This is a genomic window from Mucilaginibacter sp. P2_A5 (assembly GCF_056404995.1).
In genome coordinates, this window is record NZ_JBFUCY010000042.1 from 1 (window position 1) to 57,671 (window position 57,671).

The 57,671-nt window shown below is 43.2% G+C and carries 47 protein-coding genes and 1 tRNA gene (1 of these 48 running past the window's edge); 23 read left to right on the top strand and 25 right to left on the bottom strand.

All coding sequences use genetic code 11. From position 1 onward, the window contains the following. A partial coding sequence (locus AC1DXF_RS26540) for an Rpn family recombination-promoting nuclease/putative transposase (RefSeq protein ID WP_477451714.1) occupies nucleotides 1–887 on the top strand: 887 nt, incomplete at its 5' end. Nucleotides 888–1,184: 297 nt separating this feature from the next. On the opposite strand, the gene AC1DXF_RS26545 is transcribed toward AC1DXF_RS26540, so the two are convergent. The 4 genes from AC1DXF_RS26545 to AC1DXF_RS26560 are packed head-to-tail and all read right to left on the bottom strand — an operon-like array spanning nucleotide 1,185 to nucleotide 5,471. After that, complete coding sequence (locus AC1DXF_RS26545) at nucleotides 1,185–2,048, bottom strand: tetratricopeptide repeat protein (RefSeq protein ID WP_477451715.1); 864 nt, start codon at nucleotides 2,046–2,048, stop codon at nucleotides 1,185–1,187. A 20-nt stretch (nucleotides 2,049–2,068) separates the two neighbouring features. Next, on the bottom strand, nucleotides 2,069–2,416 hold the full coding sequence (locus AC1DXF_RS26550; RefSeq protein WP_477451716.1) for a hypothetical protein: 348 nt from the start codon (nucleotides 2,414–2,416) through the stop codon (nucleotides 2,069–2,071). 4 nt (nucleotides 2,417–2,420) lie between these two features. Further along, nucleotides 2,421–4,862, bottom strand: a complete 2,442-nt coding sequence (locus tag AC1DXF_RS26555; RefSeq protein WP_477451717.1) for a penicillin acylase family protein — start codon at nucleotides 4,860–4,862, stop codon at nucleotides 2,421–2,423. A gap of 39 nt (nucleotides 4,863–4,901) precedes the next feature. Then, nucleotides 4,902–5,471, bottom strand: a complete 570-nt coding sequence (locus tag AC1DXF_RS26560) for a thermonuclease family protein (RefSeq protein WP_477451718.1) — start codon at nucleotides 5,469–5,471, stop codon at nucleotides 4,902–4,904. 232 nt (nucleotides 5,472–5,703) lie between these two features. Here AC1DXF_RS26560 and AC1DXF_RS26565 point away from each other — a divergent pair, with 232 nt between their 5' ends. Next, complete coding sequence (locus AC1DXF_RS26565) at nucleotides 5,704–6,294, top strand: DUF6624 domain-containing protein (RefSeq protein ID WP_477451719.1); 591 nt, start codon at nucleotides 5,704–5,706, stop codon at nucleotides 6,292–6,294. 6 nt (nucleotides 6,295–6,300) lie between these two features. Here the strand turns inward: AC1DXF_RS26565 and AC1DXF_RS26570 are convergent, their stop codons facing one another. Further along, complete coding sequence (locus AC1DXF_RS26570; RefSeq protein ID WP_477451720.1) at nucleotides 6,301–6,657, bottom strand: glyoxalase superfamily protein; 357 nt, start codon at nucleotides 6,655–6,657, stop codon at nucleotides 6,301–6,303. 210 nt (nucleotides 6,658–6,867) lie between these two features. Between AC1DXF_RS26570 and AC1DXF_RS26575 the strand changes: the two genes are divergently transcribed. Both AC1DXF_RS26575 and AC1DXF_RS26580 read left to right on the top strand, forming a co-directional pair. Then, the gene (locus AC1DXF_RS26575; protein WP_477451721.1) at nucleotides 6,868–8,016 is read left to right on the top strand and encodes a DUF3095 family protein; all 1,149 of its coding nucleotides are present in this window, start codon (nucleotides 6,868–6,870) and stop codon (nucleotides 8,014–8,016) included. Between the two features lie 196 nt (nucleotides 8,017–8,212). Continuing rightward, nucleotides 8,213–8,473: a (2Fe-2S) ferredoxin domain-containing protein gene (locus AC1DXF_RS26580; RefSeq protein WP_477451722.1), complete on the top strand. Its 261-nt coding sequence runs from the start codon at nucleotides 8,213–8,215 to the stop codon at nucleotides 8,471–8,473. Between the two features lie 193 nt (nucleotides 8,474–8,666). On the opposite strand, the gene AC1DXF_RS26585 is transcribed toward AC1DXF_RS26580, so the two are convergent. Together AC1DXF_RS26585 and AC1DXF_RS26590 are read right to left on the bottom strand one after the other, a co-directional pair. Then, on the bottom strand, nucleotides 8,667–11,783 hold the full coding sequence (locus AC1DXF_RS26585) for an AsmA family protein (protein WP_477451723.1): 3,117 nt from the start codon (nucleotides 11,781–11,783) through the stop codon (nucleotides 8,667–8,669). Nucleotides 11,784–11,949: 166 nt separating this feature from the next. Further along, nucleotides 11,950–12,843, bottom strand: coding sequence for an ankyrin repeat domain-containing protein (locus AC1DXF_RS26590; protein WP_477451724.1), 894 nt, complete (start codon nucleotides 12,841–12,843; stop codon nucleotides 11,950–11,952). Between the two features lie 94 nt (nucleotides 12,844–12,937). Between AC1DXF_RS26590 and AC1DXF_RS26595 the strand changes: the two genes are divergently transcribed. Next, the gene (locus AC1DXF_RS26595; RefSeq protein WP_477451725.1) at nucleotides 12,938–13,696 is read left to right on the top strand and encodes a hypothetical protein; all 759 of its coding nucleotides are present in this window, start codon (nucleotides 12,938–12,940) and stop codon (nucleotides 13,694–13,696) included. A gap of 14 nt (nucleotides 13,697–13,710) precedes the next feature. Here the strand turns inward: AC1DXF_RS26595 and AC1DXF_RS26600 are convergent, their stop codons facing one another. Further along, nucleotides 13,711–16,179: a TonB-dependent receptor gene (locus tag AC1DXF_RS26600; RefSeq protein WP_477451726.1), complete on the bottom strand. Its 2,469-nt coding sequence runs from the start codon at nucleotides 16,177–16,179 to the stop codon at nucleotides 13,711–13,713. Between the two features lie 676 nt (nucleotides 16,180–16,855). Next, nucleotides 16,856–17,371: a hypothetical protein gene (locus AC1DXF_RS26605; RefSeq protein ID WP_477451727.1), complete on the bottom strand. Its 516-nt coding sequence runs from the start codon at nucleotides 17,369–17,371 to the stop codon at nucleotides 16,856–16,858. Between the two features lie 441 nt (nucleotides 17,372–17,812). Here AC1DXF_RS26605 and AC1DXF_RS26610 point away from each other — a divergent pair, with 441 nt between their 5' ends. The 4 genes from AC1DXF_RS26610 to AC1DXF_RS26625 all read left to right on the top strand — a co-directional run bounded on the left by AC1DXF_RS26610 (nucleotide 17,813) and on the right by AC1DXF_RS26625 (nucleotide 19,430). Next, nucleotides 17,813–18,223 carry a response regulator gene (locus AC1DXF_RS26610; RefSeq protein ID WP_477451728.1) on the top strand — a complete coding sequence of 137 codons (411 nt, stop codon included), beginning with the start codon at nucleotides 17,813–17,815 and terminating at the stop codon, nucleotides 18,221–18,223. A gap of 16 nt (nucleotides 18,224–18,239) precedes the next feature. Further along, on the top strand, nucleotides 18,240–18,632 hold the full coding sequence (locus tag AC1DXF_RS26615) for a response regulator (RefSeq protein WP_477451729.1): 393 nt from the start codon (nucleotides 18,240–18,242) through the stop codon (nucleotides 18,630–18,632). A gap of 173 nt (nucleotides 18,633–18,805) precedes the next feature. Beyond that, entirely contained in the window at nucleotides 18,806–19,276 is a 471-nt protein-coding gene (locus AC1DXF_RS26620) for a hypothetical protein (RefSeq protein WP_477451730.1), read from the top strand. Beyond that, nucleotides 19,266–19,430, top strand: a complete 165-nt coding sequence (locus tag AC1DXF_RS26625; protein ID WP_477451731.1) for a hypothetical protein — start codon at nucleotides 19,266–19,268, stop codon at nucleotides 19,428–19,430. The genes AC1DXF_RS26620 and AC1DXF_RS26625 overlap by 11 nt, the downstream gene beginning before the upstream one ends. Before the next feature lie 499 nt (nucleotides 19,431–19,929). Here AC1DXF_RS26625 and AC1DXF_RS26630 read toward each other — a convergent pair whose 3' ends face one another. The 3 genes from AC1DXF_RS26630 to AC1DXF_RS26640 form a co-directional block, all read right to left on the bottom strand. Beyond that, entirely contained in the window at nucleotides 19,930–21,753 is a 1,824-nt protein-coding gene (locus AC1DXF_RS26630; RefSeq protein WP_477451732.1) for a PAS domain S-box protein, read from the bottom strand. A 19-nt stretch (nucleotides 21,754–21,772) separates the two neighbouring features. Then, nucleotides 21,773–23,338 carry an ATP-binding protein gene (locus AC1DXF_RS26635; RefSeq protein WP_477451733.1) on the bottom strand — a complete coding sequence of 522 codons (1,566 nt, stop codon included), beginning with the start codon at nucleotides 23,336–23,338 and terminating at the stop codon, nucleotides 21,773–21,775. A gap of 439 nt (nucleotides 23,339–23,777) precedes the next feature. Then, nucleotides 23,778–24,779 carry a hypothetical protein gene (locus AC1DXF_RS26640; RefSeq protein WP_477451734.1) on the bottom strand — a complete coding sequence of 334 codons (1,002 nt, stop codon included), beginning with the start codon at nucleotides 24,777–24,779 and terminating at the stop codon, nucleotides 23,778–23,780. 352 nt (nucleotides 24,780–25,131) lie between these two features. Here AC1DXF_RS26640 and AC1DXF_RS26645 point away from each other — a divergent pair, with 352 nt between their 5' ends. Beyond that, nucleotides 25,132–27,846, top strand: coding sequence for a PAS domain-containing sensor histidine kinase (locus tag AC1DXF_RS26645; RefSeq protein WP_477451735.1), 2,715 nt, complete (start codon nucleotides 25,132–25,134; stop codon nucleotides 27,844–27,846). A 216-nt stretch (nucleotides 27,847–28,062) separates the two neighbouring features. Here the strand turns inward: AC1DXF_RS26645 and AC1DXF_RS26650 are convergent, their stop codons facing one another. The 3 genes from AC1DXF_RS26650 to AC1DXF_RS26660 form a co-directional block, all read right to left on the bottom strand. After that, a complete protein-coding gene (locus AC1DXF_RS26650) occupies nucleotides 28,063–28,416 on the bottom strand; it encodes a hypothetical protein (RefSeq protein ID WP_477451736.1) in 354 nt (117 codons plus the stop codon). 323 nt (nucleotides 28,417–28,739) lie between these two features. After that, nucleotides 28,740–28,813, bottom strand: a tRNA-Arg gene (locus tag AC1DXF_RS26655). A gap of 106 nt (nucleotides 28,814–28,919) precedes the next feature. Then, nucleotides 28,920–29,111, bottom strand: coding sequence for a hypothetical protein (locus tag AC1DXF_RS26660; protein WP_477451737.1), 192 nt, complete (start codon nucleotides 29,109–29,111; stop codon nucleotides 28,920–28,922). A 559-nt stretch (nucleotides 29,112–29,670) separates the two neighbouring features. On the opposite strand from AC1DXF_RS26660, the gene AC1DXF_RS26665 reads away from it, so the two are divergent. Beyond that, on the top strand, nucleotides 29,671–30,606 hold the full coding sequence (locus AC1DXF_RS26665) for a Nif3-like dinuclear metal center hexameric protein (protein ID WP_477451738.1): 936 nt from the start codon (nucleotides 29,671–29,673) through the stop codon (nucleotides 30,604–30,606). A 323-nt stretch (nucleotides 30,607–30,929) separates the two neighbouring features. Then, nucleotides 30,930–31,790, top strand: coding sequence for an N-acetylglucosamine kinase (locus AC1DXF_RS26670; protein ID WP_477451739.1), 861 nt, complete (start codon nucleotides 30,930–30,932; stop codon nucleotides 31,788–31,790). 193 nt (nucleotides 31,791–31,983) lie between these two features. On the opposite strand, the gene AC1DXF_RS26675 is transcribed toward AC1DXF_RS26670, so the two are convergent. Continuing rightward, a complete protein-coding gene (locus AC1DXF_RS26675; protein ID WP_374759825.1) occupies nucleotides 31,984–32,676 on the bottom strand; it encodes an NUDIX hydrolase in 693 nt (230 codons plus the stop codon). A 128-nt stretch (nucleotides 32,677–32,804) separates the two neighbouring features. Between AC1DXF_RS26675 and pfkA the strand changes: the two genes are divergently transcribed. From pfkA to AC1DXF_RS26715, 8 genes are all read left to right on the top strand, one after another. Next, nucleotides 32,805–33,791, top strand: a complete 987-nt coding sequence (gene pfkA / locus AC1DXF_RS26680; RefSeq protein ID WP_477451740.1) for a 6-phosphofructokinase — start codon at nucleotides 32,805–32,807, stop codon at nucleotides 33,789–33,791. A 6-nt stretch (nucleotides 33,792–33,797) separates the two neighbouring features. Further along, the gene (locus AC1DXF_RS26685; RefSeq protein WP_477451741.1) at nucleotides 33,798–34,646 is read left to right on the top strand and encodes a hypothetical protein; all 849 of its coding nucleotides are present in this window, start codon (nucleotides 33,798–33,800) and stop codon (nucleotides 34,644–34,646) included. A gap of 5 nt (nucleotides 34,647–34,651) precedes the next feature. After that, a complete protein-coding gene (gene gap / locus AC1DXF_RS26690) occupies nucleotides 34,652–35,647 on the top strand; it encodes a type I glyceraldehyde-3-phosphate dehydrogenase (protein WP_477451742.1) in 996 nt (331 codons plus the stop codon). Between the two features lie 626 nt (nucleotides 35,648–36,273). Continuing rightward, entirely contained in the window at nucleotides 36,274–38,445 is a 2,172-nt protein-coding gene (gene glgB, locus AC1DXF_RS26695) for a 1,4-alpha-glucan branching protein GlgB (RefSeq protein WP_477451743.1), read from the top strand. An 89-nt stretch (nucleotides 38,446–38,534) separates the two neighbouring features. Further along, nucleotides 38,535–38,726, top strand: a complete 192-nt coding sequence (locus AC1DXF_RS26700; protein WP_477451744.1) for a hypothetical protein — start codon at nucleotides 38,535–38,537, stop codon at nucleotides 38,724–38,726. 50 nt (nucleotides 38,727–38,776) lie between these two features. Further along, nucleotides 38,777–38,983, top strand: coding sequence for a DUF2683 family protein (locus AC1DXF_RS26705; RefSeq protein ID WP_477451745.1), 207 nt, complete (start codon nucleotides 38,777–38,779; stop codon nucleotides 38,981–38,983). Nucleotides 38,984–39,282: 299 nt separating this feature from the next. Then, nucleotides 39,283–39,588, top strand: a complete 306-nt coding sequence (locus tag AC1DXF_RS26710) for a DUF3784 domain-containing protein (protein WP_477451746.1) — start codon at nucleotides 39,283–39,285, stop codon at nucleotides 39,586–39,588. A 222-nt stretch (nucleotides 39,589–39,810) separates the two neighbouring features. Continuing rightward, the gene (locus tag AC1DXF_RS26715; RefSeq protein WP_477451747.1) at nucleotides 39,811–40,098 is read left to right on the top strand and encodes a hypothetical protein; all 288 of its coding nucleotides are present in this window, start codon (nucleotides 39,811–39,813) and stop codon (nucleotides 40,096–40,098) included. Between the two features lie 124 nt (nucleotides 40,099–40,222). Here the strand turns inward: AC1DXF_RS26715 and AC1DXF_RS26720 are convergent, their stop codons facing one another. The 7 genes from AC1DXF_RS26720 to AC1DXF_RS26750 all read right to left on the bottom strand — a co-directional run bounded on the left by AC1DXF_RS26720 (nucleotide 40,223) and on the right by AC1DXF_RS26750 (nucleotide 52,280). Further along, complete coding sequence (locus tag AC1DXF_RS26720) at nucleotides 40,223–42,703, bottom strand: glycoside hydrolase family 31 protein (RefSeq protein WP_477451748.1); 2,481 nt, start codon at nucleotides 42,701–42,703, stop codon at nucleotides 40,223–40,225. Between the two features lie 222 nt (nucleotides 42,704–42,925). Further along, the gene (locus AC1DXF_RS26725; protein WP_477451749.1) at nucleotides 42,926–44,239 is read right to left on the bottom strand and encodes an MFS transporter; all 1,314 of its coding nucleotides are present in this window, start codon (nucleotides 44,237–44,239) and stop codon (nucleotides 42,926–42,928) included. A 263-nt stretch (nucleotides 44,240–44,502) separates the two neighbouring features. Next, the gene (locus tag AC1DXF_RS26730; protein ID WP_477451750.1) at nucleotides 44,503–46,305 is read right to left on the bottom strand and encodes an alpha-amylase family glycosyl hydrolase; all 1,803 of its coding nucleotides are present in this window, start codon (nucleotides 46,303–46,305) and stop codon (nucleotides 44,503–44,505) included. Beyond that, nucleotides 46,305–47,162 carry a hypothetical protein gene (locus AC1DXF_RS26735; protein WP_477451751.1) on the bottom strand — a complete coding sequence of 286 codons (858 nt, stop codon included), beginning with the start codon at nucleotides 47,160–47,162 and terminating at the stop codon, nucleotides 46,305–46,307. Before AC1DXF_RS26735 ends, AC1DXF_RS26730 begins: the two co-directional genes overlap by 1 nt. 113 nt (nucleotides 47,163–47,275) lie before the next feature. Then, nucleotides 47,276–49,585: a glycoside hydrolase family 65 protein gene (locus AC1DXF_RS26740; RefSeq protein WP_477451752.1), complete on the bottom strand. Its 2,310-nt coding sequence runs from the start codon at nucleotides 49,583–49,585 to the stop codon at nucleotides 47,276–47,278. Nucleotides 49,586–49,724: 139 nt separating this feature from the next. Continuing rightward, a complete protein-coding gene (gene pgmB / locus AC1DXF_RS26745; protein ID WP_477451753.1) occupies nucleotides 49,725–50,372 on the bottom strand; it encodes a beta-phosphoglucomutase in 648 nt (215 codons plus the stop codon). A 45-nt stretch (nucleotides 50,373–50,417) separates the two neighbouring features. After that, nucleotides 50,418–52,280: an alpha-amylase family glycosyl hydrolase gene (locus AC1DXF_RS26750; RefSeq protein ID WP_477451754.1), complete on the bottom strand. Its 1,863-nt coding sequence runs from the start codon at nucleotides 52,278–52,280 to the stop codon at nucleotides 50,418–50,420. Nucleotides 52,281–52,685: 405 nt separating this feature from the next. Here AC1DXF_RS26750 and AC1DXF_RS26755 point away from each other — a divergent pair, with 405 nt between their 5' ends. The 3 genes from AC1DXF_RS26755 to AC1DXF_RS26765 all read left to right on the top strand — a co-directional run bounded on the left by AC1DXF_RS26755 (nucleotide 52,686) and on the right by AC1DXF_RS26765 (nucleotide 55,663). Further along, nucleotides 52,686–53,852 carry a hypothetical protein gene (locus AC1DXF_RS26755; RefSeq protein WP_477451755.1) on the top strand — a complete coding sequence of 389 codons (1,167 nt, stop codon included), beginning with the start codon at nucleotides 52,686–52,688 and terminating at the stop codon, nucleotides 53,850–53,852. A 504-nt stretch (nucleotides 53,853–54,356) separates the two neighbouring features. Further along, nucleotides 54,357–54,716, top strand: coding sequence for a hypothetical protein (locus AC1DXF_RS26760; RefSeq protein WP_477451756.1), 360 nt, complete (start codon nucleotides 54,357–54,359; stop codon nucleotides 54,714–54,716). 416 nt (nucleotides 54,717–55,132) lie between these two features. Then, nucleotides 55,133–55,663, top strand: coding sequence for a ferritin (locus AC1DXF_RS26765; protein ID WP_477451757.1), 531 nt, complete (start codon nucleotides 55,133–55,135; stop codon nucleotides 55,661–55,663). 92 nt (nucleotides 55,664–55,755) lie between these two features. On the opposite strand, the gene AC1DXF_RS26770 is transcribed toward AC1DXF_RS26765, so the two are convergent. Together AC1DXF_RS26770 and AC1DXF_RS26775 are read right to left on the bottom strand one after the other, a co-directional pair. Continuing rightward, nucleotides 55,756–56,457, bottom strand: coding sequence for a L,D-transpeptidase family protein (locus AC1DXF_RS26770; protein WP_477451758.1), 702 nt, complete (start codon nucleotides 56,455–56,457; stop codon nucleotides 55,756–55,758). A 106-nt stretch (nucleotides 56,458–56,563) separates the two neighbouring features. Further along, nucleotides 56,564–57,671: the 3' portion of a flavin monoamine oxidase family protein gene (locus AC1DXF_RS26775; protein ID WP_477451759.1), read on the bottom strand. Its footprint extends 200 nt past the window's final position; the window shows 1,108 of its 1,308 coding nt (coding positions 201–1,308); its start codon lies off the right edge, out of view; its stop codon occupies nucleotides 56,564–56,566.

Genomic DNA, 57,671 nt, shown 5'->3' on the forward strand with positions numbered 1-57,671 from the left:
CCAATAACCCTCCTGTTACCGGGAAATACATTGACCCTTTAGTTGATTTCGCCTTTAAAAAAATATTTGGCAGCGAACCTAATAAGGATCTATTGATCGCTTTTTTAAACGAAGTGTTCAGGGGGCGCAAGCATATTGTAGATTTGGTTTATAATAAAAATGAACATCCCGGCGATATTAAAGACGAAGGCGCTGCTATATTTGATTTGCTATGCACAGGCGATAACGGCGAACGTTTTTTGATTGAGGTACAACGGGCAAAACAAGGGTATTTTAAAGAAAGGGCTTTATTTTATACCTCTCGCCTCATAAGCGACCAAGCACCAAAGGGCAAGCGCAATGCCTGGGGCTACAACATTGCTGAAGTATATTTAATTGCCCTGTTGGAAGATTTTACACTGGAAGACAGCCCTGCAAATACATACCTGCATGATATTTGCCTGTGCAACAGAGATACAGGTGAAATATTTTACGATAAACTGGGGTATACGTATATAGAATTGAGTAAATTTGTAAAAGAGGAAACCGAACTGGAAACCGATTTGGATAGATGGTTTTATGTATTAAAAAACATGAGCCGGATGGAGAAAATCCCGGTTTATTTGCGGAAGCCCATATTTGAGAAACTATTCAGTATTGCAGAATATACAAACTTGACAAAGGAGGAAAAAGCCATGTATGATAGCAGCTTAAAATATAAGTGGGATAACAAGAATGTACTGGATTATGCAGTTCAAGAGGCCGATACGAAAGCCCGTAAAGAAGAGCGTATAAAGGCATTTGAAGAAAAGATAGCAATTGTCCGTGAAATGAAAAAGGATGGGCTGCCACTGGCCCAAATTGCAAAATTCACTAAGCTCCCTATTGAAGAAATAGAGAAACTATAAGTATTTTATTGGGTGTTATATTTCAAAACCCCAAACCCCTTTATAATTTTCGGTTTTGATACAATCCGAGCCCCAATTTTAGCGCAAGGTTGTGTAGAGGGTTTGGCTGGATGATTTGTGATCGGTTTCCATATCATGACGATGCGGGGCGGTTAAAATGAACCGTGCCGGTGGCACTCAATTGCCATTATTTATATTGTTCAACGGGTTGAGACCCGTTGCTACAAAATGTGTCAGGGCTACGCCCTTAGGAAATCAAACAGCCGTTGAAGGGTTCAAAATACTTAAAGCCATCACCTACTCCAATTCTAAAACGAGTGCCGAATGCTCACACAAAGTAATAGCCCGCCAGTCGGCCAGCGCTTGTTGTACAGCCTCGTAGTTTGTTGCTGCTAAGCCAATGTATCGTCCGCTACCTTCATCAACTTGTAAATCGTGGTCGTGATCGTTGTGCACAGTGCCTTCGCTGCATTGTTTACAAAGCATCATTATAGTCGACCAATCTTCCATCTCAACACCGGAATTTCGACACAACTTTTCCAACTTATTGAGGTCGTCCTTGGTGTTGATATAAGCCCTAACCGAATAGGTTTTGTATGTGGATTTAGTTAACAGCTGAAGTTCATTAAACACCGGAACTTCAGACCCATCACTCCTTTTCCGGTACCCTACCGGTGCGCCGTCATTAAGCACCATATCACCAAACCTATGGCCTGATTTGGCTAAAGGTATATTTACAATCACCGTTCTTGCCGGGTCGATGCGATTGCACCAAACAACCTCACCATCGGTATCAGGGTTAAGTCTCACCGGGACACTGCCCAGGTCAAGATCGGGCTCATCATCATTAATTTCTACTTTAACACCAAATTTGCTCCAGGATGTTCTTGCGGTTTTCCAATCATGTAGTGCAGTTGCGGCTATACCAAAGTTCCAAATTGCGGCCTCGTTATCTTTATCCAGTTCAACCGCAATTTTATTATGCTTATATGATAATTGCCAATTGCATTGGTATTTGTATAACAGGCCAAGATTATAATGGGGTGTAGCCCAACCGGGATCTGTCTTAATGACGCGATGATAGTAGTCTATTGCATCTGCTATCTGGCCTTGTTCTTTAAATGCAATTGCCTGATCCAGTAATTCTTGCGCAGTATTCATAAATTATATATTAATGGTTATCAAACCACCTCCTCCTTTTCAAACGCCTTTTTTACCAGCACCCCCGATAATGCCGCAAACCCGGCCACCAAACCACCTACAATGCCGGTGACAACCAATATTAACCACCACGACGGTAAATGAAACAGCGCGGCTATACGTTTGGCCAAAATATGATCGTTAGGAATACTTTTAAACAATGCCAGCACTACCCATACAATAAACACAGCGCCAAAGCCCGAGATAAAAGCCTGCCTGGCTGTTTTGCCGGCAAAAAGCGCGGCCAAAAACGCGGCTATGGCCACCACCCACCAGGGTAAAAAGAAACCGCTTGCAAAGGATAATATGAGGATAATGAGGAATAACATAAGCTTATTTTTGATTGCTGATGGTTAGGGTTGTTTTAATACGGCTTGATTTTTCGGCAGGCGATTGCATAAACAGCAGCTCCTTCAGCTCGCCGTTTTGCCAGGTTTTAAGCATATCATCGTAATAAAAGCTGCCGGGGTTGCCGCTTTCGCCGCCGGGGAAAATACCGTAGCCTTTTACCGTGGGCCCCATTTGTACCACCATGCGCCACGATGGGCCATGCCCATTATTTAAAGCGTTGATGGTTGAGCCTGTTCCGCCCGATTCAAAATTGCCGGAGCTTAGTGCCTCCTGGTTGGTAAGGTGGGCTATCTCCATTTTTTTAACCATCCCCCATTGCCAGGCTTTACCGGGCTGGCCGTACTTGTGTACCAAATCATCAACCACGTTGGTAAATGCTGCATTTATAATCTCGGTACAAGTTTCTTTAACCGGGGTGCGGGTATCATCAAACCATTTTGAATTGGGCTCTTTGGCAATCAGTTTTTCGGTACGGTCCATTGATGGGTAATTATCCCGCAGGTTTTTGCCGGCAAAATCATCACTCCATATCATGCTATATATTTTGAGCCACCACGCGTTAAAAATGGTTGCCCCTACTGAATTTATCGCGAAGTTTTTATCCCAGTTTTTCACAGTATTATAAGCTACGGTTTGGGTTTTATCAAGCTTAGATGCATCCAAATATTTCATCAGCACGGGCATCATATCCTGTGCACGGATGCTGTATACATCGGTTTGTAATATCCGCATACTATCTACAGTAGCTTTTTGCATTACGCTAAGCCTGTCGTTAATGCGCTTGCCGCGCTGGTAGGGCGCAAACTGCCAGTTAATATAGTACGGGTAGGTTTGATCTGTTGATGATTGGTTGGCCGAACTTACAAACCCACGCGGCGGATTTTTAACCGTTGGGTTTTGATCAAAGGGAATCCAGCCATGCCAGTCGTCGGCCGGGTCGGTGCCGTCCAATATAAATTTGCCCTGGTCTTTATATTTTAGCGGGAATCTTCCGTTGGGGGTTATGGCAATGTCGTTATCGCGGCTGGCAAATACAAAGTTTGATGCGGGGGCGTTAAAATAAGTAAGTGCCTTGCGGTAATCATCGTAGTTTTTACCATGGTTCAGTATGTACATCGTCATCAACTCGTTTGATTTGTCGTGCGCTATCCATCGCAAGGCATCGCCAATGGGCACAAAGCCGGGGGTGTGCGCGGTGGCTTTACTTTTATCTTCGTAAACTACCGGCCCATGATGGGTGTAAATAACGGTATCTGTTAAAGGTTTTTGGCCGCGGATATTAATTACCTCTACCCTACGGGTGGTTTTGTTCCATTGCTTATTGTACCAGTACTCGTTCTTTTTATCATCTTTAAACTTAACCTGGTACCAATCCAGTACATCGGCATCTACATTGGTAATACCCCAGCTAATGTTGTTGTTAAAACCCAATATAATGCTGGGTGCTCCCGGCAAACTTACCCCATACACATTTACCCCCGGCGCCGAAAGCTGCAGCTGGAACCATATGGATGGATAGGTTAAATTTAAATGCGGATCGTTGGCCAAAATGGGATAGCCATTGGCTGTTTTGCTGCCGGCAACCGCCCAGTTATTACTGCCGATACCCTCCTCCTTTACAACACGTTTGGCGCTATCATTCATAGCTGCCAAAAAGCTGCCGGATGGTTTAGGGATGGGCAGCGGTTTAAAGTTCCACTTGGTACCTGCGGGGATAATAGGATCTTCGCGCATAGGATAATCCGGGAACAGGTCGTTGGTGGCACTGCCGCCAAACTTTTTGAGCACATTGCTCATGGCAAACTCGTTGGAGCCGCCGGCCAGGGTTTCGGACATCAGCTTTAATAAAAACGCGCAGTTAATGGGTTTAAAATCTTCGGGGGCGTAATCCAATAGTTTAAACTCCAGCGGGTACTCACGCGGACCAAGCTGGTGAATGTAGGCGTTAACGCCATCAGTATAAGCCAAAATCATTTCGCGGATGGGTTTGGCGGCCATCATTTCTTTCAACGAGTTTTCGGCGCCATAAACCATGCCCATGCGGCGGTGGTAGCGGTCAATCTCCAAAGCCTGCGGGCCTGCAATTTCGGCAAGCCTGCCTGCGGCGCTGCGCGTTTGAATATCCAGTTGCCAAAGGCGCTCCGTAGCGGTTACATAACCCTGGGCGTAGTACAAATCGTGCTCGTTTTGGGCAAATATGTGGGGTATTCGGTTTTCATCGTACTTAATAATAACCTTGCCGGTAAGCCCGGGAAGGTTTAATGTACGCGAAGCTAAAATATGTTTACTCTCGGCATTTTGCCAAAAACCATCGGCGGGGCTTAAAAACCGGCCAATCGGCGGTAGCGGACCAAGTTTGGTTTGCAGCGCCCAAATGAGGGCAAGGGTGAAGGCTATGGAAAAAAACGCTTTTATAAATTTCATCAGTCAAATGAGGGGGATATCGACTATAAAGTTAAGGTTTTAATACGCTTCTTCAAGCTTTGGTTTGCGCTTGCGGTAATGTTTTTTTGGTTTATGTTGCAGGCTATCGGGTTTACTGGCGTGGTATACCGGCTTTTTCTCCCTCCGGTATTCCCAAGGCGGTGTCGGGTTGGCATCCGCCCAAAGGCCCAGCCCGTTTTGGCGGGCCTGCTGCTCGTACCCGGCAAGTTGGGCACTTTGCGAATATTGTTTGTATTGCCAGGCATAACCGCTTTTTACCAGCTGGTAATTTACATTGGTGCCATCCTCCAAAATAACCAGCGCTACGGTACGGCCATAACGGTCATGCACGTTACCTACCAGTTTTACATACTTGCCAAAACACAAATCCGACGTAAACTTTTTAGCCACCTGCCCAAAGGCCTGTGTTTTTTCGGGGCAATCCACCTCGGCCAGCCTTACGGTCATCTGCTGGTTATCGCTACTGAGCAAGCCGATGGTATCGCCATCTTTAATTTTTACCACTTTATACAGGTAATCGGGCTTGGGGTTGCAACCCCAGAGCATGAGAACGATGACGAGGAGTAGCGAGGAATACTTTTTGAACATGAAAATTGAATGTGCAGATTTCAGATGTGCAAATATGCAGATGATGGAGGTATATTTTATATCGGTTTTAATTTTTTGTCTGAACCGGAATTCATCGAATTAATGAATTAGCAGGATTCTAAAAATTCCCGAATTCGATAAACTCCGGTTCAGAAACGTTTGAGATTTTATCGAACGACTGTCAATTTTAGCCGTTTTGAATTTAATTTAATTAACTATACCTTTAGTTTATATGAAGCGAATGATAATTTTTCTTTTATTATGCGGCTGGTTTGAACTTGTTGCCAATGCCCAAACCAGCAAATTAAACCCGGCGTTAATTAAAAAAATTGATTCGATGTTTAAGGACGACCAATTTTGGCGGATAGAGGATCAAAAGCTGCAACGCAACCAAAAATCGGATTACAGCGCCGAAACTATTCAGCAAAAATGGGCCGAAGCAGACAGTATCAATGAGGTTAAAGCGAAACTCATCATCGAAAAATATGGCTTTCCCGGCTACGACCAGGTTGGCGAAAGCAGCAACGATTTTTGGGCGATTGTGCAACATTGTGATGATGATATTGCTTTCCAGGAGCAGGTGTTAGTGCTGCTAAAAAAGGAGGTGGATAAAAATAACGCCAGCAAAGCCAATTATGCTTTATTAACCGACCGGATACTTGTAGGCAAAAACCAAAAACAAATTTACGGTACCCAAATAAAGCGCGATCCTAAAACAGGCAAATCGGCGCCGTTTCCGTTAAAATATCCTAAACTGGTTGACAAACTCAGGAAGCAAATGGATTTAGGGCCGCTGGCCGAATATGTGAAGCAGTTTAATTAATATGTTTCAATCCGCATGCAAACTCATCACATTTCCGTCCGGATCTTTAATGTTCAGGAATTTACCCCATGGGGTTTCGTCTACCTTGCCTAACTTGATGCCTTTGGCGGTCAGGTCGGCAATGTCGGCATCCAGGTCTTCGGTTTTAATGACAAAGCCACGTACACTGCCGGCTGGCATATCAGGAAACCAGTTTACCAGGGTAATGGAAACGGCCGAATCAGGGTATCCCATCTGGATCCATTGCGAACCGTTGGGTCCAAAGGGAGCTTCTACAATAACTTCGAAGCCCAGTTTTTGGTAAAATGCCTTTGCGGCCTGCTGGTTGGTTACCGGGATGGAGATAATTTCAATTGCTTTCATACTATATCTTCAGATTAAGTGGCTTTAAGGGTTAATTATGCGTTAATCAAGTTTATGGCTAACCCATGAGTTACACAAATAATATTTTTATTTTTTTAATCGCTGCCGCACGCTTTTTCGTAATTCGGTTAAACCGGCCAAAAACACAAAAAACACGATAGCTAAAAATCGGGCGGTTTAATTTAATATGGTTGGTATATTTATACACTCATGTCTGCAACTCAATATCAATTTTATAGCAGCCTGCCGGTTAACAGCATCCCGCTTGGCGATCTTTTTATCAGAGAAAATTTATTTAGGGATGTCCCTGATGATTGGCATATTATCATAACCGATATTAAAGGCTCGACGCTGGCTGTGCTTGCAGGCGGCTCGCAAAATGTAAATTTGATTGCTACGGGCAGCATTGTTGCCGTGCTTAACATTGCTTTAAAGGCCAATGTTACCGTCCCCTTCTTTTTCGGTGGCGATGGCGCAACGTTTATGGTACCCCCGGTTATTTTGGATGAAGCAATGCAGGCGCTTGTGCTGTACCGGGAAAATACCCTAACTAATTTTCAGATTGACCTGCGTACCGGCACGCTGCCCATAAAACGGGTTTATGATGATGGGTATAAACTCCGGGTAGCCAAATACCGCGTTTCGGAAGCGTTTTCAATCCCGGTTGTTTTGGGCAATGGGTTAAGCTATGCCGAAAAGGTTATTAAAGGGAGCCAGGGATTGTTAAATTATGAAGCCCAATTAAATGAACTTGACCTTACCGGGATGCAATGCCGCTGGGATAAAATAGCCCCGCCCGAAAACACCAACGAAGTATTGTCGCTACTGGTTATTGCTTCGGATGAAGACCGGCAACCGGAAGTTTTCCGAAAAGTAATGTGCCATATAGATGAGGTTTATGGCGATGAGAAAAAGCGGACACCTATATCTGTACCCCAGCTGAAGCTTAAAACCACCTTTAACCGTATTGGCACCGAGATGCGGGTGAGTATAGGAAAGGTACCATTTTTTAAGCTGCTAATAGCCTGGCTGACCAATTTATATGGCCTTATCTTTTTTACCACCAGGAAAGGTAAGCACTACCTGGAAAAACTTGTAGAAATGTCGGACACGCTGGTAATCGACGGTAAGATAAATACAGTAATCAGCGGCACCTTATCGCAGCGAAAGAATCTACAAAGCGTACTGGAAGAAATGGAAAACAACGGCGAGCTATGTTACGGTCTGCATGTAAGCAGCGAATCTGTAATGTCATGCTACGTACGTGATCTTGACGATGGCCACATCCACTTTGTCGATGGCGCCGAAGGCGGCTATACCCAGGCCGCCAAAGTAATAAAGGCTAAGTTGAATAAGTAAAGTTATTCTGCCTAATTGAGTTTCTCTGTACCCCAGCGCCTTCGCGTCTCTATGCGAATGAATTACCCTTTTACCTGACTCAGGATTATTCAATTAAACCAATCAAAGTCCTGTAAATCCCGCCTGATCTTGTAAATCGTGTACAACTTAATTATGTTAACTTTGTTATTATCAACATATCTTAATAAAACCTGCCATGAGTAAATTCACCATTCCCGATAAAGTATTGTATGTGTGCACCGGCAGTAAATGCGGCAAAAGGGGCGGTAAAGATATGTATAAGCTGGCCCGCTCATACGCCAAACATTATCACGGCGATAGCCAAATTGAAGTAATAGAAACCGAATGTACCGACCGCTGCAAGTTTGCCCCCGTTTGCAGCATCCAGCCCGGCAATACCTGGTTAAGCGAATATAAGGCTAAGGATGTGTTGAAGCTGATGGATTTGATACCGTAGGAAATTGGTGTACCTGGCGGCGAAGACTCACCCTACGAGGCTGCGCCCGTCACCCTCTCTTCTGCTGCGCAGGAAAGAGGGGCTTGAAAGTTTTCCGTTGCTCTTTATTTCAGCGCAGCGTAGCCTGGGCGTTCAAAGTCGATGATTTAAGCAAAAATCCGAAATCGAAAATCCCAATTCCGAAATACTCCGCTTACTCCCCTTCCTGCGTTTCCTTCAATTCATCCTCTTTTTTACCCTTGCCTAAATGAACTACCGGTTTTTCCTGCGTTCCTGTAATAGTCATGGGAATACCAAAGATACCCAGCGGCGGCAGGCCCAGGCGAAATTGCAGGTTTAGCTTGCCATCAAAACTTACCTGGCCTTCAAACCTTGGGCGGAAGCCGGCCATCCTCATTTTGGTACGCTGAATAGTGATGAGGTTGTTGGCTATGGTGGTTTTGATATCAACCTTGCTTACGTCATTTTTACCGCCCAGACTATCGCGCCCGGTTGTTTTACCTACGGCGCTAAATAATTTAAAACCTTTTACTTTTACCTTTTTAACAGAGAGTACTCCCCCACCCTTCAGCGATGGATAAACGGGCTTCATATCGCCGTTCAGCTTGCCGTTCAGTTTATAATCCAACGATACAATACCCTCGGCATTTGCAGCCGATGTGGCCATGTCATGAAATAATTTAACTTCTTTATAAGCTCTTTTGATATCAAAATCTTTGGCATCAATATGGTAATCAAAATAAGCTTTTTGCGGGCTGATGCTGCCATAGGTGGCATCCATCACTACCGGTGCGCCTATCATGGTAAAGCCGGTTTGCTTTAAAACTATCTGGCCTTTGCTTACGCTCATTTGCCCTTTGGCATCATTAATATCAAGGCCGTTATATTTTACTTTTTTAACGTCGGCCGTAAAGTTCAGATCAAGATTGGCGGGTACCAGGATAACGCCCGATTTGGCCGCTTTCGGTGTTGACGGGCCGCTGGCAAAGGCTGTAAAGTCGTCGGCAATGATGAGGCCGCTGCTTAAATTAAACTCTCCCTTTAATGGTGAATTGGGTTTTACGGCATAATCTATCACGTTGGAGACGGCGCCGTTAAGCACAATAACCGATTTACCATAATTGGCGGTAAACTGATCGAATTTCATTTTATCCTGGCTGAAGCTAAACAGGCCCGTTTTAATGAGGAATGGCTTGGGGAACAACTCGGATGTTAAAATTAAATCCTTCACCTTCATGGTGCCCGAGTTGGCCAATTGATCATACCGGCCGGCGGTGGCATCGCTTTGTTTACCTTTAAGGGACAGGTTGGTGGTGATAAGCCCTTGGACATTGTATCCTGCCATGGCAAACACCTTGTAAATCTTGCCGATATCCAACGATCCGCGAGATTTGATGCTATAATCCAGGTTATCAAAGTTTTTGAGGTTGGCTTTCAGCATAAAGGGCTGCCCCTCAAATGTAAAAGATACCGGCTTGATATTAACTTTCAAACCTTTTAAAGAGCCGGTGCTGTTGCTGATGGCCGTACTTATTTCCAGGTTTTCAACCGGGTGTGGGTAATATTTGGTTTGGATGTAGCCGCCATGCAAATCAATCTGCGCATTGGTAACCGGGAAAATCCTGTTGGCGGGGATATACCTGCCCTTGGTTTGTACATCGGCATCCAGGTTGCCACGCAAATCGATGCTATCAACCGGGTAAAACTTCCTGATATCGGCCAGGTCAAATTTCGCTTTCAGGTTGGCATCAATAAGGGTGCCCGCGGTATTGCTTAGCTTTAAATAACCTTTAATATAGTTGTTCAGCGCGTTAATGTTCAGGTTGGTCATGGCCATGGTGGCATGGGCGGGATTTTGGTCGGGGCAGCCGGCATCCAGGTTAAAGCTTACGTTTTTCATGGCCTCGGGCAGGTTGGCATACTTAAAATAGCCGTCCCTGAATGCAGAATGCAGCGTAAACTTAGGGATGCTGGTAATCACGGTATCAATATGATGCCTGATGCCGGTTTTCTTTATACCTGTAGCGTATTTACCTTCGGCTACCATATGCAGCGAGTAGCGGCCCTTTACATCAAATGCCTTTACGCCAAAAGCTTTGTTCCATTTTTCCAGGTCGATTTCGGTATTTATTTTGGCGAAGATCTGCGGCGATTTAACGCCTTTTACTTTAATTACCGACCCGAAATAATCCTTGCCGATATTAAAATACACCGAATCGATATTCAGGTTCAGGCTATCGGGATTACAACCCGGCACTTTAGCCTCCATATTCAGGTACAGATTTTTTACCGGCTCGGGCGTGTTTTTATTGGCGATATAACCATCACGTACTTTCATGCTGAAATCAAGATCGGGCATTTGTTTGGTGGCGGCTATGTACTTACCAACAAGCGACATCGTGATTTTCCCGTTGCCATTTAGTTCGGTATCATCCGTCCATTTGGCATATTGGGCGGGCAGGGCGGTAAAAATATCACTCAGGTCCTGCTGATCAGATTTTATCCTGAAGTCCATATCATACCCATCTTTCAAAAACTCAAACTTGCCTTTAAAGTCAACAGGCAGCTGATTAATCATCAGATTATTTTTTTGAAAAACGAAAGCCAGCGATTTGGTATTGATACTGGTAACCAAATCGGCATTTACTTTTTTATGGTAAATGTAGGTTTGACCGCCGTAAGTAAAATCGACGGAACCTATCTCGGTATGGGTATACAGGTCAAACACGTCCTTGCTCAGGTCGCCGCTGCCTTTGTAGTTAAAATCGCGGGCATCAACCAGCAGTGGCATCGATTTATCGTTATAAACCAGGTGGCTTTTCTCAATCAAAATTTGCTCGATACCTAACGATGCGCTGGCTGTATCTGTAGTCTGCGCCGGTTGGGCCGGTTTGGCCTTATACACGTTATAATTGGCATGCCCTGCGCTATCTACCTGGATATTGATAGTGGCTTTGCTTAAATAAACGCGGTTAATATTGATTTTGCTTTTAAATACCGATGAAAGATCAATAGCCAGCGATATCTCCTTTGCTCCTACCAGCGTATCGTTTTGAAAAGGCGCGCTACCATTGAGCGAAAAATCATTCAAAGTAAGCGTAAGCGCCGGGAATTTTTTGAAGAAGGACAGGCTTGTGCCCGAGAAATTGAGTTTGCCGTTAATACTGCTGCCTGCCCATTGTTTTATTTTATTGGTAACGGTTTGCGGAAACAGGTATGGCAATAAAAACATTAACGCCAACAGGCTTAACAGCGTGATACCTGTAATTTTCAGCGTTTTAACGAGTACTTTTTTAATTGTGACGGGCATAAAAATATGAACTGACTGGATGCGGTAAAGATAGAGCAAAAAGTTGTGTCCTTAGCAGAGTTTAACTATAAAAAGAGACAAGCCCCCTCTAAATGGCGTAGCCTTCATGAACACCATTTTTCAATTAAATTGTGAATAATCTCCCCCGGTTGGGGGGACTTTAATGCTAAAGCACTTCCTTCCCGGGAGGGTTTGGGTGGGGCTGTTCTTTCAGATATTCCGCTATTTCTGCAAAATTCCTCTTAGCTTCCTCGTTCGGGCTTTCATCATTTTCCATGTGCAGGGCCCAGCCAAGCGGTGTACCGTTATATACCTTGTCTGTCATATCCAGCCTTGCGCCTGCCTCAACCAATAGCTTTACGCACTCCAATGAGCCGGAATATACGGCCTGGTGCAGTGGTGTGGCATGGCTATGAAAGCCGGCATTATTTTCCGGATAGCCATTCGGATCGGCACCCAAATTTAGCAGGTAAGTTATCATGTGCGGTTTGCCATAAAACCCGGCAACGGTTAAGGCCACCAATAATTCGGCTTTATCCGCACCGGCAGTAAAACGGATAACATCGTCCATCCTGTCAAGCCCTATGGCAGCTGCAAGGGTAAGCTTGCCTCCGCGATTGATGAGATGCGCGGCCGCGTCAAAATTCCCGTGGGCCAATGCGCCCAGGCCGCCGCCCGGTGTTGCACCGGCATCAATCAGTACATCCATCAGGACTAGTTGCACGCCGCATTCGCGGGGGATCCTCCCGGTTGCTACCAGGCCAAGGGCATAATCCAGCTGTTGTTGCATGGTGCCGGCAGCAAATTCTTTTACAAAACCGATGAGCAGTTGGATAACTTCGGCAATATTGGGAGGCAGCTTGCCGTTTCGGATAGGGTTATCGGCCACAAACCAAAGCAGGTAAGGGTTTTGGAAATAGCCGGGTTCGGGAAGGTCAAGCTTATCCTGTACCAACTGTTTATTTTCGGTTATCAAAGTGGTTAATAATCCGATATCGCCATTTTCAATAGCCTCCACAGCCTGCCGGAAAAGCGGGTCGGTAATGTCAGAATTTTTCATCCCTCCTGATTGAATGGTAAATAGCCTTTGTCAATTAAAGATACAGATGTATATTTAAAAACCGTTCTTAACGGCATTGATTTGCTTTAAACCCATGAAAAAAATCATCTGTGCAGCCCTGTTTTTATTTATTATCCCGGGTGCCAAAGCCCAGGCGCCGGCTTCAATTATAAAAAGATACAAGGAAATATTTAAGTTGATAAAGGCCGATAAAGCGCAGGAACTATCAACATTGGTCGCCTATCCCTTAAAACGGCAAAACCCACTAAAAGACATTACCAATGCCAACGAATTTGTAGCTTATTTCCCGGTGTTGTTTGATGCCGCCTTCAGGAAAAAGTTTGAGCGCTTTAACGATACTGTTGTATTTGAACGCCACGATGGTTATGGCCTGGTCGGTGGCGCATTTGATGGCGACATATGGTTAAACAGCGATGGCCAAATACAAGCCATTAATTATAGTTCCAGGCGGGAAACCGACCTGAAAAACCAGCTGACGAAAGAAATCCAAAGTAAAATATACCCAACAGTAAACCATTGGGACGAGAATGTATTGGTACTGCAATCGCCCAAATTACTGATCCGTATTGATAGGATTGGCCAAAAACTGAGGTATGTATCCTGGAGCCAGGGGCACCCAACATCAACAAAACCCGACCTTATACTAAACAATGGTATTGAAGAAGCACAGGGCACCCAGGGAGGCTGGACATACACCTTTAAAAATGGCGACTGGACCTATGTGATAGATGATGTTGAAATGTGCGAGACAGCAAGCCAATGCGGTTATTTTCTTCGCCTGGACTTTAAAGACGTTGAAAAATCATCAACCAGGCTGAAGGTGGTTAAATAGTAACCCCTATTTTATCAAAAAGGAAATATCACTTTAAAACTCATATTGCGGCCAATGTTGTAAATACCAAGGCGGCCATTGGGCGAAGCTGTGTAGTATTCAAAATATTTTAGCCTGTTCAGGTTGGATTGATAGGCAACGTCGAACAAGTTATCTACCTGGAAAAACACCTCGCAAAAGGTTTTCTCCGATCTCCGTTTTATTGTTGTACCGGCGGCGATATTAATAAGCGTGTAGCCTGGTGTAGCCGTTTCGGTATTATCCAGGGCATAAAACCGGTTTTGGGCGGCATATGCATCGGCTTCCGTTTTAAACCAGATTTTTGAAAACACCCCATAAGCCTGTTGCAGGGTGATCTTTACTTCGCTGCGCAAATGCAACGGTGGTATAAAAGGCAGGTACTTTGCCGCCCCGTTTGATTTTTGGATAAGCTGCTGGTTTTGGTTAATGCCGGTAACATAAGCCACGCTATTATTAAACGCCAACCATTTCAGCTTTTGCGGGTGCAAATTAACCGTAAACTCGGCGCCGTAAAGCCGGGCCTTTGATTGCTGGTACTGGTAGGTGCTATTACCCGGAACAATTACTACCGGGTTACCGTCGGCGTCGGTTAGCTTGGCCTGGTAAATGTAATTATCAATCTGGTTGTTAAAAAACTCGGCAATAAGATCAACATCTTTCAGGTATGAAATTATACCCAGGTCTTCTTGTAAGCTAAATTCGGGATTAAAACTCCTGTCGCCCAGGTAAACAATGTGGGCGCCCGGATCAAGGCCGTTGGAGCCAATCTCGGTAATATTGGGCGCCCGGTAGCCCCTGCCAATGTTGGCTTTAAGCAGCAGCCTTTCGTTAACATTATAAGTGAGCCCCAAACTGCCCGAAATGCCTTTATAAACATGCTTAAATGCCGGAAACTGCAAATGGGCGCCCGCCGTATCAGGCAGTTTAACCTGCTGCTCAAAACCGTTAGCGGCATTAGGACCAACATAAAAATCATTCCAGCTGATGTGGCGGTTATCATACCTTAGGCCGCCCGAAAGATCCAGCTTACCAAAGCTTTTTTTGGCGAAGATAAACGCCCCGGCATCAAACAGGTTATAATCGGGTATCGGGAAATCTGTAGCTGCTTTGCTGCGGTTGGCCTGGTACATGCCGTTAAGCCCTACGGTGCTTTCAATACCGGCAAATGTGGGCAGGTTATATTTCAGATCGTAATTAAGTGTATTGAGCACTACATATAAACCTGCCTGCTGCGCCAAAGTAGGGTGGTTATATTCCCTGCGGGTGCTTTGCTGCAGGCCAAGGGTGGCATCAAGGCTGCTGCCATCGGCCAGCTTTACCTGGTTGTGGGTGTAAATGCGGTAATGCTGAATACGCTGGTGAAGGGGTGTTATAGCGTATGAATTTAATTCATTATTGCTAACCACGGGCCGGTTTTTAATATCATCAGCAGCAAGCTCCTTTACTTGCCTGGTAAACCGCCTGGTAAGCGAATCGCGGCTGCCATCGGGAATTTCCTGCCGGTTATCATATATTGTTGCCGCTATTTGCGAGTAGCCCCATTTTTTATCGACCCTAACCATACCCGATAAATTGTACTCCCTGAAACCGGTATTGTAAACCAAACCGTCAATTTTATCGCGGTAATCATGCGCCGCCTTGGCTGTAGCCCTGAAGGTATATTGCCAGTCTTTATTTTTGTAGGCCAGCCCAAGTGATGTGCCAATCATGCCGTTGTTGGTATGGTAATCGGCCACATAGTCGCCTTTCAACACGCTGTCGGCCCCGTTAGGCACAGCCGGTATCAGGTTAATAACACCTGCAATAGCGTCGGAACCATAGGTTAAGCTGGCCGGGCCTTTTATCACTTCGGCCCTGCCAATACCATACTGATCTATCTCGATGCCATGTTCATCGCCCCACTGCTGCCCTTCCTGCCTGATGCCGTCATACAATGTTAATACCCGGTTATAACCCAATCCCCTTATAAAAGGCTTGGAGATATTAGGCCCCGTGGTAACCGCGCTTACGCCCGGCACGCCTTTTACTATGGCATCAATAATGTTGTTGTTCACATTCTCGTTCATCTCCTTTTTGGTCATCACGGCAATAGGCACGGGGTTGCGCCGCAGCTCGGTAGCGCGTGATACGCCGGTTATAACCACTTCGTTCAGTTTGGAGTAATTCTCTTTCAGGTTGCCGTTTAAAATGGTGGCTTGTTGTTTAACAATAGTTACCCTGGCCTTCTCGGGCAGGTACCCAATTGCCGAAAAAGATACTTCGTAATTGCCCGGGGCAATATTCTGCAGCTGATAATAACCTTTTTCGTTGGCCGTGGTACCTATAGTTGTGCCTGTTATGGTAACGGAGCCATAAGCCAACGGTTCGCTGCCGGCTGTGAGGCGGCCTTTTAACAACCCGGATTGGGCTAAAGCGCTTACTGATGGCATTAAAAGTATTAAAAACAGGTATAATATTTTCATTCGTATGCAGATCGATTTTAATTTCAATTGCAAAACAAATAAAAATAATTAGTCTAACCTAATTTTATTACATAAATAAATCTAATTGAAAATTTTAAACGGCCTAACAATATGACGTGGCTAACCATATTATTGCCGTGTTAACGATAAGCTGACGGATAGTCTTTAGCCTAAAGTCTTAAGTTCTAAGAAGCTCCTAAATTTGGTTTATCAATGCTTTATGCTTTTAATGAAGGGATGATGATGCATATTACGTGGCGGCGAAGACTCACCCGGCGAGGCTACGCCCGCCACCCTCTCTTCGGCTTCGCCGGAAAGAGGGGCCTGGAAGTTTATATTTCATAACAACCTTATTATCAACAAGTAAAATACAAAAAACCTTCTCTTCACCTCCGGTGGAAAGAGGGTGGTCGGGCGTAGCCTCGACCGGGTGAGTCGTCGCCGGCGTTCAAGCGAATGTTTTGTAAATTCCAATACATGACGCGCGGGTGTGAAGCAATAACGATCAGTTTTTTATTTTTAGACAGACAGATCTTAGCCTCAAAAAAATAACTTTAGACTTACGACTTAGTACTATTGACTTAACACCTGCTACTTGCCCAACAGGTAATGAATCAAAAAAGAGAATGTTTTTAGATATAACCGAGCAGCCGGGGTTGGCCGCAAGGCCATTTTATTACTTTAATATCCCGACGGAACCAAAAAAAACCTCATTATTTTTGGTGGTCATATTAGCAGGTATCCTGCATGAAAGTGAGTACATTTTGCTGCCAATCAATATCATTTGAATCAATAAAGTATTTTTATTGGTATTTTCAGATGCGGACATACTATAAGTAGCATAGGTGTTCCATTTACCAATTGTAATATCCCCAAAGGTGTAGTTTGTTTTTTTTGACGCTATACCGGCCCTCAATTGATCGGCAAATTGCTGGTTTTCCTTCATTGGCGCTAAGGCGGCCGAGTCTAAATGAAGAACAACTTTATAATCTAACATCGTAGCACTGTATGCCATACTGTCCGGTTCCCTTACGGTATAAATATCAAAACCATTCTTAGTCGTTTTTTGGGGTTGGGCCGGAAATTTTACCGACAGTTTTTCATCAAGGTTTTGCGTTATCCAACTGGTTTGGGCTTTAGCTGATGCCGACATCATCAACACAAATAGTAATAGGTAATAGGTCTTTTTCATTTTATTTTATTTACAGTAAACGTAAAACATTAATTTGATAAAAGCCAAGGGAGAACAAGACAAAAGATTGTCCGTATTAAATGTCAAATTTCATAGTTGGCTTTCCCCGAAAAGCCTGGTTATGTGCGATATTTAAATTAATTGAGGAATACATTAAACGGCCAAATTACTGGGTGTGGCAAAACGGTTATCAGGGTTTAAATAGAAAAGCGTGCTGCGCCGGGCCAGCACAGCCTGCGGCGCACCCCGTTAAAACACCTACCGGGCACCCCGTTAAAATACGGGGTGTTTTTAACCCGGTGCCGCTTTTTTTATTAATATTAAATAACTAAATTAGCTACTGCATAATCCTGCCTTTATCATTATAGTTAAAAGCAGCAGAAACCTACAGGAAAACTTTTTCCCAGATAAACATTTTCGCAGAATATTAGTTTAATTCCGATGAATCAAAAAAATATGGCTTCCAATATATTGATAATAGATGATGGCGAGATAGATAATATTATTTTTGAAAAAGTAGTAAAAAGGGTAATGTCAAATTCCAGGATTGATGCCTGTAACAATGCCCAAAGCGCTATTGATAAACTAATGCATATCAGCAATACGGCCCCCCACCTTTTTCCTGATTATATATTTTTAGATTTGACGATGCCCACTATGGATGGCTGGGATTTTTTGGAGGAATTCAGAAGATTGAACATCGATCCGCTTAAGCAAAGTAAAATATATGTGCTATCTTCGTCGATATCGAGTAAAGACATCAAACGGTCGCGCATGAACCCTTTGGTATTGGATTTTATCTCGAAACCAATGAACAAACAAAAAGCCGAAGCCATTTTTGAAGTCGCCTAAGCTTCAAAGCTCTAATATGAATACTAACGAAACTAAACTTCTTGATCCCATGTTGAAAAGCATCTTGGTAATTGAGGATGATACCGACATTTTAAGCACAATTGAAAATGTTTTAGTTTACAATAATTTTGCGGTCACGGGTTTAACCCATACTGATGACATTATTGAATCTATAAAAACCTATAAACCCGACCTTGTACTAACCGACTATATGCTACCCGGTATGAATGGCGGTAAAATATGCCAAACCATTAAAAGCACAAAGGAAACCAACCATATCCCCGTTATCCTGATTTCGGCCTATCACCGGCAGGCTATTTCATTAGCCAATTTTAACTACGATGTTTATATTCCTAAACCTTTTGACATCGATAAACTGGTACAGGCTATAAATAAGCTTTTAAATTAGGGGTGATTCAAAAAATAAACATGTTTAAACGTAGTAAAAATACCACTAAGAAACTTTGATATTTTTAAATAATAAGTATATTTATTACCCCTTCAATATGGTGTATGAATAAACTATTTTTCCTTCTTTTATTTCTGGCGCCCATGATTTGCAACGCGCAGTACATAGATAATTTGGATATAAAAAACGGCTTTCTGCAATTTAAACTGGGTGATAGCCTGGCAAAATATCAACCAGTGTTGCGCTCACCTGATAAATTAACCCCGCATAAGTATCAGGTAAAATATAAAGCCATAAAACTTAAAAAAAACCTCGATGAACTTTTTTTAATTGAAGAAAATGGCATTGTTGTAGGTATTCAAATTTATATGGTAACTGACGATCAGTGTCAATTCATCAATAAAGCTTTTGAGAATGCTTATGGAGCACCCAAAGAAATCAAAGACGAAAAAGAAAACGACCTGGGCCGACATCATTCATTTAAAATATGGAGAGGAAAAAGGGTATCTGCAATAGCGGAAAGGACCAATACTAATGCACGGATTGGCGGCATAAATGCCGAGCTTGCTTTTGAAAAGCTGGAGATTAAGCAAATTAGCGATGTGGTTATTGAAGGGACTTTGGCAACTGATTTTGAGCTTTAAAAGCACCAGGGAAACCAACCATATCCCCGTTATCCTGATTTGGGCCTATCACCGGCAGGCAATATCATTAGCCAATTTTAATTACGATGTTTATATTCCCAAGCCTTTTGATATCGATAAACTGGTGCAGGCTATAAATAAGCTTTTAAATTAGTATTAAGTTAATAACACTAAACCCAGTGAGATTCTCTTTTGACGTAGAAGCTGTCTGAAAATAAAAAAACAGGCTGCTATTGCTTCGTACCTAACCTACCTACAACGTATCCTATTTTCCTGTCATCCTGAGTGGTAACATTTCTCGAAATTCTGAAGTGGAAATGACAACGATTTAATCCCAATGTCATGCCGAACTTGTTTCGGCACCCCACATGCTAAGTATACTCCATGCGGGTCACCTGTCCTGTGGGATCCCGAACAAGTTCGGGATGACTTCCGTTTTTCAACTTGTCATTCGTAGGAACGAAGGATCTATCAGTTGCACATGACCGATAGAAAAGTTCGCGAATAGATCCTTCACTACGTTCAGGATGACAGGCTTTTATTTTTGTATATCTTTTCCCCTTTCAGAATTTTTTGCGAAATTTTAAACAACATCTTAAAGCTTAAGATTTTCGGCTAAAGACTATAATATTAGCTCATGATTATTACCTGTACTATAAATCCGCCTTACCCTGTACAGCCACACTATTACAAGGCAGCTTTATCATGGTAACAGCACCAAGGTCGGGGCCATCGCTTTGTATTTGAAATGAACCATCATGGCTATCAATAATTGATTTACAGTTATATAAGCCTAAACCGGTACCGCTTTCTTTGGTTGTAAACCCTCTTTTAAAGAATTTATTTCCTGTTTCTGCATCAAAGCCTTTACCATTATCGGCCACCTTAAGCTCATAAAACCCGTTGATAGTGCTTAAGTTAATCTCAATTATTTTTTCGATTTTTTCAAGATCAATTGCTTCAATGCTGTTTTTAAGCACGTTTAAAATAACCTGCATTAATTTGGTATGATCGCCTTTTAAAACATATTCGCCCTGTGCAATAGTTATTTTTAACTGGATGCCCTTTTTTTCTGCAGATGCCAAAAGCATGGCCTTACAATCATCAATAATATTTACCAGGTTTACCATTTTACGGTCATGCGAACCTCCGTGCCCTTTAACAAACTGCCGCTGAATACTTAAAATATCCTGGATGTGCGAAAGAATGTTCAACAATTCGGTAACAGCAGTTGAAATTTCGCCTTTATTTTCGGCCTGCGATTTATGAATGCTATCGGTAAGCGACACCAGCGCGTTTGCCTTATCGGCGCCTATTGCGCGTTCAAGCGCGCTTTGCTGGCTTTTTATAAACAGCGCCAGGCTTTTAATGGTATCAATATTATACCTGTCCATAACCCGGTTAATGCGGTTAAGGTATGAGCCAAAGCCTACCAGCGCGTTGCCAATATCATGCAATACTTCTGATGCTATTTCAAATTTCCCCTGGGCTATCGCTTTTTCTAACTCCTGCTCTTTTTGTGATATCAGCTGCGCATTTGCAAGCTTTAAATCCTGTGCCTGGCTGCGCAGCTCTTCTGATTGAAGATTTAATTCTTCGTTAAGCTTATTTAAAGCTTCCTCGTTCATTTTGCGCTCGGTAATATTATGGCCAATGCCCAATATCCGTTCAACCTGGCCCATTTCATTGCGTACAGGTACTTTTGAAGTTAGCAACCAGTGTTTATTACCTGCTTTGTCAAAAAATAACTCTTCTTTATTTACTATCGCCTTACCTGCCTGAATTACATTTAAATCATCATGGTATCCGCGCAGCCCAATTTCGTTGTTAAATAATTCAAGGTCGGTTTTACCTATAACTTCAGCTTCTGATTGTGCACCAATATTGGCCACATCGGCAATATTGGCTATTATTTTGCGGCCGTCGGCATCTTTTATGTAGATGGGATCGGGCAAATTATCAATAAGTGTGCGCAACAGTATTTTTTCAAGCTGTAATTGTTCTTCAACTTTTTTTGATGCCGTTACGTCGGTATGGGTACCTATTATCCGTTTTATATTATTCCCCTGCCTGCTACTTACGTAACGCCCGCGCGACCAGATCCACACCCAGCTGCCATCGGCATGGGCCATCCTGAAAAAGCTTTCGTATATATTATCGGTGGGGTTATTTACATATTCTTCAAAACGGGCTACGGCCTTTTCCCTGTCTTCGGGATGCAGCAAATTAACCCAGCTTTCATTCAAATTGCTTTTGCCCGAATCGTCAAATTCTTTGATTGACCTGCCCAATAATATAAAGTACTCCTCATTACAATTCAAAAAACCTGTTTCGGTAAAATATTCCCAGGCGCCTATGTCCGATGCCACCATAAGTTCGCGATACGTTTCAATGGTTTTTGTGAGCTCTTCAATAACTTCCGGCGAATTGGAAGCATTAATAACCGGCTGGCTATCGTTCAATGCAATATCAATCATCTTAGTATATTGTTAAGGTTTATAATGGCAGGCTTATCAAAAATACGGCGCCATTGTCGTTTTTTACGGTGATATTGCCACCGTGCGCGGTCATAAATTGTTTTACAATGGCAAGCCCCAGGCCGGTACCGTTTTTCTTTTGCCGGGTTACAAAGGGCTCAAAAAGAGTGCTCATTATTTCATCGGGGATACCCGGCCCATTATCGGCAACGCGTATAATAACAGAACCGTTCTGTACATCTGCGCTGATGTTGAGCGTAGCATTGGTGACTTTATGATCATGAAGCGCATCAACCGCGTTGTTTACCAGGTTGCTTAACGTTCTGCGTAGCTTACTCTCGTCGCCATCTACAAAAAGCGGATCGGGTACGTTAACATTTATAATAATGTCTGATGCCCCATCCCTTATATCTACCTGCTTTACCGCTTCCCATGCCACTTTATTAATGTTAACTGGTATTTTTTTAATAGGGGTGTTTTTGATAAAATCCAAAAAATCATCAAATATCAGCGATGCCTGCTCGGCCGATTTATCAATCAAATCAATCAAATCACTTTCAACGCCGTCCTCGCGCATCATATCTGTCATCAATTTGATATTTTTAATGGGCGTGCGCAGGTCATGCATCACCATGCCAATTACCTGTCCTACGGCCGATAATTTTTCTTTTTGTATAAGCTGCTCATTTAATTCGGCGTTTCTGATAGCCTGGGCGGCGTTTTGCACAAAAAGCTTTAACATATACATTTTTTCGGTTTTAAGCCTTTCCTGCTTTTTAAGCACCGCGAATACCGAATAAGTATCAAGGCGGGCAAGCACAAGCTCATCTACCTGGATTACTTCATCTTTTTCTATCTGTATACTTTTAACACGGGCAATCAGTTCCTGGAGATTTATTCTCTCCTCTATGGCGCCTATCGAAATTATTTTTTCGTAGGCAAAAGCGTCATCCAGTTTACCTATCAAAGCCAGGTCGGTATCTAACGAGCCGGCCAGCTGATCAAGAATATTTTTCAGCAACGATGTCAGCTGCATCTTGTTTAGGCCGATAGACGAGATAGATTCTATCAGTTTTTCGAGGTTCCTTAATTTATTATAATCGGTTACCGCTTTTGTAGCCAATTGAATAATCTCTTCGGGGGCGTAAGGCTTACAATGGTAGCCTACGTTTTGCCCGGCCTGTTCAACAATTTCATCGATAGACCGGTCGCTGAAAGCAGTAATGAAAATAATTTCGGCCTTCACGTCATATTTCCGGATTTCCATGGCTGTTTCCAGGCCACTCCATCCCGGCATCCGCATATCCAAAAATATAACAGCGTATGGCGTGCCGTTTTCAACAGCTTTTTTTACCAGCCTGGCGCCTTCCATACCATTGGAGGCCTTTGCCACGGTAAATTCCGGAATGCCCCGGGCACGCGTTCCTAATAGCGGCTTTGGCACATCAAAAAGAATATTAAACGCCTGGTCGATATTTTCCTGCTCTTCATCATTATAATTGGGCATCAATATATCTTCAATGTTATCGCGCACTAATTCTTCATCGTCAATGACCAATACAGCGGTATTAGGTTTGTTCATCATTATCTGAAATTAATTTAAGTAAAATGGTATTAATTATAGGCTTGTACGATAAAATATGAATTAGGTTGTTGAATTGTGAAAACAGAAGGATTATATATTACCCGGGGCCTTATTGCACAAAAAAACGCGTTATAATACCTCCTATATTATTAAGTTACAGGTAATATTAAAATTCCAATTCCGTACGAAGAAGCCCGGACGCACAAAAAAAATAAACAAATCACCTCGCGCTTCTGCAACCTTTGCGCGAAAAAATCTTAGTGACGTTTATACTTATTAAAACTTAAAAACAATAATAATAAGAGGCTGTCCTGGGTTCGGAACTTTGGTCAGTACAGGCCATTCCTCCTGCATAGGGACCGGGATTTTTACCATTCGTAATTCCGGTCCCTTTATTTTAAACAACTTCTGAGAAATAATTCCTTTTATAGTTGTGGTCTTATAGATTGCAAATCGTTTTTAGTTTTTTGCTATAATCGGCATTTAACGGCTCGTTGGTTTGGGCAAGGCGTTGTGATCCTACGTTGGCAGGGCAGGCAATACCTTTAGGGCCGTCATATACCAGGTCGGGTTTAGTGCTGATCAGTTCTTTAGGTACATATATCTGTACCCTGGTAACAGAATATCCACTCGGAAAATAACGGATATAATAACCGTCCGGGTGTAAAGACCATATGCCCGATGGCACTTCCGGATCAGGCTGCGGGGCTATGCCGGCCAGCATGGCGTATTTTTCCATTTCTTCATATGATGCATTGCCCGATGCGGCCAGCTGGCGGATGTTATTTTCGGCCTCAAAAACGCTTTGGGCCGCGGCCGGCAACTGGTCTTTGGCCTTTGCTATAAGACCTGCCGGGAGTACACCCAATGCGCCACCCTCCAGCATAAGCAGTTCCTGCGGAGATAATAAAGTGGTTGCTGTTAGTTTGATATCTGTACCAAAATCAGCAAAACGGGTACGGGCCACTATTGCCCAAAGTAATACCTGGATACTGCGCTGTTTTACTTCGGGATGTTTTTCGGCATTTTTAAGTATCAGTATCACCACATCGGCCTTGGGGCCCAATACCGGTGCCAGCATATAGCCATCGCCGGTGCTAGGGCCACGTGTACCGGCGTGCAGGCAATAACTTTTATTGGTCATTTCAAAAAAGCCGGTACAAAGTTTAAAACCGCCGCCTGGCGCTTTGGGTAAAAGGTACAAAGGCTCGGGTTGCTGTCCTTCAATAAATGATGGTGGTTTGGAACCTGTTTTGTTTACATCTTTAAAACTGGTTGTAATGGCCTGCGGTTGTTTCAGAATTTTGCTTAAACCACCGCCCGAGGCTATATCAGTACCTTTATCCAATAATTTTTTACCAAGCCCTCCAAATTGGGCCTGTGCGGCAGTAATGCAAAACATAAATGTAATGAGTGTAGCAATTTTTTTGTGTGTTTTCATAAGTAACAGAATGTTTAGATACCGCTAAATTAACTAAAACAATATTAATCCGGCGTTACAATTAAGTCTGTTTTTTTCGGACAACTTTAAAGGTATTATATCATGGCTGCCCAAATATAAAGACAACACTCCGCAGTGGTGATGATTTCGCTATCGCTTTACGCAATAATAAATGTATTTTCAAAAAATGAAACTCACATGATGTATTGACCGTATAGTAAATTGATTTTTTGTACGTTTCGATTTTGTATCTTTCTATATTTAGGTCGCTTGTAACCCGCTGTAACAATTATCATATACTTGTCCCGCATCAACAGATTATAACGCAGGTTGTGATTAATTAATAAATAAAATGCCCGGTAAAGACACAACCAATTTAAAATTGACGAATCAAATCGGCAATACACTTTTCGATCTGTTTGTATCAAATGTAGCTGAATGCGCCATATTCATGACGGATCCTGATGGCTATATTTTAACCTGGAATAAGGGGGCAAAACATCTTAAAGGCTATACGCAAAAGGAAATATCAGGAAAAAACATTTCTATTTTCTATACGCCCGAAGATGCACTGAAGCTACAAAGCCACCTTAGCCTTGCGCTGAAAAACGATAAGCATGAATATGAAGGATGGCAGGTAAAAAAGGATGGCACCAAATTTTGGGCCAGCATTATTTTTACCCCGATATATGACGATAATCAAAAGCTTTTGGGATTTGCCAAGCTCACGAGGAGTATAAACCCCAAGGATAAAAGCCAACCGTTAAGTACCCCCAGCCCGAAAACAACAAACGGCAAACATAAAAAAGCAGTACTACCTCCATTAAATTTCCAGAAACTTATCGAAAACAGCTACGATGGCATTGCCCTCATGGATAGCGATTTTAAATTATTTTACAGGAGCAACGCAACAGGGCGTATAAGTGGATGGAGCGACAAAGACCGGCTTAAACATGAGTTTGTAACATTGATCCATCCGGATGATAAGCCGGTTATTGAACAAACCCTGCGAGAAATATCATCAGCGCCCGGTACATCTATGCTGATTACCGTGCGCGCCATGCACAGGGAAGGGCATTACATTTGGCTCGAAAGTCTTTATACCAATATGCTCAATGATCCTGATGTTAATGCCATTGTATGTAATTTCAGGGATATCAGCGAAAGAAAAAACGCCGAAAACCTATTAAAGGAACGGACCGCGCAGATTGACCTTTTTTTGGACCGCATTACAGATGGGTTTGTTTCGCTGGATAAAAACTTCTGCTACACTTATGTAAATAAAACATTTTGCGCCTCCGTTGGCATCCCGGCCGAATTGCTCCTTGGCAAATGTGTGTGGGATATGTTTCCTGCATCTGTAGGGTCTGAAACCTATAAAGCTTTCTACAAAGCGTTTAATGAACAAATATTTATACAGAGCGAAGATTATTACGCGCCATTAAACCTTTGGTATGAAGATACCATTTATCCGTCGGAAGCAGGCCTGTCTGTTTTTATCAAGGATATAAGCGAAAAGAAAAAGGCAGAGCAGCAGGTATTAGAAAAACAGCAGGAGTTGTTGAAAGCCCGGGAAATGCAGGCGGCCATACTGAATGCATTGCCGCCTTTAATAGCTTTACTTAATAATGAAGGCAAAATTATTACCGTAAATGATTCATGGAAAAAATTCATACAGGAAAACAAGCTTGATATTCCTGCCTATGGCGTAGGTTGCAGCTACCTGGCTATCTGCGAAAAAACCTTCGGCTTTGATAATATTTATATAGATAAAGCCGCAAAAGCAATTAACAGCGTGTTATGGGGCCAAATAACTGAGTTTAGCCTGGAGCACCCCAATAATTTGGCCGATAAAAAACACTGGTTTAAACTCCTGGTAGCACCCTTGCAAGACAAAAGCAGTAACAATGCAATTGTAATGCATTTGGATATCACCAATCGTAAAATTGCTGAACAAGCTTTGATCAAGTCTGAAGCCAACCTCCGGTCGATATTTGAAAACACCGACCTTTCGATTGTACTGCTGGATACTACGCTTAAAATAGCATCGTTTAACACCAATGCACAAAACCTTGCCATAAAACATTTTGGTAAAAAGTTAAAGGTGGGGAGCGAAGGCCCTGCCTTTTTACCTAAAGAGCGCAAGAGCCTTATTGAGGAAAGCATAGGGCGTGTTATTAAAAATAACGAAATAGTTACTTACGAGACATTTTATAGTATGGAAGATGGCTCGATGGAGTGGTTTGATGTAAAATGGATAGGCGTTGTTGGCGAAAAAGGCGACAATGTGGGTGTGATACTTACTTTTAAAAACATTACCACGAAGAAGCAGTATGAGAAGGAGCGCAGCAAGATAACAGCAGACCTTGTACAGCGCAACAAGGACCTGGAAGAATACGCTTATATTGTTTCACATAATTTAAGGGCGCCGGTGGCAAACATTGTGGGGCTGTCAAATATATTAAACGCCGCCGAACCCGACATCGACGATATAAAAGGGCCGTTACACGCCCTCTCGGTCTCGGCAAATAACCTGGACAAAGTTGTTATCGACATGAACCAGATATTGCAGGTTACCCGGCGGGCGAACGACAAATTTGAATGGGTATCATTTGCTTCGGTTATTGAAGATATCCGGGAAGATATTTGCGGTATGATAGCTCCAGACAGGGTTACTTTAAAAAACCATTTTAGCGGAACTGATAAGTTATGGAGCCAAAAGAGTTTTTTACATAACATATTTTTGAATTTAATAACCAATGGCATTAAATACCGGCGCGACGGCCATGATCCTGTTATTACCATACAAAGCGTGCGTACAAAAAATTTAGTAACGTTAACTTTTGAAGACAACGGTAAGGGAATTGACCTTGAAAAGCACGGCCATCAAATATTTGGCCTGTACAAAAGATTTGACAAACATACCGAAGGCAAGGGCATGGGGCTTTTTATGGTAAAAACACAGGTTGAAAGCCTTGGCGGTCGCATTAGTGTGCAAAGTACCCCCGGAAAAGGCACAAAATTTACAATAGAAATGCCTGTATTGGATCCTGATTTAATTTCGTGAAGGCGGATTGAGAAATTGGTTGCTTTAAAACAGAATAAGCCCGGCCACTCTCTGTTCGAATAGCTATAGCCTTATAACCAATAGCTTTACTTTTTTAATAAATCATCCCACTCATTCGAAACCCAAAATTCACTAACTGCAAAAATATTGGTGGTGAGGATATGCTGTTGCTGGTAAGTTTAAACGGCGGCGTAGGGTTTTATTACCAAACAGATTTCAATTGTTTTGTTCAATTCTTAAATCAACCTCATTGTCCATCGATCCCAAATTAAAAACGGGAATGTTGCCAGCTGCTTCCCATCCTTTTGTTATTGCGTGTAAAATTACCTGACGCACTATATACCCGGTTACAACAATTTGTTGCTTTGCGGCTTGCCCCTTACCGCCGTCTGGTAAAATCCATTCATGCGTAACTTTAGAGTGGTATTCAAAATAGGCTCTTATTAACCGGTTCTGCTGCTTTATAGGAATTATAGAAAGACTTATCCCATCATCAGTGCCCGTTATACTCCAGGCATACTTCACATCATCAACGGTAATATTCCTCAATCCTTTTTTAGGCGATGCCATGGTTGAAACTCTTATATATCAATTGGAACTAACATTTTCTTCCTTAACTAATTTGTTTGCTTTCCGAACGTAAATAAAAATTACAGATGCTACAAATAAACTAAAACAAGCGTTAATTAATGTTCCGATGCCTTCAGCCTTATACGTTTTGTCGGTTGAAGTTATACTTTCAATCCCGTCATAGACCTCGTACAGGAAATACAAAAACATATAGATACTTGCAGCGAGGGAGATTTTTCGGTACTTAACAAAAAACGTGGACATAGGATTCGGTTTTGGTTTATATAAAAAAAGCAAGCCTTTTTTGACCTGCTTTTAGACTGTGATCCCATTTGGATTCGAACCAAAGACCTACAGATTAGAAATCTGTTGCTCTATCCAGCTGAGCTATAGGACCATCGATAAAATCAACGACTTTACGGCAAAATATCATGCCATCGTGTTTTTCGCGGTGCAAATATGCAAAATTATGCTGAATTATCAATCACAAATTTGTGATTTGATTAACGAACTGCCCTTTTTTCGACTCTTTTATAAGCGTATTCGGCGGATTCCACGTTTACATAATCGGAGAATTTCGGGTTGGGATGATATTGTTTTTTAATGTATTTTAAAACTCCGGCAAATAGCACACCTATCATCAACAACAAACAAAGCGAGAGCAATATTGCTCCAAAGGTAATTACAAAGTCCATCTTAATTAGTATTTTATAGTTATTACGCAAACAAATTGTAAAGGTTATACATTTTTTAAATTGCGGTTGAAATGGAATTATTGCGGGGAGAAAAAACAAGGCAAAATAAAAGCCCCTTGCACTCGCTGCTTGGGGCTTTAAACCTAAACCTTATCACAATTAATAAGTGTGAAACACTTACCTTATGAGGTAGCAAATATATGGTTCTAATGTATATGTTCCAAATTCCGGACATAAATAGTATGACGCATTACATAAAATTAACAGAAATATTACAGTTTTTTATGTAAGACGGGATCGGTAGCAGATGCAATGATTAATCCAATTAAACATCCTGTTATGGCTGTTACCAATAAATTGCCTGGTGAATGCGAATGGTTATCTATAAATACCGTCCTTGTAACCGTAGTTAACGCAGTTATCGTTGTTTCTTTTTGTTTGATGTTCTTTCACGAAGATAACATCATCTTCATAATGTAAATCGGTGCCTCGCTCATTTCCACACCTATTCTATATATTTGATCAACCTATATATTTGATCAACCACCATTCCACAATCATGAATACAACAAAAAAACTTTTCCCCTTAAATGAGGACTATACCCGCCGTAAATTCATTTTTAACTTAAGCAAAGTAGCCGTGGCATCGGCATTGCTGAGCGCTCCGGTTGTGGGCCAGGCTGCAATTTTTTTTGAGGTTAAAGAGAATGTAACCGTCGGGCTAATCATCGATAAATTCATCAGCCAGATTGCCGGCGCGCCTTTCCCTAAAACTGTAGATACGCTTAAATCGGGCAGTTTGGATATTAAAGTTAGGGGCATTGTTACCACCATGTTTGCCACTGTTGAGGTAATAAAACAGGCCATCGCCTTAAACGCTAATTTTATCATCGCCCACGAGCCTACCTTTTACAATCATGCCGATGAAACCGGGTGGCTGGCCAATGATGATGTATACCAATACAAAGCCAAACTGCTTAAAGATAACAACATTGCCGTGTGGCGTAACCACGATTACATTCACAGCCTTAAGCCCGATGGCGTAGGCATGGGCGTACTAACCCAGTTAAACTGGGCGGCCTATTACCGGCCCGACCTGGGTAACGTGCTTGTGCTCCCCCCTACCAGCTTGGGCGCTTTAATTGACTACCTGAAAAACAAACTATCCATTAACACGGTGCGGTACATTGGCGACCCGGCGCAAAGCTGTCAAAAGGTATTGTTTTTACCCGGTGCTGCCGGCGGCAAAAGGCATATAACCGAAGCCGGCAAAATAAAGCCTGATGTATTAATTGTTGGCGAAATACAGGAGTGGGAAACTGCCGAATATGTTCGCGACGCGCAGGCAAAGGGGGATAACTTATCCCTGGTTGTATTAGGCCATATTGCCAGCGAAGAGCCCGGGTCGGAGTTTATGGCGGGTTGGTTAAAACAACATTTTCCGGCGATTAAATCGGTCCATGTCCCGGCAAACAATTCGTTGTCGTTCAGGTGACATTTAACCGGCTTAGTGTAATTATACACAAGTATTATTGATAGATGTTGTTAAATAATTTAACATTACGTACAATTGCAAAAAAAATGACCGCAATGGCCTAATCCTCAATTACATGTTGATTTTACATTTATTATAATACCCAGATGTAATAAAAATGTGTTGTTGATAATGATACTTTAAGCCAGTAACGTTAGATTTTGTGTAAAAAGAAAGTGTAATTAGCATAAAAATGGCAATTTTTATGATTTAGATTACAAAGTGTTTTTTTTACAATAAGTTAATCATACTTTTAACCCAATTTTTCTAATAAAACTTTATTTATGATCATAATTGCTGACGGTGGCTCAACTAAAACAAACTGGTGTCTGGTTACCGAAGAAGGTAAAAAAGTGTATTTCAACACCGAAGGTTATAACCCTTATTTCTCGAGCACCGAGTACATCATCCAATCGTTAGGCGAAAGCTTGCCTACCGACCTTGATAAAAACGAGATAACCGAGGTTAATTATTACGGGGCGGGTTGCTCAACAGATGATATGCGCAATCTTGTAAAAGTTGCGATGGAAGCTGTTTTTACTAAAGCTAAGGTGTACATAGGCCATGATTTGCTTGCCGCGGCACGCGCTCTGTTAGGCAATACCGAAGGCTTTGCGGCTATTTTAGGTACAGGTACCAACTCTTGTATCTACGATGGTAAAGATGTTGTACATAACATCGATTCGGGAGCTTATATCCTGGGCGATGAAGGCAGCGGCTGCTACATCGGCAAAAAACTATTGGTTGATTATTTGCGCGGCTACATGCCCGAGCCGGTACGTAACCTGTTTTGGGAAACTTTTAAACTTACGCCCGATGACATTAACGAGCAGGTTTATACCCAGCCACGCGCCAACCGCTTTTGTGCAAGCTTCAGCAAGTTTGTGTATGATAACAATGTACACATTGAGTACTCACGTAATTTGGTACGTACCTCGTTCGAAGATTTTTTCCGCAACCTGGTTACCCACTACCCCGATTATCAAAAATATACTTTTAACTGCATAGGATCGGTAGGTTACAATTTCCGTAACGTACTGGAAGAAGTAGTTACCGAAAACGGAATGGTTGTTGGTAACATTATCCGCTCGCCTATAGATAACCTGGTAAAATACCATTTGGAGTTATCGCCGAGTAGTTTGTAGTTGGCAGTTGGCAGTTGGCAGTTTGCACTGCATACAAAAGAGCTTCAGTGATTAAGACTGAAGCTCTTTTGTTTAAGATTGTATCTTACAACTGAAACTGTGCTATTGGCACCACTGCAAACAGCTCGCTGAGTACTGCGCACTTTGGTTACCAATTGGAAACTGCAAACCGCCAACTAAAAACTGCCAACTGCTACCCGAGGCTCATCTCACCCTGAAATATCTTCCCGTACTTCCGTTTATCAAACTTGTACAATTTGGCGGCACGGTACGATACGCCTTTTTGCTTCTCGTCCAACTCTTTCAAAAAGCCGTAGCTGAGCATTTTTTTGCGGAAGTTCCTTTTGTCGAGCTTTTTATTAAGCACAGCTTCGTAAAGCGATTGCAGTTGGGTAAGCGTAAATTTCTCGGGCAACAATTCAAATGCTATTGGCTGGTAATGCAGCCTGCGGCGGATTTTATTAAAGCCGGTATTAAAAATTTCGCTGTGGTCAAATGCCAGCTTAGGTAAATCGTTTACCGAATGCCAGATGGCTTTTTTGGCAAACTGGGTTACCGGCCGCAACTCCTTTTGCCCGTTAATACGGATAAGCGCGTAATAGGCAACCGTAATTACACGGCCCTGCGGGTGCCTGTTTACTTCACCAAAGGTGTGAAACTGCTGCATATGCAAATCGCGAAGGCCGGTAAGCTCATACAGGATCCGCTCGGCGGCATCGTCTATGCTTTCGTCCTGCTCAACAATGTAGCCGGGTAATGCAAACCAATCTTTATATGGTTCTTCGTTACGCTCAATTAATAAAATCTTAAGTTCGCCGGCTTCAAAACCAAAAATTACGCAGTCTATAGAGAATACGGAATCGAACTTAGGCAGCATTAGTTCCAAAATACTTATCGGGATTTAATTTACAGTTTAAATATATGACGTTAATTCCTAATCTAAAAAAAAACAAATAAATTTAATGGTGTAATTTACACACTGTATCTTCGTAGCACAAATTTAGTAGTGTAAAGATGCAGAAAATTTCAAAAATTGCTGTTTTAACTTCGGGCGGCGATGCACCGGGCATGAACCCGTGTATCCGCGCTGTTGTTCGTACAGCATTATATAATGGCCTCGAGGTTGTAGGTGTGCGCCAGGGCTATAAAGGGCTTATCGAAAACGACATGTACGATATGAACAAGCGTTCGGTAAGTAATATATTGAATTTAGGAGGCACCATCTTAAAAACCGCCCGTTGCCTGCCTTTTAAAGAGGCCGAAGGCATGGCCACCGCCTACAAGCATTTAAAAGAGCATGGCATTGATGCCCTGGTAGTAATTGGCGGCGATGGTACTTTTACCGGTGCCCTGCGTTTTTCAAAAAAATATCCCGATATCGCTGTCATGGGCGTTCCGGGCACCATTGATAATGATCTTTGCGGTTCAACCTATACACTTGGGTTTGATACCGCCACCAATACCGTTATTGAAGCTATCGACAAAATTCGCGATACGGCCGATGCGCACGACCGCCTTTTCTTCATCGAAGTAATGGGCCGCGATTCGGGCGCTATTGCCCTGCGTGCCGGCATTTCATGCGGCGCCGAAGCTATTTTACTGCCCGAAAAACAAACCGCCATTGAGGATTTGATCCAAAACCTTAAAACGGGCCACATGAACAAAAAGTCATCAAGCATAGTAATTGTGGCCGAGGGTGATAAGAATGGCGGCGTGTATGACGTGGCGAAAGCAGTACAAAAAGAAGTTAAAAACTACGACATTAAAGTAACTATATTAGGCCACTTGCAAAGAGGGGGCAGCCCATCCAGTTTCGACAGGATTTTGGGTAGCCGTTTGGGCTTTGCGGCAGTTAACGCTTTGATAGCCGGGGAATCACAAAAAATGGTAGGTTTGCAAGCCAATAATATTGTGCTCACCAGTTTGGAGGAAGCGCTTAACCATCATGAGTTTAAGCTGGAAGCAGATCTTTTACAAATGGTTGATATATTATCGATATAATAATTAATGATTGCAGTAGTTTATAGTGGTTCGTATTTTGCACATTGGCGCCTGGCCGATAAAGGAAGAACTATAGCTTCCTTTAAAACCAATGGTATCAATCCCTACTTTAACGACGAAAAGCACATCCTGCAACTCCTTAATAAAAACATCAACCTCATTCACCACGCCGAAGAAATAAAACGTATTTACTTTTTTGGCGCCGGTGCATCGTCAGATGAACGCAAGGCCGTTGTGTACAACGCACTTTCGGCATTTTTTAAATTTGGCAAGGTAACGGTTGAGCATGATATTACCGCGGCGGCCATCGCCTGCTGCAAAAATTCGCCGGGCATTGTAAGCATCTGCGGCAGCGGCTCAAACGCGGCCTGGTACGATGGCAAAAAGGTTGCCCCCAACAATTACGGCCTGGGTTACATCCTGGCCGATGAAGGCAGCAGCAACTGGCTGGGCAGGCAGCTTATTAAAGGTTTCATGAATGAAACCCTGCCGCCAAACATCCGCAAAAAGTTTGTTCATAAATACGATGCCGACCGCAAAACGCTTTTGGAGAAGGTTTATCGTCAAAAACAACCAGCCTTATTCCTGAGCTCGTTTGTTGATTTTTACCTGGAGAACCGTACCGACAATCATCTCCAAAACGTCATAAAAAAAGGATTTAGCAGCCTAATTTCCACATATTTAGTACCTTTACATAAGCAACATCCCGATGCCTCCATATATTTTGTGGGCACGGTTGCTGCCAATTTTCAGGAACTTTTATATGAAAGCGCTGCCGAAGCCAATTTGCAGATAACCAACATTATAAAAGAACCCATAAATAATTTATTAACCTACTATTCTAATAAAAATTAAAAATCATGAAAATAGGAATTAACGGTTTCGGCCGTATTGGCCGCCTGGCATTCAGGGCCGCAATTGAAAGATCCGACATTGAAGTTGTTGGTATTAATGACCTGGTTGAGCCGGATTACATGGCTTACATGTTAAAATACGATTCAACTCACGGACCATTCAAAGGCACTATTGCTGTTGAAGGCGGTCATTTGGTTGTAAACGGTAAAACCATCCGCGTTACTGCTGAGAAAGACCCTGCTAACCTTAAATGGGGCGAAATAGGCGCTGAAGTGATCATCGAATCAACAGGCCTTTTCCTTACCCTCGAAACTGCTCAAAAACATATTGATGCCGGTGCAAAAAAAGTAGTAATGAGCGCGCCAGCTAAAGATGATACCCCTACATTTGTAATGGGTGTTAACCATAAAGAGTTAAAAGCCGATCAAACTATCGTTTCAAATGCTTCATGTACCACCAACTGTTTAGCGCCTATCGCTAAAGTATTGGATGATAACTTTGGTATCGAAGAAGGCTTAATGACCACTGTACACGCTGTTACAGCTACTCAAAAAACAGTTGATGGCCCAAGTGCTAAAGACTGGAGAGGTGGCCGTGGTGCTTACCAAAACATCATCCCTTCATCAACTGGTGCTGCTAAAGCAGTTGGTTTGGTGTTACCTCAGTTAAAAGGTAAATTAACCGGTATGTCGTTACGCGTACCAGTTGCCGACGTATCTGTTGTCGACTTAACCGTACGCTTGAAAAAAGGTGCTTCATACGAGGCCATCAAAGCAGCTATGAAAGCAGCATCTGAAGGCGAATTAAAAGGCATTTTAGGCTACACCGAAGACGAAGTAGTATCTGAAGACTTTAAAGGCGATGCACGTACATCAATTTTTGATGCAAAAGCAGGTATCGGCCTGAATGATAACTTCGTTAAAGTTGTATCATGGTACGATAACGAGTGGGGTTACTCAAACAAACTGATTGACCTTGTTCAGGAATTAGGCAAATTCTAATTTCCCTTTTCCCAATCTTAATTTATACTAACAAAGCCCTGGCAATAGCCGGGGCTTTGTGGTTGATAGTATCGAGTAGTAAGTAGTAAATTTTTTTTATTCCCCTCTAGATAGGAGGCGGGATGGGTTGAGCAGTGGCGGGGTGTGTTTGCCAGCGTTTCATTGCGCATGTTTAAACACATCTTACTACTTACTACTAAAAATGGCAATGCCTGTAGCCCGGGCTTTACATTCATACTGCGCAGGCCTTAGCCACATTGCCCGGTATCTCCGTCTGCCGACAAGCAGGCATTTCCATCCCTATTGCGAAATGATGAGCAACTCAACCCATCATGTCCTTGCGTACTTGTTGTCTCCTTACGGTCTCTCCCACCCTATTAAGTCGCCATTTTTCCCTGCTCTAAGGAAAGCAAAGGCTTTGTAGAAACGCTACACTTTTTAATACCCCGGCCACTGTCTTAATTCTTGATTCTTGTCTCTTGATTCTTTTCCCCCATCCTGCTTTAAAAATAAATCCCGTAAACCCTGCATAATGTCATAATCCTGTTATATTTGATTTTATATAAACCAAAACTCATTCCTGTAATTTGGGTTATTGTTACAAGCCCCTACAGGTTATCTATATCATGGCCAAAAAAACGAAGACAACCGACACCCCGCTACCGGAAGAAAAGCCTGTAAAAGAAAAAAAAGCAGTTAAAGCTGCCACAACTAAAGTTGAGGCTAATGCTGTTGCAGCTACCGCCAAAAAAGCCGTAAAACCCAAAACAGCAGCAGCCGAAAAAACAACCACGCCTAAGCCTAAAACGGTTAACGCAAAAGTTGCCGAGGCTGTACAGACTACGCCCCCTGTAATATTAAAAGCAGTTGAGCCATATAGCCGCTTTACTGATTTTGATATCAGCTTATTTAAATCGGGCAAGCACTTTAAACTTTATGAAAAGTTTGGATCGCATGTGGTGGAATATCAGGGGGTGGTGGGTACGTACTTTGCAGTTTGGGCGCCAAACGCGCAGTATGTATCGGTCATAGCAAACTTTAACGGCTGGAACCGTGGCTCGCACAGTTTGAATGCCCGCTGGGATTCGTCTGGCATCTGGGAAGGTTTTATCCCGAATGTAGGCGTGGGCGAAACCTATAAATATTATATCAAATCGTCAACCGGCGAAGACCTGGAAAAGGCCGATCCTTTTGCCCTGCGCTGGGAAGTACCGCCAAGCACGGCATCAATAGTTGTTGATACCTTTTACGAGTGGACCGATGGCGACTGGATGGCCAACCGCCACGAGCATAACGGGCTTGATAAACCGTACAGCGTTTACGAGGTGCACCTGGGCTCATGGGCCCGCAGCCCAGAAAGTCCCGACCAGTTTTTAACCTATACCGAACTGGCGCACAAGTTGGTACCCTACGTTAAAGAAATGGGCTTTACCCATGTAGAGTTTATGCCCATAATGGAGCACCCGTATTATCCAAGCTGGGGCTACCAGATCTCGGGTTACTTTGCAGCCGCGTCGCGCTATGGCTCGCCGCAGGAATTAATGTATTTGATTGAGGAATTTCATAAGGCTGGCATCGGGGTAATACTGGATTGGGTGCCCTCGCACTTCCCGGGCGATATTCATGCTTTATATAAATTTGATGGCACGCACCTGTATGAGCATGCCGATGCCCGTAAAGGCTTCCACCCTGATTGGAAATCGTACATATTTAATTACGGCCGCAACGAGGTTAGGGCATTCCTGATCAGTAACGCGCTGTTTTGGCTGGATAGGTATCATGCCGATGGTTTACGGGTTGATGCTGTAGCATCTATGCTTTACCTTGATTACTCGCGCAAGCATGGCGAGTGGGAGGCAAACATTTATGGCGGCAACGAAAACCTGGAAGCTATCTCGTTCCTGAAAGAGTTTAACGAGGCCGTTTATAGCCATTTCCCATCAACACAAACCATTGCAGAGGAATCTACGTCGTTTACAGGCGTTAGCCGCCCGGTTTATTTAGGTGGCTTAGGTTTTGGCATGAAATGGATGATGGGCTGGATGCACGATACCATCGATTATTTTAAAGAAGATCCTATTCACCGTAAATATCACCATAACGAGATCACCTTTAGTACCATATACGCCTTTACCGAAAACTTCATGCTGCCTTTCTCGCACGATGAGGTAGTATATGGCAAAGGCAGCATGCTGCGCAAAATGCCGGGCGATGAGTGGCAGCAGTTTGCCAACCTGCGCCTCATGTACAGCTACATGTTTACGCACCCCGGTACCAAATTATTATTCATGGGCGCCGAGTTTGGGCAGGGCGATGAGTGGAATTATAGCCAGTCGTTACAATGGCATGTAATGCAATACCCTAATCACCAGGGCATGTCGGCAACGGTAAAAGCGCTCAATCAGCTATACAAAGATGAGCCGGCGCTATATGAAAAAGCCTTTGACTTTACCGGTTTTGAATGGATAGACGGCGGCAACGCCAATGATTCCATACTGGTTTACGGCCGCATGGGACACGACAGGGCAGACGACCTGGTAATTATCCTGAACATGACACCGGTACCACGCTACAACTACCGCATTGGTGTACCTGCACCCGGCCAATGGAAAGAGATCTTTAACTCCGATGCTCAAAACCTTTGGGGTAGCGGCATTATCAATTACGACCCTGTAAATGCCGATGCCGAAAAATGGCATGGTAAAAATCAATCTATCAGCATTACCATACCACCTTTGGCGGCTACAGTATTTAAAAAGCTGCCTGTGGCGCCCGCAAAATATGAGCTGAAGCGATAATTTAAAGGTAGTCATAAATATATTCAACCATTTGTTAAACATTTACGTTTAATAAGTGGTTGAATATTTAACTATATACTTTTCTGCCGATGAACCCCAAATTCCGTAACCTTTTTATTATTGGCGGCACCGTTGCCTTATTGCTGCTTATTGTGCAGGCCATTATAACCTACCCCGAAATAAGCATGTTGGGAATATTGTTAAACGCCCTGCCTGCGCTATTCCTTTACTACCTGGCTTATAAAACCTATCATGAGCATAAGGACGGCGAATTGATGTAAATTGAAGATGGTTACATTGCTTTTGGTTATAATAATCTTTAATTTTGAATATGGATGCATTGATCGTATATCCCGAAAATAAAGAACAATTGGCGGCCATAAAGGCAGTTATGAAAGCGATGAAAATTACCTTTGAACAAAAGAGTGAGGTTTACCCTGATTATGTTGTACAAGGCGTAAAAGAATCTTTGAAACAAGCTAAAGAAGGGAAATTAACGCCCTACACCGGCGTAAGAGACATGCTTGGCCTTTCATGAGCCTTAAAGTTTATTATACCCAACCAGCAAAAGAAACGCTGTTAGTATTATACACATCTATTCAAAGTAAATTTGGAAAACGTTCGGCTGATAAGTTTTTGTTGAAGGTTGAAAAACTATCGATCTGATCAGTGAATTCCCGCTCATGTTTAAATCGTCTTCAATTGACGAGAATGTACGTATTGGGCTAATAACCAGGCAATCTTCGGTGTTTTATCGCGTAACCGACGAATCTATAACCCTTTTGTTTTTTTGGGACACCCGACAAGAACCATTCTTTACCTATTTACCCGAATAATATGCTTAACCTCTTTGTTTTTGGCGCTATAGCCCTGGTAATGTTACTATTTGGCTACCAAATAAAATATAAAAAGAAAGCCAGCCTCATATCCGGGTTCGACGAAAAACTGGTGAGCGATGTTAACGGCCTGTGCAACTGGGTAGGCAACCTCATGCTTATTAACGCTGTTATAGCCCTGATAACCGGCACCGCCATGACTTATTTTCCCGCGCAAATGAACTTTGCATTAATCTTTTTCGTCGGCGGTATCCTGGCAACCTCTGTTTTTGCCATTGCAGGCAAGCGCAGGTTTAGGCGACAGTAACCATGGCATTGCCTGCGGCCCGCGCTATCCGTTCATACTACGCAGGCCTTAGCCACATTGGCCGGTATCCACTGCTATCGCTAATGCTGCAATTAGTGGTGTTGTAAGCCATGGGCAACACATTGGCTTTACCGTACTATAAACTTAAGGGGCACTTCATAAAATTATTTAGTTTATGAACTTTACAGGAATAATCTCATTTTTATCAAAAATTAATGCGACATGAATACGCTATCTGAATTTAAATCATCGTTAAAATTAGAACAGCCCGGTACCGATTTGTCGCCGCAGTTGAAAAGCCTTTGGTATGATGGGAAAGGCGATTGGCACCTTGCGCATGCACAGGTCGATCACCTGGATGACCAGGCATCGGCATGGGTTCATGCCTATTTGCACCGTAAAGAAGGCGACACCTGGAATGCCGATTACTGGTATAACAGGGCACGACAAAGCCGGCCTAACCTATCCCTTGACGAAGAATGGGAACAATTGGTGCAGCACTTTCTTTAACCGTATACCATGCGAAATCAATACATTCCGAATTGTCATATTTTGCAAATCGAAAGTGTAAAGTTTTTATTGATGCATAAAGCATAAAAAAAGCCGCCTTTTTTGGGAGGCGGCCTTAATTTTATTATTTGGTAATCTCTATCTGCTTAAACTTTTTACTGTATTTAAACTCCATAGTGCCATCAGCGTTGATGGTAAAAGCGGTTACATTTTTACCGTCTACCACTATTTTGTGCGGCTTAAATGGTAAGCCGATAACGTTAAAGTGATAGCCCTCGTAGCGCGGGGTGTACAACCCCTCCATGCTTTGGCCTATAGTCAGTTTTCTTGAATTGCCATTTACCACAAATTTCTTCTCCAGGTAAATATCCTGCTCATAGGCAAAAGTTTCGCCGTAATCTTCAAACAGGAAGGAGTTTACTTCGTAGTCGGTATAGTAAACGTTCAGTTTAACTTCTTCAATTTCTTTTTCGCCGGTGTATTGCATTACCGGGTATTCGGGTATTACAGATCCGGCTTTTACAAACAGCGGCATGGTTTGCAACGGCGTGTCAACGGTAACTTCTTTACCGCCTTCCAGCACTTCAAATGTCCAGTAATTGAACCATTTGCCTTTTGGCAGGTACACGTTGCGTTTTATCTGGCCTGGCTCCATTACCGGGCAAACCAAAATTTTATCGCCATAAGTAAATTCGTCCTGGCGGAAGTGGTTTAACAACACATCCTGCTCATGCATTACTACCGGCCTCAAAATAGGGAAACCGTAACGGTGATGCTCCCAAAAAGTGGAGTATAAGTATGGGATAAGCCTGTAACGCAGCTCGATAAACTTACGGTTGATTTCGGTAAACGGCTCGCCAAAGCTCCAGGGTTCACGCTCTTTGGTATCACCTGCAGAGTGCGCGCGCATAAAAGGCGAGAAAGTGCCCAGCTGTATCCAGCGGGTAAATAGCTCGCCATCAGGCTCACCGCTAAAACCGCCGATATCTGTACCGCAAAAAGGTATGCCCGATACTGACATGCGCTGGCATTGAATATTACCTAATTTGAGGTGCTCCCATGAGGCCACGTTATCGCCCGTCCACGCGGATGAGTAACGTTGTACGCCCGAGTATCCCGCCCTGGTAATAGTAAAAGGGCGCTTATTTTTCATGATCTTACGCAAACCTTCGTAGGTTGAGCGTACCATTTGCATTCCGTAAACATTATGCGCCTTGCGGTGCGACCCACGGTGCCCATCATATTGATGACGGACATCATCGGGGAAGGTGCCTGCTCCAAAAACGGCAGGTTCGTTCATATCATTCCAAACGCCGGCCACGCCCATCTCTACCAACTCCTCAAATAAGCCCCCCCACCATTCGCGTACTTCGGGATTGGTAAAATCCGGAAACTGGCAGCGGCCCGGCCAAACATGGCCTTCCATAAAGTAATCATCGCTGCGGCGGCAAAAATATCTATTTTCCTTACCTTCTTTAAACACCCAATAGTTATCATCAACACGGATACCCGGATCAATAATTACAACGGTTTTAAACCCATCGGCAGCCAGTTCGCTGATCATTTTCTTAGGGTCGGGGAAGTATTTCTTATTCCAGGTAAAGCAGCGGTATCCATCCATATAATCGATATCCAAATAGATACCATCGCAGGGGATTTTATTTTCGCGAAAGCCTCTGGCAATCTTCCGCACCTTAGCCTCGGGATAATAGCTCCAGCGGCATTGGTGATAACCCAGCGCCCAAAGCGGTGGCATGGGGTGTGTTCCGGTTAAAAGGTGGTAGCTTTTTACCACATCCATCATGTGTGGGCCGTGGATATAATAATATTGCAGTTCGCCGCCATCAGCCCAAAAACTGGTTTTGGTTTTATCTTCGGCGCCAAAATCAAAATGCGCTTTAAAGGTGTTATCAAAAAAGATACCATGTGCTATGCCCTCATTTACACTAATGTAAAAAGGGATACTGCGGTAAAGCGGGTCCTGGTTCCAGGCAAACGAATACGCGTCGGTGTTCCAGTTTTTCAACCTTTTACCGCGCAGGTTAAGCTCGGTAGGCTTATCGCCCAGGCCAAAAAAACTTTCGTCTTTGGCGCAGGTTTTGGTGCAAAATACGTAGTAGCCACCAAATTGAACATTCTCTTCCCAGTGCATAGGCACAGCATCTGAACTGGTTACATGGTTATTGCTGTCAGAAAACGAAATGAAAAAATCCTTTTTACGGATGTGGCAATTTATGGCTTTAGTTGCCACACGAAACTCGTTGTCATCCTCGTACAACGTGAACGCGGCTGCTTTATGCTCCAGTGTGGGTACAGCGTAAGAGAATTCTTCAAGGAAAACGCTGTGCGGCGCCAATCTTACGCGAATAATCTCGTCGGTAACAACAACAACTTCTACTTTGGCATCGCCATCGGTAAAATAAAATTTATTGCCTATCTGGTCGGCATGGTTTGGTATGCCAAGGTATTTTTTAATGATGGGTTTTATGCCATCGGCGGGGTTATTAAGGTGATGAAACTCCTCTTCCTCTTCTTCTTCCAGCAAGTTTTTAATCTCAACTATCTTACTGGTTAGCTCTTCCGGATTGGGTGTGTTACTTTCCATTCAAATTATTTAACGGGGTTTGTGCAAATATGTATAATGTGTACTTACTACGCAATATACAACATTTGATTTGAGGAAAAATCATTAACCGAGGTAGTTTTTAACGTTTTCTTCAATTTGAAGCCTCTATTATTTGAATTCTCTTACCATCTTGCACAAAAAACGACAATAACGCTGCCATAATTGTAAATACGGCCTGTTAAAAAACCGTAAACCGCACAGTTATTCTTCTTCTTTTATACGAAGTGTTAGCAAAGCTGCCAGTATCATAAGGCAACCACCTATTTCAACTGCCAGTAACCTGTCATTATTTAACCAGTGCGACATGATCCAGCCAAAAAGCAATGAAGCCAATATTTCCGGCAACACAATAAAGAAATTAAATATCCCCATATAAATGCCCACCTTATTTTCGGGCAAACAACCACCAAGCATAGCATAAGGCATTGATAATATGCTCGCCCAGGCAATACCTACACCAGTCATAGATACATATAACATATTGGGACTATGAATAAATGATACCGATATTAAGCCCGCAGCACCAGCCAGCAAACAAAGCATATGGGTATACTTTCTACCTAATTTAGCTGCAATGAATGGGATAAAAAAAGCAAAAACAAAGGTAACCAGGTTATAATATGACAGCGTAAGTCCGGCAAATTCTACTCCTTTGGTATAAAGAGCATCCTTTTCGCTAACAGCGCCAAATACGTTTCTTGCTACAGCCGGCGAATAATAAAACCACATTAAAAACAAGCCGGGCCACGTAAAAAACTGTACCAATGCCAGCTTACGCATCCGTTTGGGCATATTTACTATGGCATGAAAAATTTCGGATGCGCCTGCTCCAAAGCCGCGTTTTTCTTCTTTTTTCTTTTGCAGCTCATTAATATCTGCCGGGGGGTATTCGGTACTGGTACAAACAGTATAAACAACCGCCGTAATAAATGCCACCGCGCCAATATAAAACGAATAACGTACAGTAGCCGGTATACTGCTGCCAATAAGGGAGTTATGTACATTAAACCAATGGCTCATCATCCAGGGTAATGCTGATGCGATAATCGAACCCAAGCCTATAAAAACACTTTGCATTGCAAACCCTCGGGTACGCTGATCGTCGGGTAGTTTATCCGTAATAAATGCCCTGAAAGGCTCCATACTTACGTTTATGGATGTATCCATAATCCATAACAATCCTGCAGCCATCCACAGGGCTGATGAATTAGGCATAAAAACGAGCGTTATTGTACTGATAATAGCGCCAACTAAAAAATATGGCCTGCGCCTACCCAACCTTGAATGCCAGGTATGATCGCTCATATAACCAACAATTGGTTGTACTATTAAACCGGTTAACGGAGCCGCTAAAAATAGCATAGGTATCTTATCGGGTTTGGCGCCCAGGTACTCATATATGGCACCCATATTTGCCATTTGCAAAGCCCACCCAAACTGGATACCCAAAAAGCCAAAGCTCATGTTCCAGATTTGCCAGAAACTTAATCTTGGCTTTTGTAATATTTTATTCATCACGTTGGTTTATTTGTCGCCAGTTAATTGGTTCACTGGTTCATTCGTTCATTGGTCTTGTCTGGCCGGCACTACGCTATAATATGTCATTGCGAGGTACGAAGCAATCGCAAGGATGCAAAGCGGATATGCATAGTTCGCGATTGCTTCGTACCTTATAATGACGTCCATGTAAGTTATTGATAATCAATAGCTGTTTTTTAAACGTCATAACGGTTTTTTTCAGGGATACCCCTGATGGGTACTCGCAATGACATAGTTTACTAAAACTCCAGCATCAACCCGCTACTCGCTCCTACAGTTACTTCAACACCATTTTTTATATCATCTGTATTGAATTTGCTGCCGCTGAGCAGATCTGTAAATTGCTGTTTGCCGTTTATATTTAATTTATGTAACAGGTCGTCCGGCAGTTTTATGCTTAATTTGCGGGCATCCCGGTTAAAATTGGTTATCACTAATATACGCTGATTATTGGTATAACGCAGGTATATATACATTTTGGTGTCGAACCCCGGCTGGTGCTCATTGGCCATCATCAGCTCATAAAAAGCGCCGGTTTTAATGGCCGGGCTGTTGTGCACGGCGTTAAGCAGGGTGCTATAGAAACCCCGCAGCTTTTTTTGATCATCAGATAGTTTACCGCCATCATAAGCACCGCCGTTAAGCCATTTCTGGTGTTCGGGTACACCCCAATAGTCAAATATCGAACTACGGCCATCGTTACCGCTAAACCCTTCGCTGCCTGCGCCGGGTTCGCCAACTTCCTGACCGGAGTATATCATCACCGGCCCGGTGTTTAGCGTTGCTGTTATAATCATGCCCGGCACGGCCAGCCACGGATTGCCGGCAAAATCAGGCGATGCAATGCGTTGCTCGTCATGGTTTTCCATAAAGCGGAGCATGTGCTGGTCAATGCCCTTGCTATCGTGGTTCCAAACCGCGTTGATGCCCCAGGTATTGGTGTGGTAATCGTTACGGGTTAAGTTGCGGATAGTATCGTACAGGCCAACCTTATCGTACAGGTAATCAAAGTGTCCTTTAAAAATATAATCGCTGTATTTGCCTTTATCGTATGCTTCGCCAATGAAAACAATACCGGGATGCTCCGCTTTCATTTTCGGGATTACCCAGGCCCAGAATTCAAGAGGCACCATCTCCACCATGTCGCAGCGAAAACCGTCGACACCTTTAGCAGTCCAGTATTTTAAAATATAGTAAACTTTATTCCAAAGCGGCGGTATCGGGTCAAAATGTCCACGGCGGTGATCCATATAATCAACCCCATAGTTCAACTTCATCGTCTCGAACCAATCATTTATAGATGGTGATGCGCTGAACACATCGTTACCGGTTGCTTTGGCCGGGTTCTCATCAAATTTACCGTCCTTTAATGGGCTTTTAAATTCATCGCCACCCGGATTGTATCCCGCAGGTACTACAAAAGGCTGCCCCGGTATGTAGTAAAAGTCATTTTGCGGACTAAAGCCTTTGCTTTTATCATCATCCTGACCAAAATCGCGCACGCCGGCCGGTTTTACGTCAGATGCATAAGTACGGGCCACGTGGTTGGGTACCAGATCCATCAATACCTTTAACCCGTTAGCATGGGTACGTTTTATTAACTCCTCAAATTCGCCAATGCGGTTTTTCACGTCAACAGCAAGATCGGGGTCAATATCATAATAATCCTTGATAGCATAAGGCGAGCCTGCCCTTCCCTTCACAATATCCGGGTCATCGGCCTTAATGCCGTAAGCCGAATAATCGGTCATGGTGGCGTGCTCAATTACACCGGTATACCAAACGTAGGTAAAGCCCATTTTTTTTATCTCGTGCAGGGCTTTATCATTAATATCGTTCAGCTTACCAACGCCATTCTCTTCAATGGAACCGTTGGTTTTATTGAGCGTTTTGGTATTGCCAAACAAGCGGGGCAATAGTTGGTATATGATCAGCTTATGATCGGCAGTAGTTTGTTCCATTTTTCTTTTTTTGGGGTGATGTTGGGCAAAGCTGTTTTGAAATGCCAACGATGTCAATAAAATAAATACCACTTTTTTCATTATCCCTGGCAGGCCTCCGACCGTTCCTTGATCACCTTTAATATGTTTTGCTGAATATCCTTCATTACCCACGTAGCCCAAAGGCCTGCATAAAAGTTAAAGGTGGTATTTAGTTTAAAATTACTGTATAAGCGGAGTTTGCAATGACCGGGATCAATTTGCTCCAACTCGTAAGTTCCATTCAGCACATCAAAAAACTCGCCACCTACAACAATGTGCTTATCCATAGTAGTAGAAGGAATATCATACGGGTTGGCATGAATAGTAAACGTCATAGATCGGAGGTCACTATATTGGGTTACAGTTTCATCAAACACCAGCCCTTTATCAAATATGGCCTTACGTTTGCCGCCAACAGCTTCTGTATCCAACTCTGCACTTATTGGGCGTGGGAAACCCAGAGACCTTGTGAAAACAGCGCTATCTTGTTTCTTATCTATAGCGCTAACACGAGTTACATTGCGCCAAACGGAAACATTTCCGGCATTGATAACTATTTCGGTGTAAGCCTTATAATTGCCTGGAATTGCGCCTATGGCTTTTTCTATAGGAGCCATAAAAAAGGGCAGCAATAAAACTATATATACAAAGTTTTTGGTTTTATCGCGCTTTTTAAGTTTAAAATGCCGTGCAGTAATACCACCTAAACCCGCCACTATTAAAAATATCGGCATGATCATTATCCAGCATGCAATACCCTCCAGGCTAAAAAAAAGAGTGATTAAAAAAAATATGAACATCGGCACAAAGGGTATAAAAAATGCCTTTGCCGAACTTTCTATAGTTTCGGTTTTGCATAAATAAACCGTTAAATAACCGACAGCATAGGGCAAACCAATTAAAAATGTTACTGACATTACCGCAAAAAGACCACCAAGCCCATCACTTGTAAATACGCGATGAATTATCAGGGAAACAAAAACTGCAACTGCTACCGCTATAATATATTGTTGGTTACGGCCTAAATTCATTACGCCTCAACCAATAATTCGTCGTTGGCTTTTACCAACTGATCTTTACCATAAACAGATACCGTAGTTTCCACATCCGACAGGTTTTTAATATTCACGCCATCCTTGCTCACTTTGATATTGAGCAATGATCCGCGGAAACCAATATGGAACGAGAACGAGGCCCATTTTTCGGGAATAAACGGCTGGAACAGCAGTTTGCCGTCCCTTACACGCATTCCGCCAAAGCCTTCTACAACGGCCATCCAGGTTCCGGCCATCGAGGTGATGTGGCAGCCATCTTCGGTATCATTGTTATAATCGTCCAGATCTAACCGCGCGGTACGCAGGTAAAATTCGTAGGCACGGGCCTCGTCGCCCAGTTTTGCGGCCAAAATAGCGTGCACACATGGCGATAATGACGACTCATGCACGGTGCGTGGCTCATAATAGTCAAAGTTTCGGCGGATGGTATCAATATCGTATTCATCTTCAAAAAAGTAAATCCCCTGTAATACGTCGGCTTGTTTAATGTAGCAGGAGCGCAGGATCCTGTCCCAGCTCCATTTTTGGTTCAGCGGGCGGTCTGTTGCCGGCAGGTCTTTTACTAATATCTGTTCTTTATCCAGGTAACCGTCCTGCTGTAAAAATATGCCCTGCTTTTCATCATGGCCCAGGTACATATTTTCAACAATATGGCCAAAGCGGCTAAACTCTGCAGCTTCATCCAGGTCGATCCTGGCCGCGAGGGCATCGTATTTTACCTTATCGGCAGCCTTCACTTTTTCGGCAACTTCCATGGTATATTTCATACACCAAACGGCCAGCATACTGGTATACCAGTTATTGTTTACGTTATTTTCGTACTCGTTTGGCCCGGTTACACCCAGCATTACATACTGTTGCTTATCCTGCGACCAGCTTACCCTTTGCGACCAGAACCTGGCTATCGCTATTAATACTTCAAAACCATAATCGGCCAGGTATGCTTTATCTTCAGTATAGCGCACATAATTAAAAATAGCATAAGCGATAGCGCCATTCCGGTGAATTTCTTCAAAAGTGATCTCCCACTCGTTATGGCATTCAGTACCATCCATAGTAACCATGGGATATAATGCTGCCCCGTTTTTAAAGCCCAATAAAGCCGCATTCTCGATAGCCTTGCCCAATTGTTTATACCGGTAAAGCAGCAGGTTGCGGGTAACTTTTTGCGGTGCGGTGGCCAGGTAAAAAGGCACACAATAAGCCTCGGTATCCCAATAGGTTGAGCCGCCGTATTTTTCGCCGGTGAAGCCTTTGGGGCCTATGTTCAGGCGGTCATCCTCGCCGGTATAAGTTTGGTTAAGCTGGAAAATATTAAAGCGGATGGCCTGTTGAGCCGATTCATCTCCTTCTATGATGATATCGTTGTGTTTCCATTTTTCGGCCCAGGCAGCGGCTTGTTCGGCCAGCATGGTATCAAAACCTTTAAGGCTGATGCGATCTAAAGTAGCTGCCAACGCGGCAACCAGGTCTTCGGGTTTATGATTTTGCGACGACAGGTTAGCAACGTATTTGATAATGCTGATGCTTTGGCCCGGTTGTGCCTGCAATTCAATTTTTGATGCTACGTATTTTTCTTTCGATATCGCTGTTGTTTTTGGCCGGATAATTTCGCCGTTTTGCAAAACGCTGAATTTCATACCGGTCGCCACTTCAAAACCGGTTTTTTTGGTACGCATTACAACATATCCTCCATCGGGCTGGTTGGCTTTGCTTAATTCATCCCAAAACTTTTCGTCGTAGTTGGAGTCTTTGTTCATTACATCACCATCAATAGCCGGGGTAATAGTGATGGTACCGCTAAAATTTAGTGGGGTAATGGTATAATTAATAGCCGCGGTTTCGTCATCAACCATACTGCAAAAGCGGCAGGCCTCAACCGATACTTCTTTGCCAGATGCGGTTTTGGCAGTGAAAGTACGTTTCAGGTAGCCTTCCTTCATATTCAATTCACGGCGGAAGCTGGTAACCTCGCATTTGACCAAATCCAACTGTTCGCCATCTAAAACTACATCAATAATTGTCCAGTTAGCAGCGTTCAATACTTTGGCAAAATATTCAGGATATCCGTTTTTCCACCAGCCTACACGTGTTTTATCGGGATAATAAACCCCGGCAACGTAATTACCCAATAATGTTTCGCCGCTATATGCCTCTTCAAAGTTGGCGCGCTGCCCCATCCTGCCGTTACCCAGGCTAAATATGCTTTCAGATACCTGGTGATGGTGCGCATCAAAGCCTTCTTCGATTATTTTCCACTCATCAACTTTAATATAGTCCTTCATTGAATTGCAATTGTAATAATGTTTAAGCCTTGGTATGTCATTGCGAGCGTAGCGTGGCAATCGCGAACTTTGCAAATCCGCTTTGTAAAGTTCGCGATTGCTTCGTCGTTCCTCCTCGCAATGACATATCGAGGGCTTCTTATAATTTAAATAATTTATCTAACGTCATTTCATTCAACCCACTGATTACCAAATCAGCATCAAGCACACCCGGCTGGCCTATGCCAACTACTTTCATGCCGCCGGCTTTGGCTGCCTCTACCCCGGCAATGGCATCTTCAAATACCACGCATTCTTCGGGTTCAACACTTAGGGCTTTAGCGCCCTCCAAAAAAACTTCGGGGTCGGGTTTGGCTTTGCTTACCTTATTGCCATCAATAACCGCATCAAAAAGGTTGGTGATACCAGTTTTGTTGAGGATGGTCATGGAGTTTTTGCTGGCCGAACCTAAGGCAATCTTGATGCCCGCTTTGCGGCATATTTCTACAAACTCCTTTGCGCCCGGCAATATTTCATCAGGTTTCATCTGGTTAACCATTTCCATGTACCAGGTATTTTTCTGAGTGGCTAAAACCTCCTGCTCCTCTGCAGTTTTAGTTACGCCTCCCCAGCCTAAAATAAGCTCGAGCGAGCGTACTCTGCTTACGCCTTTCAGCTGTTCGTTCTGGTGCTCGGTAAAATCGAAGCCCAACGAGTTGGCCAATCTTTTCCAGGCTTTGTAGTGATAAACGGCTGTATCGACAATTACTCCATCCAGGTCGAAAATACATGCTTTAATATTGTTCATTGTAACTTTTTAGATACGCGGCTCAAAGCCACTAAGATATAATTTTTAATGAGTACCGCCGGGTAATATTTCGAGTACCAAAGCTGTTTTGCCAGGTATGGTGATGCTGCCCAGGTCAACCGGCTCATCTGTTATCACGTTGCGGGCCTTTTTTGCATCGCCAATTCGTTCAAAATACCGGTCAGTTGTCGTTGTTTGATCCTTATCGCTGCTGTTGAAAATAACCATTACCGTTTTGGCAGCATCATACCTGAAGTACACATAAATACCTTTTTCGGGTACAAACTGCATCATTTTGCCCGTTTGCAGGGCGGTTGTACCTTTGCGGTAATTGGCCAGCTTGCTTACGTAATTAAATGCTTCGTTTTCCTTTTTACTGCGGCCATCAGCGGTAAATTTATTTTCTTTATCACCTTTCCATCCGCCGGCAAAATCCTCGCGCACTAAACCATCAGGATCGCTGTAATTTTTCATCAGGATCTCATCGCCATAATATAATTGCGGTACGCCACGCATGGTAAGCAGCATTGCCATGGCCGATTTGTATTTGGTAAAATCTTCTTTCACTACAGATAACAGGCGGCTCATATCGTGATTGTCCACAAATATGGTGTTGCGGGTAGCATCCTGGTATAAAAAGTCCTGCGCTATAACCGAGTACAGGCGGCCAACGCCATCTGTCCAGCCGTCATTACCGTTCAAAGCTTCATAAATCGCATCCTTCAATACGGCATCGGTTACGCCGGGCAGGTGGGTATCCATGCCACGGTTAACGGTATTGCCCTGTGTAAAAAATGCCTGGTTGGCAGCCGACCATACCAAGGTTTCGCCAAAAATGGAAAGTCTTGGAAACTCGGCTTTGACGTCCTGCGCCCATTTGGCCATATATGCCGGATCGTTATACGGATAGGTATCTAAACGAAAACCATCAATACCCGCATACTCTACCCACCAGATGTGGTTTTGGGTAAGGTAATTTTGCACGTATGGATTATTCTGGTTCATATCGGCCATACGATGGTCAAACCAGCCATCGGCCATCAGCTTCTTGTCCATTGGCGACGCATGCGGATCCATCACCGCTGCATCCCTAAAGTTTGATTTAGTATATTTTGGCCATTGATGTACCCAGCTTTTCATCGGCATATCCAAAATGGTATAACCCTCGGTGCCGGCGTGATTATGTACAAGGTCTTTAATCACCTTCAGGCCCATGCTGTGGCATTTTGCTACAAACTTTTTATACAACTCGTTGGTACCGTATCGTGGGTCTATTTTATAATAATCTGTAACGGCGTAGCCATGGTATGATGCGTGCGGCTCGTCGTTCTCAATTTCGGGGGTCATCCATATGGCAGTTACACCCAACGCCTTTAAATAATCAAGGTGGTTCATCACACCCTGAATATCGCCGCCGTGACGACTGTACATCGAATCGCGGTGAACGCCTTTCTCGCGCAGGTTATCAAATGAATCGTTGCTTTCATCGCCGTTGCTGAAGCGATCGGGCATGATGAGGTAGATGAGATCTTTGCTGGTTACACCCTGGATACGGCCGGCAGATTTGTCGCGTTTATTCAAGGTATATTGGTAAACCAGGTCCTTTTCACCGGCCTTTGTAAATTTTATCGGGAACGTTCCCGGACGTGCGGATGAAAAAAGTTGCAGATCGATGAATAAATAATTTGAGTTTTCGACTTTGTGCACCGCTTTGACCTTAACACCTGGGTAATTAAGTACCACATTACGGCCCGCAATATTATTGCCATGCACTATCAGCTGCAGGTTGGGGTTGCTCATGCCTACCCACCACGACATAGGCTCAACACGCTCTAAAGCAGGCATTTGTGCCGAAGCGCCCAACGCAAGCACAAAGCTGCATAAGGCAAAGAGTAACGTTTTCTTCATATAATAAAACAGGTAAAAAAGTATAATTGGCTACGGCCGGCTTTTAGGCTTAACCGCGTTTCAAATTTATAATAAAATTGATTTGTTGTATATTAATTTAAATAATTATTGAGCGGACGGGATTTATATGGCGCAGACGACTCACCCCGACGAGGCTACGCCCGTCGGCCCCTCTCTCCGACTGCGTCGCATAGAGGGGCGGAAAAATGAAAAACAAGTAAAAAAAATAAAATGTTTTAACCCTCTTTGCGGCGCAAGCCGGAGAGAGAGTGGCCCAGCGAAGCGTCGGCCGGGTGAGTCGTGCCCGCGTTCAAAGCCGATGTTTAAGTTTCACACAAACAACTGTATCAAAAACATCCCTATCCAATCAATAAAAATCTATATTTATCCCACCAAACATTACACATGGAGCGCGAATTTAGGCTATCAATTGGTTTCCGGATATTTTCCGGCCTGTTACTGTCCGTCTTAATCTTATTTTTCCTCGGGTTGGGCTTATCCGGCCTTAATGTACCCGGCAAGCACGGTTTAAGCGCTTTATTGTTTTGCTTCGTCGTTGTAATACCATGCGTATTGATGCTCATCAACGTATTCAGGAGCAGGGTTACCGTATCCGATTACAGCATCACCCGCACTACTGCTTTTGGAACAAAGGAGTTATTATGTGTCGATGTAAAAGGCTGCCGGGTAGGCGAAAAAGTAATATATATCGATCCGCTTGAGGGGGCTGCATCGCCCAAAATCACCATTAACAATTACCAGGATTTTAAGGATAGCGACGAACTCAAAAAATGGATCAGCGAAAAATTCACGGATCTTTACGGCGTATCCTTATCCGCCGAAAAACAAAAATTTTTGCAAAACAAAAAATATGGCCTTACGAAAGCAGAACGTAAAAACAAGCTAAAAAAGGGAAAAAAAATAGCGCTGATTTACAACGTTGCGGGGTTTGTACTGCTATTTGCCATGATCCCGGTTAATAATAGGCCTGTTGCTGCTTTAATTATGATGGGGTATCCGCTGTTGGGCGTAACCATTATAGTTGCCGGCCGGGGCGTAACCAGGTTTCTAAGTTCGGGCAAGGTAAGCGTTTACCCGTTTGTAGGGTTTGGCATTACTATGCCCATATTTATCATGCTGTTTAAATCATTAAACCAATTTAATATTTACAGTTATACCAATACCTGGTTTCCCTGCCTGGGCATTGGCGCAATGCTGTTTACCATACTTTACCGCTGGGGTACAAACAGTTCCCTGCCATCGAAAACCGCGCAGGCACTCATTATGCTGTTGATATCCGGTTTGTATGGCTTTGGTACCACCATGCAACTTAACTGCGCGTTTGATAGTTCGACGCCTAAACAATATAAAACTACCGTTCTTGACAAAACCATTAAGCGGGGTAAAAGCACTACCTATACGCTTGCCCTAAAGGCCTGGCAACCCCATGGTACAGCCAAAAGTATAGATGTTGACCGTGGCACCTACCATGCCACCCAAATAGGCGACACCGTAAATGTAAGCATCCGCAAGGGCTTGCTGCACATACCCTGGTTTTACCTAATAAATTAATTACCCCATCTAAATAAAGCGCATTTTGAACAAAGAATACCCCCTAAGCACCCGCTGGAAAATTTTCTTATACCTATTGGCCGTAGCCCTGGTAGTAATTTGGGGTTGCTTGTACCCAATAGTTTCGTACGCTCAGGATCTCCTTGAAAAGGGCCACTGAGCTCGCCTGCTTAGTGCTAACCGTTGTAATTTTGCTACCCGAATCCCTCAGGGTCCTCTATTCAGAAAGACCCTGAAGGTACATAGAGGGGCGGGGAAAGGAAAAAAGATTTAAAAAAAATGTCTTAACCCTCTTTGCGGCGCCAGCCGGAGAGAGGGTCGCCGGCGTAGCCTGGCGGGGTGAGTATCCGCCCGCGTTCAAAACCCATGTTGATAAAATTTCTTTATCTTTATTTGGAATAATTACAAATAAAGATAATAATTGTTGATGTGGAAAAATGAATACAAAAAAAGCTTAATACTATTTGGATTAATTATAAATAAACGCAATCTTTGTAATGTTATATGATTGCGACACTTACTCAAACAACTCACTGGACCGATGTTTTTAAAACAACAAAAGGAGCCATTTATCAATGCGACGAAGAGCGCTGCTGGTATGTTGATTTTGCCGGAAAGGTTGCCAAATTTGATTACCGTTGTTTATTAAAACTCCGTAAGGCAGTTTATCATATAGATATTGAGCATGCCCTGCTTAATACCACCAAAGATCCCGATGTGGAGATCATCTTTATCTGCGCCTGCGACCACTGCTACGTTTTAACCCTTGTACAAATTATAGCCCTGAAAGAACTGCTGGAAGGAACCTTTGTGATGCTGGAGTTGAACCACATATTGCACGATAAGTTAGTCATTAGTCATTAGTCATTAGTCATTAGTCATTAGTCATTAGTCATTAGTCATTAGTCATTAGTCATTAGTCATTAGTCATTAGTCATTAGTCATTAGTCATTAGTCATTAGGGGCAAGTTGACATTGATGAAGATTGTTTTAACTATTTAACATAATTGCACTCACACCTCACACCTCACACCTCACACCTCACAACTCACAACTCACAACTCACAACTCACAACTCACAACTCACACCTCACAACTCACACCTCACAACTCACAACTCACAACTCACAACTCACAACTCACAACTCACAACTCACAACTCACAACCCTCTATTTAGATTAAATTCATATTAACTTTATATTGAACAATATAAGATTATAGCGTTATTATTGTATAACATCCTGCACAGGCATATAATAACCAACCAATTTAATCCATCATGAAAGATCTACTCCGCATAAAAAGCCTTATTTCTACCGATCTTGAAGTGCTTTTAAACCAACAAGTAAAAAAGGAAGCATACTCTTCGTCAGTATATTTATCAATGGCATCCTGGTGTAACCGTAATGGTTATGATTTTTCGGCCGATTACTTTTTTAAACAAGCCGAAGAAGAAAGAATGCACCAGTTAAAATTTTTTAAATACATTCTCGATATGGGTGGGAATTCTGTATCGCCGGAAATTACCGGCATTAAACAGGAATACAACTCGTTTCGCGAGGTGTTTGAAGAGGCTTTGGACCAGGAAATCAGCGTTACCAATTCTATCAAAAACATTTATGCCCGCTGCATGAAAGAGCAGGATTTTGTTACCATGGAGTTTTTAAACTGGTTCCTGAAAGAGCAGCGCGAAGAAGAATACAAAGCACGCCGCGCCCTTGAACTATTTGAAGTTATCGGCGAAGAAGGTACCGGCCGCTGGCAAATTGACAAACATGTTGGCGAAATAAAATATAACAGCGAGGCGTAAAGCCTCCCCCTACCCTATCCAAAGGAGAGGGTTTTGAAAATCAAGTCCTTTTGCGTATTGCAAGGGGACTTTTTTTTGATCTTCATTAAAGCTTAAAACGCATAATTCTTCCCTTTGATATAGTAGGTAACGGGCAAATGCGTTTTTTCAAACTTTTCATACCCGGGCTTAAGCGTTTTCCAGAAAGCCATGTATGGTTGGCGGCTGTAAAAATCCATGTGCGCGTTATCCATCCTGAAGGGAAAGATATCCAGGCTGATCTTTTGCTGGCCGGCCTCAAAAGCTTTATAAACCAGGGTATAAATCTCTTCAATGCGGGCGTCCGTCATGGCGTAACAACCGATAGATGCGCAGTGCCCGTGTATCATAATAGCATTGCCGGTATAGCCCTTTAACTGCTCAACCGTGTTGGGATAGCCCACATTAATAGCCAGGTAATAGTTGCTTACCGGGTTTAATTGTTTTGGTTCGATGGAGTAAAAACCTTCTGGGCTTTTATTATCGCCCTTTTTGGTTTTGGTGCCCAGGTTGCCCGAGTAATAACAAATCTGGTAAGTTTTAAACAGCTTGTATTTATTGCCTGTCTTTTTCCAAACTTCCAACGCGTCTTGGTCTTTAAAAATGCGGATGTAAATGGGTGCTTCCCCTTTAAAACCCTTATCGTTTAATTCCCTTTGTAACCGGGGCCACACCGTAGCACGCGCATCACCGGCCCGTTTGCTATCCGGCAATTTGGGCCGAGGGCTGACAATAATTAAATATGAAAACAGCAGGATCAGGAATAATTTGGGCATTGGATAAGGTACTTATCCGCCTATAACGAAAGATTTAGTTAATATATTATCCGCGATTAAAAATATGAAGATACCGCCAATACAAACGCCGACAATTCGTCCCGGATTACAGCAGCATCGCCCGTTCGGCAGCACGTAGCCCACTATCCAGTGCAGCTTCAACGGTACCCATTGCAGCACCGTTGTATAAGTACTCTCCGGCGAAAAAAATAGTATGCTCTACCGGTTTATTTAAAACCAATCGCGCCTGGTCGGCCTCCACCGTATCATAAGCGTAAGAGCCACGGGTAAATTCATCAGCCGTCCAGTTCACTATGTGGTAGTTAAGGAGTTTTTGTTTGAGTTGCTGCTCGTCCCGGTTAAAAATAGTGGCCAATGATTGCAGGCTTTGCTTTAGTATTTCAGTATTATGGGTATCCGTTTTTTCGGCAGCTTCGGGGCCACCTATCCAGCCGGTTAGGATGTTGGTATGTTGGGGCGCCTGTGTCCACCAGGTGGGGATTTCTTCGGTGCTAAACAGGTAGCCTATGTCGCTAAGGCTTTTACCGGCCAGTTTTTCGGTTTGTTTATCGCCCCAAAAGGCTTCATCAAACTCCAGCAGGATTTTTATTACCGCCCCAAAGCCTAAAGCATTGATGGCTTTGGCATGATCCGGAATTTCGGGGTTAAAGCTGATCGCCTCCGAATCACCTGCATTAACCTGCAGCACGCCAAGGGGTAAGGCCACTATCAATTGCTTTGCCGTATGGGTACAGCCAACACTGGTAATCACTTTTACCCGCTTTTGCTGCCAAAAAATCTTTTTTACTGCCGAATTTAAGTAGATGTGACCACCGGCAGCAGTTATCTCGTCTGCCAAAAAACCGGTTAATTTACCGTAGCCACCTGCTACACGATATTGTGCTCCCATATCTTCAGATTGCCATTCGCGGCGCAGGGAAAACGCACTGGCTTTTTTGGGGTCGGCGTTATCATAGCCGGATACATATTGGCGTACCGATTCCCTTAAACGACGGTATTTTTCGCCCTTAAACTCCCGGAGCAAAAAGCAGTTGATGCTCATATCCTGCTCTAAATCACCAAGTTCATCCAGGAAATCGTCCCAATGTTCTACAAAGGTTTCGTTCTCTTTAAACTCCCCATCCTCGTACCGCCACATAGATGCACCGGCATGGTTATAGGCGATACCTGCCTCATCCAATAAAGATTTTGTG

Bases quoted from the DNA above. Each gene is read 5' to 3' on its own strand.
- AC1DXF_RS26545 (WP_477451715.1), bottom strand. From the start codon at position 2,048: ATGAATACTGCGCAAGAATTACTGGATCAGGCAATTGCATTTAAAGAA.
- AC1DXF_RS26550 (WP_477451716.1), bottom strand. From the start codon at position 2,416: ATGTTATTCCTCATTATCCTCATATTATCCTTTGCAAGCGGTTTCTTT.
- AC1DXF_RS26555 (WP_477451717.1), bottom strand. From the start codon at position 4,862: ATGAAATTTATAAAAGCGTTTTTTTCCATAGCCTTCACCCTTGCCCTC.
- AC1DXF_RS26560 (WP_477451718.1), bottom strand. From the start codon at position 5,471: ATGTTCAAAAAGTATTCCTCGCTACTCCTCGTCATCGTTCTCATGCTC.
- AC1DXF_RS26565 (WP_477451719.1), top strand. From the start codon at position 5,704: ATGAAGCGAATGATAATTTTTCTTTTATTATGCGGCTGGTTTGAACTT.
- AC1DXF_RS26570 (WP_477451720.1), bottom strand. From the start codon at position 6,657: ATGAAAGCAATTGAAATTATCTCCATCCCGGTAACCAACCAGCAGGCC.
- AC1DXF_RS26575 (WP_477451721.1), top strand. From the start codon at position 6,868: ATGTCTGCAACTCAATATCAATTTTATAGCAGCCTGCCGGTTAACAGC.
- AC1DXF_RS26580 (WP_477451722.1), top strand. From the start codon at position 8,213: ATGAGTAAATTCACCATTCCCGATAAAGTATTGTATGTGTGCACCGGC.
- AC1DXF_RS26585 (WP_477451723.1), bottom strand. From the start codon at position 11,783: ATGCCCGTCACAATTAAAAAAGTACTCGTTAAAACGCTGAAAATTACA.
- AC1DXF_RS26590 (WP_477451724.1), bottom strand. From the start codon at position 12,843: ATGAAAAATTCTGACATTACCGACCCGCTTTTCCGGCAGGCTGTGGAG.
- AC1DXF_RS26595 (WP_477451725.1), top strand. From the start codon at position 12,938: ATGAAAAAAATCATCTGTGCAGCCCTGTTTTTATTTATTATCCCGGGT.
- AC1DXF_RS26600 (WP_477451726.1), bottom strand. From the start codon at position 16,179: ATGAAAATATTATACCTGTTTTTAATACTTTTAATGCCATCAGTAAGC.
- AC1DXF_RS26605 (WP_477451727.1), bottom strand. From the start codon at position 17,371: ATGAAAAAGACCTATTACCTATTACTATTTGTGTTGATGATGTCGGCA.
- AC1DXF_RS26610 (WP_477451728.1), top strand. From the start codon at position 17,813: ATGAATCAAAAAAATATGGCTTCCAATATATTGATAATAGATGATGGC.
- AC1DXF_RS26615 (WP_477451729.1), top strand. From the start codon at position 18,240: ATGAATACTAACGAAACTAAACTTCTTGATCCCATGTTGAAAAGCATC.
- AC1DXF_RS26630 (WP_477451732.1), bottom strand. From the start codon at position 21,753: ATGATTGATATTGCATTGAACGATAGCCAGCCGGTTATTAATGCTTCC.
- AC1DXF_RS26635 (WP_477451733.1), bottom strand. From the start codon at position 23,338: ATGATGAACAAACCTAATACCGCTGTATTGGTCATTGACGATGAAGAA.
- AC1DXF_RS26640 (WP_477451734.1), bottom strand. From the start codon at position 24,779: ATGAAAACACACAAAAAAATTGCTACACTCATTACATTTATGTTTTGC.
- AC1DXF_RS26645 (WP_477451735.1), top strand. From the start codon at position 25,132: ATGCCCGGTAAAGACACAACCAATTTAAAATTGACGAATCAAATCGGC.
- AC1DXF_RS26650 (WP_477451736.1), bottom strand. From the start codon at position 28,416: ATGGCATCGCCTAAAAAAGGATTGAGGAATATTACCGTTGATGATGTG.
- AC1DXF_RS26660 (WP_477451737.1), bottom strand. From the start codon at position 29,111: ATGGACTTTGTAATTACCTTTGGAGCAATATTGCTCTCGCTTTGTTTG.
- AC1DXF_RS26665 (WP_477451738.1), top strand. From the start codon at position 29,671: ATGAATACAACAAAAAAACTTTTCCCCTTAAATGAGGACTATACCCGC.
- AC1DXF_RS26670 (WP_477451739.1), top strand. From the start codon at position 30,930: ATGATCATAATTGCTGACGGTGGCTCAACTAAAACAAACTGGTGTCTG.
- pfkA (WP_477451740.1), top strand. From the start codon at position 32,805: ATGCAGAAAATTTCAAAAATTGCTGTTTTAACTTCGGGCGGCGATGCA.
- AC1DXF_RS26685 (WP_477451741.1), top strand. From the start codon at position 33,798: ATGATTGCAGTAGTTTATAGTGGTTCGTATTTTGCACATTGGCGCCTG.
- gap (WP_477451742.1), top strand. From the start codon at position 34,652: ATGAAAATAGGAATTAACGGTTTCGGCCGTATTGGCCGCCTGGCATTC.
- glgB (WP_477451743.1), top strand. From the start codon at position 36,274: ATGGCCAAAAAAACGAAGACAACCGACACCCCGCTACCGGAAGAAAAG.
- AC1DXF_RS26700 (WP_477451744.1), top strand. From the start codon at position 38,535: ATGAACCCCAAATTCCGTAACCTTTTTATTATTGGCGGCACCGTTGCC.
- AC1DXF_RS26705 (WP_477451745.1), top strand. From the start codon at position 38,777: ATGGATGCATTGATCGTATATCCCGAAAATAAAGAACAATTGGCGGCC.
- AC1DXF_RS26710 (WP_477451746.1), top strand. From the start codon at position 39,283: ATGCTTAACCTCTTTGTTTTTGGCGCTATAGCCCTGGTAATGTTACTA.
- AC1DXF_RS26715 (WP_477451747.1), top strand. From the start codon at position 39,811: ATGAATACGCTATCTGAATTTAAATCATCGTTAAAATTAGAACAGCCC.
- AC1DXF_RS26720 (WP_477451748.1), bottom strand. From the start codon at position 42,703: ATGGAAAGTAACACACCCAATCCGGAAGAGCTAACCAGTAAGATAGTT.
- AC1DXF_RS26725 (WP_477451749.1), bottom strand. From the start codon at position 44,239: ATGAATAAAATATTACAAAAGCCAAGATTAAGTTTCTGGCAAATCTGG.
- AC1DXF_RS26730 (WP_477451750.1), bottom strand. From the start codon at position 46,305: ATGAAAAAAGTGGTATTTATTTTATTGACATCGTTGGCATTTCAAAAC.
- AC1DXF_RS26735 (WP_477451751.1), bottom strand. From the start codon at position 47,162: ATGTCAGTAACATTTTTAATTGGTTTGCCCTATGCTGTCGGTTATTTA.
- AC1DXF_RS26740 (WP_477451752.1), bottom strand. From the start codon at position 49,585: ATGAAGGACTATATTAAAGTTGATGAGTGGAAAATAATCGAAGAAGGC.
- pgmB (WP_477451753.1), bottom strand. From the start codon at position 50,372: ATGAACAATATTAAAGCATGTATTTTCGACCTGGATGGAGTAATTGTC.
- AC1DXF_RS26750 (WP_477451754.1), bottom strand. From the start codon at position 52,280: ATGAAGAAAACGTTACTCTTTGCCTTATGCAGCTTTGTGCTTGCGTTG.
- AC1DXF_RS26755 (WP_477451755.1), top strand. From the start codon at position 52,686: ATGGAGCGCGAATTTAGGCTATCAATTGGTTTCCGGATATTTTCCGGC.
- AC1DXF_RS26760 (WP_477451756.1), top strand. From the start codon at position 54,357: ATGATTGCGACACTTACTCAAACAACTCACTGGACCGATGTTTTTAAA.
- AC1DXF_RS26765 (WP_477451757.1), top strand. From the start codon at position 55,133: ATGAAAGATCTACTCCGCATAAAAAGCCTTATTTCTACCGATCTTGAA.
- AC1DXF_RS26770 (WP_477451758.1), bottom strand. From the start codon at position 56,457: ATGCCCAAATTATTCCTGATCCTGCTGTTTTCATATTTAATTATTGTC.